Source organism: Actinoallomurus sp. NPDC052308, from assembly GCF_040679195.1.
Classification (GTDB): domain Bacteria; phylum Actinomycetota; class Actinomycetes; order Streptosporangiales; family Streptosporangiaceae; genus Actinoallomurus; species Actinoallomurus liliacearum.
The window spans coordinates 318,043-375,713 of the sequence record NZ_JBFAUM010000005.1 but is presented as its reverse complement, the minus strand read 5'-3'; the positions used below and the strand labels follow the sequence as shown (position 1 = coordinate 375,713).

49 protein-coding genes and 1 pseudogene (2 of these 50 only partly in view) are annotated in these 57,671 nt (G+C 69.2%); 22 read left to right on the top strand and 28 right to left on the bottom strand.

The window, feature by feature from the left end:
- Window positions 1-102, bottom strand: partial view of a molybdopterin-dependent oxidoreductase gene (locus AB0L00_RS18770; protein ID WP_364435383.1) — the 5' end (the start) only. It extends 1,149 nt beyond the left edge of the window; 102 of the gene's 1,251 nt are visible here — the first part of the coding sequence; the start codon lies at window positions 100-102; its stop codon lies off the left edge, out of view.
- A 632-nt stretch (window positions 103-734) separates the two neighbouring features.
- Window positions 735-1,538 carry a hypothetical protein gene (locus AB0L00_RS18765; RefSeq protein ID WP_364435380.1) on the bottom strand — a complete coding sequence of 268 codons (804 nt, stop codon included), beginning with the start codon at window positions 1,536-1,538 and terminating at the stop codon, window positions 735-737.
- A 274-nt stretch (window positions 1,539-1,812) separates the two neighbouring features.
- Here AB0L00_RS18765 and AB0L00_RS18760 point away from each other — a divergent pair, with 274 nt between their 5' ends.
- From AB0L00_RS18760 to AB0L00_RS18745, 4 genes are all read left to right on the top strand, one after another.
- Window positions 1,813-2,682, top strand: coding sequence for an LLM class flavin-dependent oxidoreductase (locus tag AB0L00_RS18760; RefSeq protein WP_364435378.1), 870 nt, complete (start codon window positions 1,813-1,815; stop codon window positions 2,680-2,682).
- Complete coding sequence (locus AB0L00_RS18755) at window positions 2,628-3,260, top strand: SDR family oxidoreductase (RefSeq protein WP_364435435.1); 633 nt, start codon at window positions 2,628-2,630, stop codon at window positions 3,258-3,260. The genes AB0L00_RS18760 and AB0L00_RS18755 overlap by 55 nt, the downstream gene beginning before the upstream one ends.
- A 371-nt stretch (window positions 3,261-3,631) precedes the next feature.
- Window positions 3,632-4,948, top strand: a complete 1,317-nt coding sequence (locus AB0L00_RS18750; RefSeq protein ID WP_364435375.1) for a Dyp-type peroxidase — start codon at window positions 3,632-3,634, stop codon at window positions 4,946-4,948.
- Between the two features lie 24 nt (window positions 4,949-4,972).
- Window positions 4,973-6,028 carry a beta-propeller fold lactonase family protein gene (locus AB0L00_RS18745; protein WP_364435372.1) on the top strand — a complete coding sequence of 352 codons (1,056 nt, stop codon included), beginning with the start codon at window positions 4,973-4,975 and terminating at the stop codon, window positions 6,026-6,028.
- 253 nt (window positions 6,029-6,281) lie between these two features.
- Here the strand turns inward: AB0L00_RS18745 and AB0L00_RS18740 are convergent, their stop codons facing one another.
- Window positions 6,282-6,587 carry a ribonuclease E inhibitor RraB gene (locus tag AB0L00_RS18740; RefSeq protein ID WP_364435369.1) on the bottom strand — a complete coding sequence of 102 codons (306 nt, stop codon included), beginning with the start codon at window positions 6,585-6,587 and terminating at the stop codon, window positions 6,282-6,284.
- A 1-nt stretch (window position 6,588) separates the two neighbouring features.
- A complete protein-coding gene (locus AB0L00_RS18735; protein WP_364435366.1) occupies window positions 6,589-6,735 on the bottom strand; it encodes an integrase in 147 nt (48 codons plus the stop codon).
- A gap of 302 nt (window positions 6,736-7,037) precedes the next feature.
- Between AB0L00_RS18735 and AB0L00_RS18730 the strand changes: the two genes are divergently transcribed.
- Entirely contained in the window at window positions 7,038-7,640 is a 603-nt protein-coding gene (locus tag AB0L00_RS18730) for a DUF6529 family protein (RefSeq protein ID WP_364435363.1), read from the top strand.
- A gap of 226 nt (window positions 7,641-7,866) precedes the next feature.
- On the opposite strand, the gene AB0L00_RS18725 is transcribed toward AB0L00_RS18730, so the two are convergent.
- The 3 genes from AB0L00_RS18725 to AB0L00_RS18715 form a co-directional block, all read right to left on the bottom strand.
- Complete coding sequence (locus AB0L00_RS18725) at window positions 7,867-8,586, bottom strand: DUF2637 domain-containing protein (protein WP_364435360.1); 720 nt, start codon at window positions 8,584-8,586, stop codon at window positions 7,867-7,869.
- Between the two features lie 212 nt (window positions 8,587-8,798).
- Entirely contained in the window at window positions 8,799-9,545 is a 747-nt protein-coding gene (locus tag AB0L00_RS18720; RefSeq protein WP_364435358.1) for a recombinase family protein, read from the bottom strand.
- Entirely contained in the window at window positions 9,479-10,042 is a 564-nt protein-coding gene (locus AB0L00_RS18715) for a DNA methyltransferase (RefSeq protein ID WP_364435355.1), read from the bottom strand. Before AB0L00_RS18715 ends, AB0L00_RS18720 begins: the two co-directional genes overlap by 67 nt.
- 689 nt (window positions 10,043-10,731) lie before the next feature.
- Here AB0L00_RS18715 and AB0L00_RS18710 point away from each other — a divergent pair.
- From AB0L00_RS18710 to AB0L00_RS18695, 4 genes are all read left to right on the top strand, one after another.
- The gene (locus tag AB0L00_RS18710; RefSeq protein ID WP_364435352.1) at window positions 10,732-12,402 is read left to right on the top strand and encodes a hypothetical protein; all 1,671 of its coding nucleotides are present in this window, start codon (window positions 10,732-10,734) and stop codon (window positions 12,400-12,402) included.
- A 148-nt stretch (window positions 12,403-12,550) separates the two neighbouring features.
- Window positions 12,551-13,297: a GntR family transcriptional regulator gene (locus AB0L00_RS18705; protein ID WP_345351505.1), complete on the top strand. Its 747-nt coding sequence runs from the start codon at window positions 12,551-12,553 to the stop codon at window positions 13,295-13,297.
- 157 nt (window positions 13,298-13,454) lie between these two features.
- Window positions 13,455-14,879, top strand: a complete 1,425-nt coding sequence (locus tag AB0L00_RS18700) for an amidase (RefSeq protein WP_364435348.1) — start codon at window positions 13,455-13,457, stop codon at window positions 14,877-14,879.
- Window positions 14,880-14,895: 16 nt separating this feature from the next.
- A complete protein-coding gene (locus AB0L00_RS18695) occupies window positions 14,896-15,150 on the top strand; it encodes a hypothetical protein (RefSeq protein ID WP_345351499.1) in 255 nt (84 codons plus the stop codon).
- Between the two features lie 362 nt (window positions 15,151-15,512).
- Here AB0L00_RS18695 and AB0L00_RS18690 read toward each other — a convergent pair whose 3' ends face one another.
- A complete protein-coding gene (locus tag AB0L00_RS18690; RefSeq protein ID WP_364435345.1) occupies window positions 15,513-16,403 on the bottom strand; it encodes a helix-turn-helix domain-containing protein in 891 nt (296 codons plus the stop codon).
- Window positions 16,404-16,426: 23 nt separating this feature from the next.
- Here AB0L00_RS18690 and AB0L00_RS18685 point away from each other — a divergent pair, with 23 nt between their 5' ends.
- The 3 genes from AB0L00_RS18685 to AB0L00_RS18675 are packed head-to-tail and all read left to right on the top strand — an operon-like array spanning window position 16,427 to window position 19,216.
- Window positions 16,427-16,819, top strand: coding sequence for a nucleoside deaminase (locus AB0L00_RS18685; protein ID WP_364435343.1), 393 nt, complete (start codon window positions 16,427-16,429; stop codon window positions 16,817-16,819).
- The gene (locus AB0L00_RS18680) at window positions 16,816-17,784 is read left to right on the top strand and encodes a 2-oxoglutarate and iron-dependent oxygenase domain-containing protein (protein ID WP_364435341.1); all 969 of its coding nucleotides are present in this window, start codon (window positions 16,816-16,818) and stop codon (window positions 17,782-17,784) included. Before AB0L00_RS18685 ends, AB0L00_RS18680 begins: the two co-directional genes overlap by 4 nt.
- Window positions 17,785-17,815: 31 nt before the next feature.
- Entirely contained in the window at window positions 17,816-19,216 is a 1,401-nt protein-coding gene (locus AB0L00_RS18675) for a cytosine permease (RefSeq protein WP_364435339.1), read from the top strand.
- A 635-nt stretch (window positions 19,217-19,851) separates the two neighbouring features.
- Here the strand turns inward: AB0L00_RS18675 and AB0L00_RS18670 are convergent.
- The 6 genes and pseudogenes from AB0L00_RS18670 to AB0L00_RS18645 form a co-directional block, all read right to left on the bottom strand.
- Window positions 19,852-20,169 carry a hypothetical protein gene (locus tag AB0L00_RS18670; RefSeq protein WP_345351484.1) on the bottom strand — a complete coding sequence of 106 codons (318 nt, stop codon included), beginning with the start codon at window positions 20,167-20,169 and terminating at the stop codon, window positions 19,852-19,854.
- A gap of 1,343 nt (window positions 20,170-21,512) precedes the next feature.
- A complete protein-coding gene (locus tag AB0L00_RS18665) occupies window positions 21,513-22,826 on the bottom strand; it encodes an MFS transporter (RefSeq protein ID WP_364435337.1) in 1,314 nt (437 codons plus the stop codon).
- Window positions 22,827-22,921: 95 nt separating this feature from the next.
- On the bottom strand, window positions 22,922-24,244 hold the full coding sequence (locus AB0L00_RS18660; RefSeq protein WP_364435334.1) for a hypothetical protein: 1,323 nt from the start codon (window positions 24,242-24,244) through the stop codon (window positions 22,922-22,924).
- A 522-nt stretch (window positions 24,245-24,766) separates the two neighbouring features.
- Window positions 24,767-25,177, bottom strand: a pseudogene (locus AB0L00_RS18655) (transposase); the annotation flags it as partial.
- A gap of 7 nt (window positions 25,178-25,184) precedes the next feature.
- Window positions 25,185-26,600 carry a sialidase family protein gene (locus AB0L00_RS18650; protein WP_364435331.1) on the bottom strand — a complete coding sequence of 472 codons (1,416 nt, stop codon included), beginning with the start codon at window positions 26,598-26,600 and terminating at the stop codon, window positions 25,185-25,187.
- Window positions 26,601-27,359: 759 nt separating this feature from the next.
- Entirely contained in the window at window positions 27,360-28,658 is a 1,299-nt protein-coding gene (locus tag AB0L00_RS18645) for an SGNH/GDSL hydrolase family protein (protein ID WP_364435328.1), read from the bottom strand.
- A gap of 228 nt (window positions 28,659-28,886) precedes the next feature.
- Between AB0L00_RS18645 and AB0L00_RS18640 the strand changes: the two genes are divergently transcribed.
- On the top strand, window positions 28,887-29,582 hold the full coding sequence (locus tag AB0L00_RS18640; RefSeq protein WP_364435326.1) for a response regulator transcription factor: 696 nt from the start codon (window positions 28,887-28,889) through the stop codon (window positions 29,580-29,582).
- A gap of 82 nt (window positions 29,583-29,664) precedes the next feature.
- Entirely contained in the window at window positions 29,665-30,690 is a 1,026-nt protein-coding gene (locus tag AB0L00_RS18635) for a HAMP domain-containing sensor histidine kinase (RefSeq protein ID WP_364435324.1), read from the top strand.
- Window positions 30,691-30,742: 52 nt separating this feature from the next.
- On the opposite strand, the gene AB0L00_RS18630 is transcribed toward AB0L00_RS18635, so the two are convergent.
- The gene (locus tag AB0L00_RS18630) at window positions 30,743-31,147 is read right to left on the bottom strand and encodes a hypothetical protein (RefSeq protein WP_364435321.1); all 405 of its coding nucleotides are present in this window, start codon (window positions 31,145-31,147) and stop codon (window positions 30,743-30,745) included.
- A 140-nt stretch (window positions 31,148-31,287) separates the two neighbouring features.
- Between AB0L00_RS18630 and AB0L00_RS18625 the strand changes: the two genes are divergently transcribed.
- From AB0L00_RS18625 to AB0L00_RS18610, 4 genes are read left to right on the top strand one after another with little or no spacing between them, the layout of a single operon-like run.
- Window positions 31,288-31,449: a hypothetical protein gene (locus AB0L00_RS18625; RefSeq protein ID WP_364435318.1), complete on the top strand. Its 162-nt coding sequence runs from the start codon at window positions 31,288-31,290 to the stop codon at window positions 31,447-31,449.
- On the top strand, window positions 31,436-32,608 hold the full coding sequence (locus AB0L00_RS18620; protein ID WP_364435316.1) for a hypothetical protein: 1,173 nt from the start codon (window positions 31,436-31,438) through the stop codon (window positions 32,606-32,608). The genes AB0L00_RS18625 and AB0L00_RS18620 overlap by 14 nt, the downstream gene beginning before the upstream one ends.
- A complete protein-coding gene (locus AB0L00_RS18615) occupies window positions 32,605-33,309 on the top strand; it encodes an ABC transporter ATP-binding protein (RefSeq protein WP_364435314.1) in 705 nt (234 codons plus the stop codon). Before AB0L00_RS18620 ends, AB0L00_RS18615 begins: the two co-directional genes overlap by 4 nt.
- Window positions 33,306-34,508, top strand: coding sequence for an ABC transporter permease (locus AB0L00_RS18610; protein ID WP_364435311.1), 1,203 nt, complete (start codon window positions 33,306-33,308; stop codon window positions 34,506-34,508). The genes AB0L00_RS18615 and AB0L00_RS18610 overlap by 4 nt, the downstream gene beginning before the upstream one ends.
- A 107-nt stretch (window positions 34,509-34,615) precedes the next feature.
- Here the strand turns inward: AB0L00_RS18610 and AB0L00_RS18605 are convergent, their stop codons facing one another.
- Complete coding sequence (locus AB0L00_RS18605) at window positions 34,616-36,037, bottom strand: sialidase family protein (RefSeq protein ID WP_364435309.1); 1,422 nt, start codon at window positions 36,035-36,037, stop codon at window positions 34,616-34,618.
- A gap of 469 nt (window positions 36,038-36,506) precedes the next feature.
- Here AB0L00_RS18605 and AB0L00_RS18600 point away from each other — a divergent pair, with 469 nt between their 5' ends.
- Window positions 36,507-36,818: a PASTA domain-containing protein gene (locus AB0L00_RS18600; RefSeq protein WP_364435306.1), complete on the top strand. Its 312-nt coding sequence runs from the start codon at window positions 36,507-36,509 to the stop codon at window positions 36,816-36,818.
- 128 nt (window positions 36,819-36,946) lie between these two features.
- Here AB0L00_RS18600 and AB0L00_RS18595 read toward each other — a convergent pair whose 3' ends face one another.
- The gene (locus tag AB0L00_RS18595) at window positions 36,947-38,608 is read right to left on the bottom strand and encodes an ABC-F family ATP-binding cassette domain-containing protein (protein WP_364435303.1); all 1,662 of its coding nucleotides are present in this window, start codon (window positions 38,606-38,608) and stop codon (window positions 36,947-36,949) included.
- A 184-nt stretch (window positions 38,609-38,792) separates the two neighbouring features.
- Here AB0L00_RS18595 and AB0L00_RS18590 point away from each other — a divergent pair, with 184 nt between their 5' ends.
- Entirely contained in the window at window positions 38,793-39,560 is a 768-nt protein-coding gene (locus AB0L00_RS18590) for a hypothetical protein (protein ID WP_364435300.1), read from the top strand.
- A 65-nt stretch (window positions 39,561-39,625) separates the two neighbouring features.
- On the opposite strand, the gene AB0L00_RS18585 is transcribed toward AB0L00_RS18590, so the two are convergent.
- Window positions 39,626-39,850 (bottom strand): hypothetical protein, encoded by a 225-nt coding sequence (locus AB0L00_RS18585; RefSeq protein WP_364435297.1) that lies wholly within the window; start codon window positions 39,848-39,850, stop codon window positions 39,626-39,628.
- 450 nt (window positions 39,851-40,300) lie between these two features.
- On the opposite strand from AB0L00_RS18585, the gene AB0L00_RS18580 reads away from it, so the two are divergent.
- Together AB0L00_RS18580 and AB0L00_RS18575 are read left to right on the top strand one after the other, a co-directional pair.
- Complete coding sequence (locus tag AB0L00_RS18580) at window positions 40,301-40,681, top strand: STAS domain-containing protein (protein ID WP_364435294.1); 381 nt, start codon at window positions 40,301-40,303, stop codon at window positions 40,679-40,681.
- A gap of 76 nt (window positions 40,682-40,757) precedes the next feature.
- The gene (locus AB0L00_RS18575) at window positions 40,758-41,735 is read left to right on the top strand and encodes an acyl-ACP desaturase (protein WP_364435292.1); all 978 of its coding nucleotides are present in this window, start codon (window positions 40,758-40,760) and stop codon (window positions 41,733-41,735) included.
- A gap of 159 nt (window positions 41,736-41,894) precedes the next feature.
- On the opposite strand, the gene AB0L00_RS18570 is transcribed toward AB0L00_RS18575, so the two are convergent.
- The 10 genes from AB0L00_RS18570 to AB0L00_RS18525 all read right to left on the bottom strand — a co-directional run.
- A complete protein-coding gene (locus AB0L00_RS18570) occupies window positions 41,895-43,103 on the bottom strand; it encodes a YbfB/YjiJ family MFS transporter (RefSeq protein WP_364435289.1) in 1,209 nt (402 codons plus the stop codon).
- A 135-nt stretch (window positions 43,104-43,238) separates the two neighbouring features.
- A complete protein-coding gene (mgtA, locus tag AB0L00_RS18565) occupies window positions 43,239-45,992 on the bottom strand; it encodes a magnesium-translocating P-type ATPase (protein ID WP_364435286.1) in 2,754 nt (917 codons plus the stop codon).
- On the bottom strand, window positions 45,976-46,329 hold the full coding sequence (locus tag AB0L00_RS18560) for a metalloregulator ArsR/SmtB family transcription factor (protein ID WP_364392081.1): 354 nt from the start codon (window positions 46,327-46,329) through the stop codon (window positions 45,976-45,978). The genes mgtA and AB0L00_RS18560 overlap by 17 nt, the downstream gene beginning before the upstream one ends.
- Window positions 46,330-46,468: 139 nt before the next feature.
- Window positions 46,469-47,944: an LCP family protein gene (locus AB0L00_RS18555; RefSeq protein ID WP_364435283.1), complete on the bottom strand. Its 1,476-nt coding sequence runs from the start codon at window positions 47,942-47,944 to the stop codon at window positions 46,469-46,471.
- A gap of 237 nt (window positions 47,945-48,181) precedes the next feature.
- Window positions 48,182-48,502 carry a sec-independent translocase gene (locus AB0L00_RS18550; protein WP_364435280.1) on the bottom strand — a complete coding sequence of 107 codons (321 nt, stop codon included), beginning with the start codon at window positions 48,500-48,502 and terminating at the stop codon, window positions 48,182-48,184.
- A 467-nt stretch (window positions 48,503-48,969) separates the two neighbouring features.
- Window positions 48,970-50,844, bottom strand: coding sequence for a potassium transporter TrkA (locus AB0L00_RS18545; protein WP_364435277.1), 1,875 nt, complete (start codon window positions 50,842-50,844; stop codon window positions 48,970-48,972).
- A 265-nt stretch (window positions 50,845-51,109) separates the two neighbouring features.
- Window positions 51,110-52,573, bottom strand: a complete 1,464-nt coding sequence (locus tag AB0L00_RS18540) for a WGR domain-containing protein (RefSeq protein WP_364435274.1) — start codon at window positions 52,571-52,573, stop codon at window positions 51,110-51,112.
- 191 nt (window positions 52,574-52,764) lie between these two features.
- Window positions 52,765-54,105, bottom strand: coding sequence for a hypothetical protein (locus AB0L00_RS18535; RefSeq protein WP_364435271.1), 1,341 nt, complete (start codon window positions 54,103-54,105; stop codon window positions 52,765-52,767).
- Between the two features lie 208 nt (window positions 54,106-54,313).
- Complete coding sequence (locus AB0L00_RS18530; RefSeq protein ID WP_364435269.1) at window positions 54,314-55,702, bottom strand: ricin-type beta-trefoil lectin domain protein; 1,389 nt, start codon at window positions 55,700-55,702, stop codon at window positions 54,314-54,316.
- 80 nt (window positions 55,703-55,782) lie between these two features.
- Window positions 55,783-57,671 carry the 3' portion of an RICIN domain-containing protein gene (locus tag AB0L00_RS18525; RefSeq protein ID WP_364435266.1) on the bottom strand. Its footprint extends 337 nt past the window's final position, so 1,889 of the gene's 2,226 nt are visible here — the last part of the coding sequence; its start codon lies beyond the right edge, outside the window; its stop codon occupies window positions 55,783-55,785.

Here is a 57,671-nt window from a genome sequence, read left to right as displayed (position 1 = left end):
CGTCGTCTGCACGACGAAATTCGTCGCCTCGGCCGATGCCGACGCGGCCCTGCCGGATGTGACGAGTGCTCGCTCGGCGAAGAACGGCGCCGTCGCCGCCACCGAGTACACGAAGAACCGCCGTCGCGAGCACCCCGCCTCTGATCGGATCTCTTGGGAGCGGTCAGCGCCGGCCCCGTTGTTGGCCCGTCGGTGCCTCACCATGAGCGCCTCCCCCAAGCTGTCGATTGAGAGTCGGGGGATTGGCCGTAGTTCGTATGTTTCGTACCTACCCCGACTACCTGGGCGCCCTAACCTGGATCACTCCTGGGGCCGATTGGGCCCGCGGAGCGATTCGGCTGGCTGCTGCCCGCCCAGCCCTGGCATCAACCGACAGCCCAGTTCTCCCCCTCGTTCAAGCAAGATGCCTCCAGCGGGGGCGCTCCGGCGCGGGGATGGCCCGCACTGCGCGCCGAAGGTGTCTGAGCTGGTTGGGGTGGAAGCCGGCTCCTCGCCTCCACCGGCGTCCCAGGCGAGGCCAAGCAGACCAGACACCCCATGCCGTTTGGTGTCAAGCGGCGAGGGGTCGTTCCCAAGCCCGGCGGGGCGAGGTGTTGTAGATCGAACGATTCTTCAACAGCCCCGACGCCTGGTGCCGGGACCATCGGTGGGAATGTCCTGCGGTTGGCGACGCTCGCCTACCTGGCGCGGTACAAGGGTGACTCACGCATGCACACCGAGTCGGACCTGCGGATCTACCTGGCCTGGTGCGCCGACCGGCACCTGGCACCCTTGGCGGTGCGACGCGCATGTGGAGTTGTACGTGCGGTGGCTGCAGGAGATCCGCCGGTTGCGGCCCTCGACCGTGTCCCGGCGGCTGTCGGTGGTGGCCGGCTTCTACCGGACCTGCGTGATCGACGGGATACTCGAGCACTCGCCCGCCAGTGCCGGATCTGATCCTCGGTCCACACCACCGCATGTGGGCGCGGCGCGGGTGGGCGTTCGACGTAGCGGGCGGGGTTATCGCCGATGAGCCGTTCACGCATCGCGGCGTTCAACGCGGTTCGGAGCGTGGCGTGGATGCGCTTGAGCGTGGCCGCCGTCACCGGGCGACCGGAGGCGGTCCGGCCGCCCAGGATGTGGATGAACATCTGCTGCAGGTGCCGGGTGTCCAGCGCGCGGAGCGGGATCGAGCCCAGGTGCGGCTGCAGGTAGTCGTTGACGTGACTGGCATAGCCACGCAGCGTGGACGGGCACAACGAGATCCGGCCGGCCAGCCAGATCCGCAACCACTGACCCGTCGTCAACAGCGGCGCGCCCGCATCGGCGGGGCCGGGCGTTTGCAGCTGCCGCAGAGCCTCCTCGGCCGCATCTCGGCTGGCAAAGCCGCCCCGCCGGACCCGCCGACGGCGGCTGCCCGGGTATGGGCCGATGTCCACCGCGTAGTACCAGCTGCCATGACCACGCCGGGACAGCTCCGGACAGTCGTTGCCGAACCGCTTACCAGTGCCCTGGATACGGCACCCGCATCGCTTGTAGACCGAACCCTTGGCGCTCATGATGATCTCCAGTTCTGGGGGTGACGGCGCTGATACGCCCAGAATCCGTCGCGCACCCCTGCGACACCTACCGGCCCTGTCTGCCTACGCCGAGCTGGAAGAGATCACAGCGCGGTTCAGGCGACGGCAACCATCGAGCAACCAGGGCCAAGGCCCAGCTTTCCGATTCCTGCGGTCCCTCGGCGGTCCGCCGACGGGGGCCAGGCCTCGCTACTGGGGTCGCGCCCGGAGGTCCTGGGTATTCCAAGGGGCACGGGAGTAGGGGGTGTCCTGCATGAAGGTCGGTCTCGGCCTGCCCATCAGCGATTTGGCGGTCTTGTTCGACTGGGCGCGCAGAGCGGATGCCGGTCCGTTCAGTACGCTGGCCCTGTTGGACCGCCTGGTGTACGACAATCCCGAGCCGTTGGTGACGCTTGCCGCGATCGCGGGCGCCGTCGACCGGATCCGCGTGCAGACCGAGGTGCTCCTGGCTCCCCTTCGCCCACCCGCGCTGATGGCCAAACAGGTCGCCACCCTCGACCGCCTGTCCGGCGGCCGCCTCACGCTCGGCATTGGGCTCGGTGCCCGGCGCGATGACTACATAGCCGCCGGAGTCGCCCCGCATGGCCGCGGGGCGCGCCTGGACCAGATCATGAAGGATATGCGCCGGGTATGGCTCGGCGAGCCGTACGGGGAGGGGGCCGGGCCGATCGGCCCGGCGCCCGCACGCCACGGCGGCCCAGAGATCCTGTTCGGGGGTTTCAAACCGGCGGCCATCCAGCGCATCGCGCGTTTCGGGGACGGCTTGCTGTGCGCCTCGCCCATCGCTGAGATGGACGGCCTGTTCCGCGCCGCTGAGCAGGCATGGCGATCTGCCGGCCGTCCCGGCCGCCCCAAACTGGTCGCCCAGCTCAACGCCGCGCTCGGCCCCGACCGAATCATCGATGAGGCGCGCGGTGAGATTCGCCGTTACTACGGTGGGCCGCAGTACATGGAACTGCCGGCGGATTACACCGGCATGGTCGTGCGGAGAATGCTCACCACCGCAGGAGAGGTCCGTGACGCCGTCGACCGGCTCACGAACATCGGAGCCGACGAGATCATCTTCTACTGCTGGTCCTCGGACCCTGGGCAGGTCGACCGCTTCTCCGAGACCCTGGCGTAGCCGACCCCTTTGCGAGGCCGGCGGACCGCACGCTGAGCGTTCTCAACTCGCGTGATAACGGTCGGCCAGATACGATCACTGCCGCGTTGGCCGGGGTGCCAGACGTGGACAACCTGGTTATCAGTGCCACCGAACCAGGCTTCAACTCCCTGGCGGCCTTCGATGTCCCCGCGGCCGTCAAGGCCGTCACGACCAAACTGGTCGGCTACACCGAGACCGTGCGGGCCCTGTGGGACCGATTCCCCTCGGGCGGGTCTGTCGTGCTCCTCGGCGGCCTGGCCAAGGAACGCACCTACCCCGGATCCACCATGGTGACCGCCTTCAATGGAGGTATCACGGGTCTGGTGAAGACGCTGGCCGTGGAGATCGCACCTCACCGCGTCAACGCGATCCACCCGGGCGTGGTCGGAGACAGCCCGAGGTGGCGCGAGGTGCCCGACCACCCTCACCTGTCGCGTACCCCCATCGGACGCCTCGTTACGACGGCGGAGGTCGTCGACGCCACCGACTTCCTTCTCCGCAACAGCGGTGTCAACGCCCAGGACTTGTTCGTCGACGGCGGACTGCGCGTCACCTGATACATCGCCGCCTCCGGGCGTGAGTGCCGTCTTGTGCCTGGCCGACCCTGAAGGTGAGGAGATCGTCGAGGCTCGTACCAGGCGGTCGCGCGCCATCATGGTGAGTCGGCAGGAATCGAAGGTTCCGCCCGGGGTGGTCGGCACGGCCAGCACAGCGGCGAGCCCACGACGCGCCGCGACCACCATGCGGTCACCTCGTCCTGGACGTCTCTCACGTTGAGACGGCTCGCCGTGGCCATCACCCACCCGCACCCGTTTTGCGCGGATCGATGGAGAAGATCTCCTGTCAGGAGGTTTACGCGGAGCGATGCCGACGGGAGCATTTACTTACCACCAGGACCGTTTCAGGGGAGTGTTTCTGGGGGTCAGATATGGCAGGGCAGACGTCACCGGTACCGGAAGACAGCTGGGGCGGCGGGGGCTGCCCGGCCGGCTTCGGGCGGCGGTCCTTCCTGCAGGGGATCGCCGGCGCGGGCCTCGTCGCTACCGGCCGGCAACCGTCCCCTCCCCCAGGCGGGGACCAGAAGCGTGGACCGGGATATCCCGGAGAGCCCGGGAACGACGCCGCCGTCCCGTTCTACGGTGAGCATCAGGCGGGCATCACCACCCCGTCCCCCGACGCTCGGCAGGCGGCCGGGAACTTCGTCGCCTTCGATGTGACGGCTGACAACCGCAAGGAACTCACCGACCTGTTCCGTACGCTGACCGCGCGGGCCGCCTTCCTCACCGCGGGAGGCACGGCACCGACCGCACCGCCGGGCTCACCCCAGCCCGACGACGGCGTCATGGGCCCGCGAATCCCCGCCGACGCGCTGACGATCACCGTCGGTGTCGGCGCCGATCTGTTCAACGATCGTTACGGGCTGGCCGCGCGCAAACCGGTCCAGCTGGTCACCATGACGCCCTTCCACCACGACGACCTCAACCCCGCGTTGTCCAACGGCGACCTGCTGATCCAACTGTGCGCCGGGAGCCGTGACACGGCGATCCACGCGCTACTGGAGATCATCTTCCACACCAAGGGCGCGATGAGACCGCGCTGGAGCATCAACGGCATGCACAGCCCGCCGCGCCCGGTCGGTGCCTCGCGGGATTTCTTCGGGTTCAAGGACGGCATCGCCAACCCCGACCCGACCAGCACCGACCAGATGAACCAGTGGGTGTGGGTGCAGCCGGACACCGATGAGCCTGCCTGGACGGCCGGCGGCACGTACCAGGTCGTCCGCATCGTCCATTTCGATGTTGAGAAATGGCAGGGCGTCCCGCTCGCCCAGCAGGAGCGGATCTTCGGCCGCCGCAAGGTCAGCGGCGCGCCGATGTACGCCCTGGACCCGGGTGCCCCGGACACCCTGGACCCCGTCTACACCAACGACCCGGAAGGGCTGATCACCCCGCTGAACGCCCACATCCGGCTCGCCAATCCCCAGACACCCCAGACCACCGCCACCAGCACAATCCTGCGCCGCAGTTACGAGTACCAGCACAGCCCCGAGACCGGCGGAGCGCCCGACGTCGGACACGCGTTCTGCTGCTTCCAACGCCATCTCGACACCTACATCGCCATGCAGACCCGGCTGGAAGACGAGCTGTTGGTGCCCTACATCACACCGAAAGGCGGCGGCTACTTCTTCGCCCTGCCCGGCGTAAGCGACCGCCAGGACTACTACGCCCGCGGGCTGCTGGCCTGACCGACATCGCGCACGGGAGCCACCATGCATCACCAGCACGAAAAGGCGCTCCAGCGGGTATTGGGTGCCGGTGCCGGAGCGGTGCTGGCGTCCGGCCCGCTCGCCGCCTGCGCCGCCGATGAGACCGTACGCCCGGCATCCGGCACCCGTGCGGCCGTGGTGGCGGCATCCGCCGCGGCGACCGCTCCCGCGCGGGCGAGCGGGCGCGTCTACGTCACGAACCAGCTCGACAACACGCTGTCGGTGATCGACGCCCGGACGAACAAGGTCACCGCCACCGTGCAGGCCGGGACGGCACCCGAGGGTGTCGCGGTCGGCCCGAGCGACGGTCACGTCTACGTCGCCGACAACGGATCGGGCCGGGTATCGGTGCTCAGCACCGCGAACAACAAGATCACCTACACTGTGCCGGTCGGCAAGGACCCCACCGGGATCGCACTGGCCCGGGACGGCCGGCACCTGTATGTGGCCGACAGTGGCTCGAACGAGGTCTCGGTGATCGACACCCGGGCCGGCCGGGTGACCGCGACCATCCCGGTCGGCGTCTCGCCGGTGGACCTGGCCGTCAGCCCCGACGACACCACCGTCTACGTCGCCAACCAAGGATCGGCGAATCTCTCGGTCATCGACACCCGCACCGACCGGACCATTCGCACCCTGCCCGCAGGCCGGTACCCGGTGGCCGTCGCCGTCACCCCGGACGGAGGTTCGGTCTACGTTGCCAACGAGGTGAACGCGAGCGTCTCGGTCATATCACCCGCTACCGGCGAGATCACCGCGACCATTCCGACCGGAGCCGGCCCGTTCGACGTGGCACTCGCACCCGACGGTCGGTCCGCGTACGCCGCCGTCCTCGGCCCAGGCACCCTGTCCCAGATCAGCGCCCGCACCCACCACGTCTCAAGAACGGTCAACGTCGGCCCGCCGGGAGCCGACCCGTTCCGCATCGCGGTCACCCATGGCGCGATCTACGTCGCCGATCAGGGAGCGGGCACCGTCACGGTCATCGACCCGGGCTCCCTGAAGGTCACCGCCACCGTCGACGTCGGCAACAGCCCCTACGGCATAGCGACGGTCTGAGGGCCGAGCGCGGCTCTCACAGCACCGACGCCCCCGAATGCGCAGGTCAGCTGTGCCCTGCGACGAACGATGCTGCATCGCGGTCACCGCCGACGGAGGGGGAGGTCGGCAGGAAGGATCATGGGCCCCGGGGTCGAGTCACCCCTCGGACACAAGATCAGTCCCGAGTTTCGCGAGGTCAGCGGCTCGGGACTTATCGTTTCCGACCCCGGAAACGCCCCGTGATACCGCTCTGACTCGCGGGTCTGACCGGTCATCCGGACCGGTCTTCGTCCTCCGTAAGCATCGGGTCCGGCACGGAGCCGCCCGTGGTCGGGCTGTAGGCAGTCTCGCCGCCGTCATACTCACCGCCATGCCGGAGGACGATCTCCTCAACCTCCGTATGCCGTTCGGGAAGACGATCGACTTCAACGTCACGGCCAGCGAGTAGGAGCCACTGCCTCTCATCGGCGGCCGACCGGCGGATCCGCACGACGTAGTCGGCTAGATCTCTGCGGCATGCCTCGGCGGCCTCTCGGTCGCGGAAGTACGCCCAGTGCGTGTAGGAGATCGTCGCCATGTCATGAACCGCCCATGATCGCGGCCATGACGCTGACCGCCTCGCGCTGGATGGTCGGGAGGACGTGCGAGTACGTGTCGAGCGTGATGCTCACCGTGCTGTGGCCGAGACGCTCGGACACGACCTTGACGTGGACACTAGCGCGCACGCCTCTGATCAGCGGAAACTCGTACACCACGTCCGGGGACGCAACCTCGCGACGATCAGCCAGTGCCCCACGGACAGCTCCCCCATCGTGGTCTCCCTCTTGTGTGTGCCGACATGTGCAGCGCACGCGCGGGGTGCACTCACTGAGAGATAGACCGCGAGGTTACGGCCCCGTACGCGCCGTCACGAGCAGGTACGCGCGGACCTCGCTGACCGTCGTCCCACTGGACCACAGAGCGGCGTCTTCGCTGTAACCCATGCGCCTATCTCTTACCGAAGACGCGATACAAGGTCGCCGAGATCGTGTCGCCTGCGGCGCCGAAAGCTGATCACGAAGGGAATCAGACGAACGTGGGAGCAGAGCGGAGGACGTCAAACTGCCGGGCCGGGCTGCGGCTGATCGCAGCTGCCGGCCTCACCCTCGCGGTGACGGCGGTCTTGTACGTGTTCGGCCGGACACGAACGCCGGACTACGCCAGCAGCCTGTTCGGACGCCATGGCAACGAGGCGAACCTGCTGAAGGCCCAACTGGGCACCGCCCTGCTGTGCCTTGCGATCTACCAGCTCATATTGGCGCTGTGGATGTACAGACGACTACCCGGTGCGGGCGCCGCTCCCCGCCCGGTACCTCTGGCCCACCGCATCGGCGGAGCCGTGGTGCTCGCACTCTCGCTACCCATCGCCTACCACTGCATTACCGCCTACGGAGTAGAGACCTATAACGCCCGGGTCGCCCTGCATTCCCTCGCCGGTTGCTTCTTCTACGGCGCATTCGCCGCGAAGGTCCTCCTCGTCCGCAGCCGACACCTGCCCGCTTGGGCGTTGCCGCTCGCCGGCGGCACCCTCGTCAGCCTCATCGCGATCCTGTGGTCCTCTGCGGCGCTCTGGCAGTTGGCTCACCCATAGCAGGTGCGGTTATGTCGGGTCGGGCCGACCTGGCGGCAGTTCCTCCCAGCGTGTCGCACAGCCAGACGACGAGCCTTATTCATAAGCCTCGTCGATGTCGCCATCTGCGAGGCATTCCGATGGCCGTCAGCCAGGGCGTCGAGCGCGCCTTGCCGACGACGATCAAGCGGACGGTGTATGTGCGGCCCTTTGTCCAACGGCCTGAGTCGTCCAGGACCGGTCATGTTCACCGCGCCGCCTGGGCGGGCGAGTTGTCGGCCTCGGGAAAGGAGGTGAGTGAACCGGCGAGGCCGGCGTTCTTGACCAGGCGCCCCCACCGGGGACTCCGCTCGAACCGTCGCCCGATCGCCGCGCCACCGGGTAGCACGCCGTTCTCCGCCCGGTACGCAAGTGCCCACTGCCAGGCCTCCAACTGCAAGCGCCTGCGAAGACCAGACACCGGCAAGCCGTCGTTTCCAACATCCTCCGGTACGGACTCGGCCGCTACAGGTGCAGACCTTGCATCTTCTACGTCCGGGGCGTCGCGTTCGGCCGGATCCAACAAACGCATCCGTAGCTGCCCCTGCAGAAGGTGATAGGCCCCGACAAAGGCGAATGAGGGCCACGCGGCGATCACCCGACCGACCACCGTCGGCTCGGCGACCTCTACATTCGCGGCCAGGCTCGCCAGGCTTCCGACGATGAGCAGAGTCCACGGAAGCCAGAGGATGCTGATTCCGGTCCGGCTGGCCAGAAGGACTGACATCGATGATGCGACGACCATCCCGTCAACGCTGAGCGGGATCAGCATCGCATTCAGTGCCGTCTCACCGTGCCGGAGGGCGAGTTCGTGCATGTGGCCGAAGCTCACTACCGCAGCGATCAGCGCGAGGAATACGACACTGACCGTGGTGATACGGCGAATACAGACGTCGGCCGAGCCCTTCGGCGTACGGTGGTTTTGCACCGCCGCTCACCTGCTTCCCAGCAGGAACGAGTGGGTGAGGGCGAGCGGATGTGCGTTCGGCTCCAGTCCGGTCGGACACACAGTTTGTACATGGCCGGTTGTTTGTGGGCATGACAGAGCGCCGTCGTGTGCCTGGCCTTCGGCCAGGCACCGAGCGTGACTACCGCCCAGGCTTCTCCTTCCGGTGGTGCGGTGGCTCGGGCGCTCGGGCGTCAGCGGGCGTGGTCGATGGTGACCTTCACCCCTTCGTGAGTGTCCGCCCGGAGGCTGCGAGTTTCGGGGTCGTAGGTCAACGTGATGTTCTCCCTTCGCAAGTAGCCAATGACGTTCGCGGCGTTGAGCTGCGCGTTCGCAGGGCCTGGATCGGTCAGGAGGGTGTACAGCGCCGGCAGGTGCGCCAGGACGTGATCCTCGCGGATGTAGAGGTTCTTCGGCCGATCGAGGTCTGTTTTGGAGGCGCTGGTGCGGCCGTGCCGGCAGCGGTAGGCCGCCCGGTTGTTGGACCAGCACGATTCCATGCGACGCCCGCAGATCCCGCATCGCAGCAGCCCGGCCAACCGGTAACAGCGATTCGGGTCAGGGCTGCCACGTGGGGCGCGGATGTTCTGGGCCGCGACGAAGTCGATTTCACTGACCAGCGCCGGGTGCGCGGGCCGGTGAGAGATCACCCAGCCGTCGGGCAGATTCCACCGCTGCACTTGGCGATGCCCGAGCCCGGTATCGGCTGGATCGATCAGATCATGTTCGGTGGATTGGCGGTTCCACACCTGCCGCCCGGTGTAACGAGGGTTGGCCAGGATGCTCCGCACCGTGGTGTGCGTCCACTCCCGCCCGGATCGGTGGGCGTTGCGCTCCGGATCGGCGGCCGACGGGCAGGGGATCTCCGCGTCGTTCAACGCGCGGGCGATCCGGGCCACGCTGTGCCCGGCCAGGCGCTGAGCGAAGATCCACTTGACCATCGGGGCAGTGTCCGGGTCCGGTTCCAGCCGGTGGGCCCGCCGCCCCCACGCGGCATGCGCCCGGCGATGGAGTTGCGGATGATCCATCCGTCGTCGTTCAACGCGAAGGCCAGTTGCCAGGGCAGACCGATCAGCGATGAGACGGGAAGGCCGGTCATCGACTGATCGCGGGTGATCCGGCTGTGCTTGCCACGGGGCGAGTAGGCCCTCCCGGTGCTGAGCGCGTACTGATCGCTGATGGCGAGCCATGCGGTTCCTGTGTCCGTCAGGACGCGGTGGGCTTCGGCGAAGACGCGGCGTAGCGCCGCGATGTAGAGGGCGGGCGTCGGCTCGTGGCCGTAGCCCGATGAGGATGGCGGCTGTGTGTGGTCTGGGGTCCACGGCGGTGGGCTGGTGACGATGCAGTCCACCGAGCCGTCCGCTATCTCCTCCAGCACCTCGCGGGCGTCCCCGAGGTACAGCGTCGCCGTCGTGTCGTGCCAGCAGGGTTCGCGCACCGGATCAGTCCTTCCTGCGGGGGCCTGTTGGGGCGCGATTGTTGGCATGAGCCTCATAGGAAGCTCATACGACCGGCAATGACCTGGGACTTCCGCCACCGGCGCCATGCGGGGTGCCGAGGATGTCTGCCGCTGGGTTTCCGGCAAACGCGGCGCTTCGAAGCCAGACTGTCGCCCATGCCGCACGCGCTCCGTGGCGAAGTGCCGCTACGGCACCATGGCGGTACCGGGGTCCCCGCAGCATCTCGGGCGCGGCACATCGGCGGCAAGGACGGCACCTGACTGCTGCCGCTCGATCTCGCGGATCTGGCGGGCGTCTGCCCCTGCACCGCACTGCTCGCAGACGTTCGAGCTGTCCACCGGTACGGGATCGGGTCGGTGGGCTGCTGGAAGTGGACGGCGAGCCGATTGCCGGCCCGGTAGGCGTCCAGTCCGGCAGGGTCGCTTGCCGCTCCCCAGGTCGCCTCCCGTCGTCGCGCCCTGCGGTCGCCGCCGGGACCGCACCCGGTGACATTCGGCGCTATCCGGCGCTATCCGGCGAAACGCCCAGTCCTGCTCGCGATTGCGCAGCTCAGCGCCTGTGGCCCATGGCCGACTGGCGGCGTAACAGGGCGCAATCGCTCCGTCATTCCGCGGCAACTCGCCCTTCTTAGCGTCCCGGACGGGGATCGACGCAACGAAGGAGAGACATGGATCTCGCGGAGAATCCGGCGCTGGAGGACTACTCGCTCCGCTACGCGCCCAGCGCCTTCCGTTCCTGGTCGCCATGGATGATCTTCTTGAGCTGCCTGGTCGGCCTGTCGGCCATGGCCGGCTACGCGCTCGACGCCGCGTTCGTGAACGCCTTCGGATTCGGCAATGCGCTCATCGGCTTCGCGGTCGCCACGGCGGTGACCTTCCCGCTGACCCTGGTCGCCGCGTTCGCCATCGCGCGCCGGCACATCGACATCGACCTGCTCACCCGTGGCGCCGGCTTCGGCTACCTGGGGTCGACGCTCACCTCGCTCGTCTACGCCACGTACACCCTGATCTTCCTCGCGTACGAGGGCGCCATCATGGCGCAGGCGCTGACCGCCCTGACGCACCTCGAACTGCACATCGCGTACGCGGTCGTCGCCGTGGTGATGATCCCGCTGACGGTGTACGGCATGACGTTCAGCGCGAGGTTCCAGGCGTGGACGTGGCCGATCTGGGTCGCGCTGATCGGGCTGGCGCTCTGGTCGGCGGCGACCGCCCCGCACGCGGTGCACCACATGGTCAAGCCGCACGTTCCCGCAGCGGCGGCCACCGGGGTCACCGTGCTGGCGGTGTTCACGATCGCCGCCGCCCAGCTCTCCCTCGCCGCGCAGGTCGGCGAGCAGGGCGACTATCTGCGGTTGATGCCCGATCCACGGCCGGGCCGCGCCGGCCGGTGGAAGCTCGCGGTGATCTTCGGCGGGCCGGGCCTGACGTTGTTCGCGGTGGTGATCTTCTTCGCGTCGACGCTCCTCGTCGGGTACGCCGAGACGCAGACCACGCCGGACCGGGCGGCCGAGCCGGTGGAACTGTTCACCGTGGTCTACCAGCGGATGACCGGCAGCCACACGGTGGCGCTCGTACTCGCCGGCCTGCTCGTCCTGCTCTCCCAGATCAAGATCAACATCATGAACACCTACTCGGGGTCGCTGTCCTGGTCGAACTTCTTCTCCCGGCTGCTGCACCGTCACCCGGGCCGGGCGGCGTGGGTGTTCCTGCAGGTGGCGCTCGCGCTGCTGCTCATGGAGCTGGACGTCTACCACCACATCGTCACGGTCCTCGCCTGGTACGCGAACCTCGGGATCGCCTGGATCGCCGCCGTCGGCTCCGACCTGCTCCTCAACAAGCGGCTGCTCAAGCTGTCCCCGCCGGGTGTGGAGTTCCGTCGCGCCCATCTCTACAACGTGAACCCGGTCGGCTTCGGCTCGATGGTGGTCGCGGCGGTCGTCGCGATCGTCGCCTACTACGGGGTGTTCGGGGCGACCGCCGCCGCGCTCTCGCCGTTCATCGCGCTGGTCCTGGCGTTCCTGCTGCCACCGATCCTCGCGGGCGCCACGCGTGGCCGCTGGTACATCGCGCGTACGAGCGACCTGCCGGCGGACGCGGAGGTGCTGCCGTGCGCGGTCTGCGCCGGTTCGTACGACACCGCGGACATGGCCACCTGCCCGTTCCACGACGGGACGATCTGCTCACTGTGCTGCTCGACCGAGGGCTCGTGCCGCGACCGGTGTAAACCGAACGCCTGGCGCCCGGCCGGGGAGCCGACACTCCTCGGCATGCCGGAGAAGCGCGCGGCGACCCTGCCCGCGGTGGCCACCGCGTCCGCCGAGGAGATGGGGCGGTGACGACCGAGTGCAGCGAGGGAAGCGAAAGCACGGTCGGCTCTCCGGCGAAGGAGGGCTCGTGACGACGTCGCTCATGACCAGGCCGCGTAACACCCGGATAATGGACCGGGAATCACCGCGAAATCGAACGCCCGTAATGTGCCCGCCCATGGCTGCTCGGGGACACGGACCGGGAGGAGCGCATGACGCCCAGGTCCGTCGCCTGCGCGACCTGCTGCGCTCGGCGGTCCTGCGCGGCCGCTTCGACGGCGGCCAGTTGCCCGGCGAAGCGGAGCTGATGGCCTCCTACGGCGCGACCCGGGCGACGGTACGCGAGGCCCTTGACCTGCTCCGCCGCGAAGGGCTGATCGACCGGCGGCAGGGAGTCGGCACCCACGTCGTCGTCAACGCCGTCCTGGCCCGGATGGCCGAGGCGCACGGCGCGGCCGACCCGATGGCGGACAGCATCTTCAACCGGCGGATGCGTCCCCGCGTGCTCGACCGCTCGGAGGTTCCGCTGCCCGCGGTCGCCGCCGAACGCCTCGGCGCGCCTCCCGGCGCGCCGTGCCTCCGGTTGGAGTACGTCGCCCTGGTCGAGGACGAACCGACCGCGCTGGCCACCAACTACGTGCTGTTCCCGGAGGGTGAGCGACTGCTCGCCCCGCCGTTCGACTCCGACTGGTACGCCCTACTACGCGAGGCGGGTCTCCGCTTCGGCGAGTCGGAGTTCATCATGGGCTGCTCTGCAGCCGATCCGGCCACGGCGTCGCTGCTCGCCGTCGCCGAGGGCGCTCCGCTGATCACGTTCGAGCAGGTGATCCGCGATCCGGACGGGCGGCCGTTCAACCTGGCGCACATTCACACGCGCGGCGACCGCTTCCTCTTCGTGTCCCGCGCCGTACGGGCCACACCGTGACGTCGCGTCCCGGACGTCCCGTCGAGTCCTGACTCCGCGTCGTCGCAATGACCCGGCTGAAGCCCGGGCCCGCACCGTCCACCGTACGGACGGCCGTGCGGGTCCCCGTCCCCCGGCCGCCGTACGGGCGGTCGCGTCCCCCTTGGAGGAAATCCGGATGGAGACACCCCTGACCGTGACCGAGGCCGCGGCGGCCCTGCGCGCGGGAACGGTGACGAGCACCGAACTGACCCGCGCGGCGATCGCCCAGGCCGACCGGCTCGACGGCGAACTCGGCACGTACCTCGCCCGCTTCGACGAGACCGCGCTCGCCGCGGCCGAACGCGCCGACCGGGAGCTCGCGGACGGCGTCGACCGCGGTCCCCTGCACGGCATCCCGTTCGGTGTGAAGGACATCCTCGCCGTGTCCGAGGGACCGACGACGGCGCAGAGCCTGATCCTCGACCCGGAGTGGGGGGCCGGCAAGGACGCTCCCGTGGTCGCCCGGCTCAAGGCCGCCGGAGCGGTGATCACCGGCAAGGTCACGACGATGGAATTCGCCTGCGGCATGCCCGACCCGAGCAAGCCGTTCCCGATCCCCCGGAACCCCTGGGACACCGCCACCTGGCCGGGCGGGTCGAGTTCCGGTACGGGCAGCGGTGTCGCGGCCGGCATGTTCCTCGCCGGACTCGGCACCGACACCGCCGGCAGCATCCGCATCCCGTCGGCGTACTGTGGGGTGACCGGGCTGATGCCGACGTTCGGCCGGGTGCCGAAGTCCGGGTGCGCGCCGCTCGGCTACAGCCTCGACCACGTCGGCCCGCTGGCCCGCAGCGCCCGCGACTGCGCCGCCGTCCTTGAGATCATCGCGGGCCGCCATCCGAGTGACCCGGACTGCATCGACCAGCCGTTCACCATGCCGGACCTGGATGGTTCGCTGGAGGGCGTACGGATCGGCGTGGTCCGCGAGCACCACTTCCCCGAGGGCGCGGACCCGGCGCTCGCCCCGGCGTTCGACGGAGCACTCGCCGCCCTCACCGGTCTCGGCGCCACGCTCACCGAGATCTCGCTGCCGTACTGGCCGGAGATGCTCGTCGCCAACATCGTCACCATGGCCTCCGAGGCGCTCGCCTACCACCGCAACGACCTGGCCGGACGGTGGGAGGACTACTTCTCCGCGACCCGGCTGCTGCTGGCCCGCGGCGCGCTCGTGTCGGGCGCGGACTACGTTCAGGCCCAGCGCGTCCGGCGGGTCGCGCAGGACGCGGTGACCCGGCTGTTCGACGACGTCGACGTCATCGTCTGCCCCACCACGGCGACGGGCGCGCCGCGCTATGAGGACGTCACCGACGCCGACGGCAACATCAACATCGAGGGGATGTTCCAGTACATCTTCACGCAGTACTGGGACTGCATCGGCAATCCCGTTCTCGCCGCGCCGATGGGCTTCACCGCGTCCGGCCTGCCGCTGTCGATCCAGTTCGCCGGCCCGGCCTTCGGTGAGGCCGCGATTCTCGCCACCGGCGACGCCTTCCAGCAGGTCACCGACTGGCACCGTCGCGTGCCCGAACTCGCCGCCGCCCCCGCCCCCGTCACCGCCTGATCCGAGGAGAACACCGATGACCACCACCCCGTCGCCCATCGCACCGCCCGGCCCGGCCGCCGCACCGGACGCGCAGGCGCTCGCCGACGTCGGCGTACTGCTGATGCGTGCCGGCCTGGCCCTCAGCGAGCCGGAGACCGCCCTGCTGGCCGCCGGGTACGAGGCGCAGAACGCCGGGATCACCCTGCTGTACGCGTTGCCCGAGGCCCGCTACGTCGACCCCGCGCTCCGATTCCGCGCCGACGCCCGGATCGTCGACTGGGCCGACTGAACCGGCCGGCCGCGCACCGCCGAGTGTGGGACTTCTCCCGCGACGGTTCTGCGGCGGTCCGGCGGCAGCCGCCGGGACCGTGAGTCCTCTTCAGCCCGGTTCGGATGGCCGGTGGGTGTGGTGCCGGGGCGCGGCCCGGCACCACACGTCGGTCGGGTCGGTGGGATCTAGCGGGCGGTGAGGGTCCAGAGGTGGTATCCCGGCCGTTCGACCGTCAGTATGCCAACGGACGTCAGCTCGAACCTGATGGATCTGGGGGGCTAGACGCTATGCACACCCGCCCCGTGTCGCCTCTCGGGTCACACTTCGTCTTCCGCCTCGCGTACCGCGCGTCCTGAAGGGCGCTTCGTGCCGACAAGGGATCAGCGGCCGGTGACACGGTGGGCGGCGGTGGCCAGGAGCAGGGCGGCGTGCACGTCGGGGTCGGTGACCGTGTGGCCGAGGAGTGCCTCGATGCGCTGCAGGCGCTGGTAGAAGGACTGGCGGCGCAGATGGAGCACTGCCGCGGTGCGGGTGGCGCTGCAGCCGTGCAGCAGGAAGGTCTCCAGGGTGCGCACGAGGTCCGTACGGTGCGCGGCGTCCCACTCCACGAGCGGGCCGATGGTGTGGCGGACCAGGTGGTCGAGGTGGCCGCTTCCGCCGTGGCGCGTGAGTTCCAGGTCGAGGGCGATGGCACGCGCGCTGATCAGCCGGGAGCCTGGCCGCAGGTCCAGGGCGGCCCGGGCGTCGCGCAGCGAACCCCCGAGTTCGCCGACCTCGGTCGCCGGATATCCGACGGCGATCCGCACCTGCGGCGCGCTCAACCGCCGAAGCGCCTCATCGAGCGCCTGCTGCGCCGCGCCGACCACGTCACCGACGCTGCGGGGGACGGCGAGGACGCCCAGGACGAGCCGCGACACCCGGCCGCGCAGCGCGGGCGTATGCAGGATGCGGGCGGCTCGGTCGACGACGGCCAGCGCGGCCGCGGTCTCCAGCGCGTCGGCGGCGAGCCCGATGAGCAGGTGATCCGCCGCCGGACGAAAACCCGCCAGCGCCGCCCGTACCGACGACTCGGCCTGGCCTTCGGCGGTGCCCTCCAGCAGGTCGGTGAGCAGGGCGGCGGCCAGCCGGTCGGGCTCGCGCGGCGGGTCTCCGGTGCGCAGCATCGCCAGCGCCAGCGCGACCGTGGTCCGCTCCAGTGCCACCGCCAAGTCCTCGGCGGGCAGCGGAGAGCCCGGCCCGGCGACCAGCCGTCCCCACGTCGTCCCCAGCACGGTGACCGGCGCCTCGGCCAGCGGTGTCTCCGTGGCCCGCCACGCCTCGCGGTCGCCGGCGACGCCGTGCGCGGCGACCAGCGCTCCGTTCTCGGCGATCAGGACCGGACGGCGACCCGTCGACGCACGGCGAGACCGCGGCGTTCCGCGCGGCCGGCCGGCAGCCCACGTACCGCGGCACCACCATGACCACGACGCTGTCGCCGTGCTGGTACTGCAGCGGGCTGATCCTGCAGTTCGGCATATCCCGGCTGGTCGTCGGCGAGGCGCGGACGTTCGAGGGCCGCCACGAGTGGCTGGCCGGGCACGGTGTCGAGGTCGTCGTGCTCGACGACCCGGAGTGCGCCGAGCTCATGACGGCCTTCATCAAGGAACACCCCGGCATCTGGAACGAGGACATCGGAGAGAGCTCATGAGCGCGAGTGGCGTCGTTCCCGTTATCGACCTCACCGCCTGGTTCGAGGGCGACGCCACCGCCCGGGCGGACGTCGCGGCGCGCGTCGACGCGGCCCTGCGGGAGATCGGTTTCCTCGTGGTCACCGGGCACGGCGTGCCGGCCGCGTTGCGCGAACGGATCCGGGCGGCGGCCAAACGGTTCTTCGCGCTCCCCGACGCGCTGAAGGAACCGTACGCCGTCACGGTCGGCGAGCGCGGCTGGCTGCCGCCCGGCGTCGAGGCCAACGGCTACGCCGAGGGAACGCCGACCCCGCCGGACCTGAAGGAGACGTTCGCGGTCGGCGCCGACCGGCCGACCGGCGACGCGGAGATCGACGCCGAGTGGTTCCTGTCGAATGTCTGGCCTGCCGAGGAGCCTGAGCTCGAGCCGTTGCTCACCGACTACCTCGGCCGGATGCGGACGCTCGCCGACGAGCTGCTGACACTCTGCGCGGCGGCGCTCGGGCTCGCACCGGACTTCTTCACGGCCAGGACAGGACACCCCTCGTACACGCTGAACATCAACCGGTATCCGCCGTTGTCCCAGGTGGGACCGGCCGAGCCGGGACAGTTCCGCATCGGCCCGCACACCGACTTCGGCACGGTCACGATCCTCGACCGGCAGAACGGTGTCGGCGGCCTGCAGGTCTACAGCCCGGACGGCGGCTGGGTGAACGCGCCGTACGTCGAGGACTCCTTCACCATCAACATCGGCGACCTGCTGGCCCGCTGGACAGGTGACCGCTGGCGGTCGAACCGGCACCGCGTCCTGCCGCCGGATCCCAGCGCCCCGGACGAGGAACTCGTCTCGCTCATCTACTTCTACGAGTGCGATCCGGGCGCCGTGATCGAGTCCATCGCGGCACCGATCGGCCGGGTAACCCACGAGCCGGTGCGCGCCTCCGACTACCTCCTCGACAAGCTCAACGCCATCACGATGGGCTGAGCGCTCCCCCGCTGGATCGAAAGGCACGCCCATGACGGTGCTCAAGAAGCCTGTTCCCTCCCTGGACGTACGGGAGGGCACGTACGGCGAGAAGGTCGCGGCGGTCGAGCCCGGCGGCGCGGAGTTCATTCCGCTCGCCGAGCGCCACGGCAGGCCACGGCAGCTGCTGTGGACCTGGACGTCGCCGAACCTGGAGTTCGCCACCGTGTTCCTCGGTGTGCTCGCGGTCGCCGCGTTCGGGCTGAACTTCTGGCAGGCGGCGCTGGCGATCATCGTCGGCACGGTCCTCGGCTCGGTCACCCACGGCGTGCTGTCCGCGCGCGGCCCGGCGCACGGCGTGCCGCAGATGGTGCTGAGCCGGATCTCCTTCGGACACTGGGGCAACGCCCTGCCGGCCGGGCTGAACGCCGTCGTCGCGGGGATCGGCTGGTTCGCGGTCAACAGCGTCAGCGGCGCGCTCGCGCTGAACACGCTGACCGGCTGGCCGAAGGCGCTCTGCCTCGTCATCGTGGTCGTGGCCATGGTGGTCCTGGCCTTCTTCGGGCACAACCTCGTGCACGCCTTCGAGAAGTACGCCCTGCCGGTGCTCGCGGTGATCTTCGCCGTGGCCTCCCTGATCATCCTGGCGAAGTCGCATCCCGGCGCTCCGGGTCACGGCGGCGGCCTGGGCGGCTTCCTGCTGACCGTCGGCGCGACGTTCGGGTACGCGGCCGGCTGGAACCCGTACGCGGCGGACTACACGCGCTACCTCCCCGCGGACAGCAGCCGGCGGGCCGTCGGCCTGTACGCCGGGCTCGGCGTGTTCGTCTCCTGCCTGGTCCTGGAGATCGTCGGGGCGGCGTCCGTCACGATCGGCGGCGACGCGCTGGGCCAGCCCACCTCGGCCTTCACCGGGCACCTCCCGACGGCCGTCGCCGACCTCACGCTGCTGGCCATCGCGCTCGGCGGCATCGCGGCCAACGCGCTGAACGTCTACTCGGGGGCGATGTCCTTCGTCGCCCTGGGCATCAAGCTGCCGCTGACGCTGCGGCGAGCCATCGTCGCCGTCGTGTTCGGCGCGATCGGCTTCGTCGTCGCGCTGTCCGGCCTGCACGACGCCGGGCAGAAGTACGAGGCGTTCCTCCTGGTGATCTCGTACTGGATCGGTCCCTGGCTGGCCGTGTTCCTGCTCGACCAGTATCTGCGGCGCGGAACCGACGTGGACGGCCTTCTGTTCGACCGGCGGCACCGCAACTGGGCCGGGCCGGTTGCCATGGTGGTCGGCGTGGTGCTGTCGGTGTGGCTGTTCTCCAACCAGCAGAAATACGTCGGACCCGTGCCGAAGCACGTCAAGTCCGTCGGTGACATCGCCTTCGAGGTCGGCTTCGTGATCTCGGCCCTGGTGTACCTCGTGCTGTGGCGGCCGAAGGCCGGCCGCGCCGGGGAGGCGTAGAGCGGCTGGCACGACCTCCCGCGGGCCAGGGCGACTCGGCAAGGTCATGTGTTACATCAAGGCGGAGGTCCCTCCCGCCGGTCGCCCCGTTGCGCCGGCCAGTCGGAGAGGCCGTCCAGGGCAGAGCGGGAGAATCGGGGAGGGCGGGGAGAGATGTCCCGCACAAACCGCAGCCCTCGCTCACAGGTCTCCGGAGACGAGCGTCTCGGCGCCGGAAGCGGCGCGGGCCGCTCGGCCGGAATGTGGCATGCTTCGGGCATTCACCGCCCAGCACGCACGCGAGGCGACCATCGCCTTGATGCGTTCGTGCTCCGGCGGGGTACGGCCGTTGGTCGGATGGGGGTCACATCCCGCACCGAGAAAATACCGAACTGCATGAGGGCCTCTTTATTCCGGCAACGTGTGTGTGCGGGAAATGTAGGCACCGGTCGGACGGCCTTCATGGTCTGTGCGTGCAGAGGAGCTTGCCCGTCAGCGCCCTGACTCGGCCCGCCGCCTGTCTCTACCGACTCCCCATCCGACCACGGCTTCACCCTCGCAGATGCTGGTGATCAGCCGGGACGATTAGAGTCACTGCGGCAGGTCCCGCGACACCTTGCCTGACCGGCTCGTCCCCATCTCTGGATCCAAGGATCCTACGGCGCGGGCGGCGGCGGACCACCGATGTAGGTGTTGTACAGCTCTGATAGCAACCTGCCGACTGTGCTGTCCTTCAGCGGTCGCTTATGGAAGCGGAAGGTCCAGCCTTTCTCCGGATGCCGCTCGATCTTGAGCTCGGCGCTGAACGCGTACAGCACGAGCGCCCCGATGACCACGGCTCCGACGGCGTCGCGCTCGATGCGACCATCGTCGCTGTCGATGGCGGACCGAACTCGTCCGGGCTCCACATCTGCCAGGTGCCGTAGTGCGAGCCTGGCAAGATCGCCGCCGGACGAAGCCTCACCCGGAACCACGAACTCGGTCAGCTGGCCCCCCTGACCGCCATCACCGAGTTACATCATTCCTACAGATGTGTACTTGCGCTCCGCGCGCACCCGGGAGGTCCTTGGATCGCTGCTATACGAGCAATCACGACGCAGCGTTGACGGATGAGTTGTCGGCTGACGCGGGAAGCGACGTGAGTACACCGGCGAGCCCGGCGTTCTTGACGAGGCGTCCCCACCGGGCGCTGCGGTTGAAGCGTCGTGCGATCGCCGCGCCCCGGGCAAGTCGCCGTTCTCCGCCTGGTGCGCCAGTGCCCACTGCCAGGCCTCGCGCTGCAAACGCCGACCCAGATCAGGAAACTCTGGTTCGCCGCCCCTGAGTCCTTCGGGTAGGGGCTCGCCTGCCGCGGGCTCAGTCTCATCTTCTCCTGCGTCTGAGTGGTCTTGGTCGACCGGTCCTAGCAGACGCATTCGCAGCTGGCCTTGGAGCAGGTGGTACGCGCCGACGAAGGCGAACGAGGGCCACGCGGCGATCACGCGGCCGACCACCGTAGGTTCGGCGACCTCTACATTGGCGGCCAGGTGCCAGCGGATGTGCGTTCGGCTCCAGTCCAGCCTCGGACACTTCGGTCCTGGGGCCAGTGTGGTCGGAAGCTTCGCTTCCTCCCGCTGGCCCTTCGTCATTCCACCCGGGGGGCGACCCCCCGGAACCCCCCGGGGCAGGGGGCTTCGCCCCCCGCGCCCCCGCCCGGCCTCCGTGGTCCCGGTAGAGATCGGCCCGCGACCACGGGATCGAACGCGACTTGTCCACGTCGAAGTACTCGGCGACGATCTCGCCCCCGCGCGGTGCGATCAGCGCACGGGCGCGGCTGAGCTGCCAGGCGCGCGATGCCTCAGGGTCCTGGTTGTCCTCGGTCGATACCCGCCCGTAGAGGGCGAACCGGGTCGGCTTCGGTTCGCCTTGATCGCGTGCGGATTCGCGCATCACCCATCCTCCTCCTGATCTCGAGAGAGGCGGGCGCGGGCCTTGATCAGGAACCGCAAGAGCACGCGGGCCGCTGCGGGCGTCAGCTACGGCGGCTCACCTGGCATGATCACGCGGATCCCGCGCGGTGCCGCGCCGGATTCACTGTCGTGACCGTACGCCGCTGCACGGGATTCAGGAGCCCCTGAGCAGCCCTTTGTTGCTGGCGTCATGCCACCCCTCCATTGCCGCATGACCGCCCGCAGGCCGCTCCCCCGGCAGTTCGCCGCCAGAAGAGGTTGCCACCCGATGCCGCCAGTGCCTCCGGTTCTTCCCTTGCGGCATCGCCTGCGGCAGGTCGGCACCATGCGGCAAAGCGGTCGACCGCATGTCCTGACCAGCGGCCGGATCAGCGCTTCGCACGGAGTTCGGGGGTGGGTGCCGCGGGTTCCGGTGCCTTCTCCGCGTACGCCTCGTGCACTGGGATGTCGCGCAGGTAGCGGATCGGGGAGAGCACAATGAACAGCACCGCCAGCCACGAGCCAAGCGCTGCCATGAAAAGCGTCTCTCGCAGGCCGATCCAATCACCGAGTACGCCGCCGAGCAGGCCGCCGATCGGCTTGGCGCCCCGGATCGCCCAGCGCATGGTGGCGTTCATGCGCCCGAGCAGTTCCGGAGGGCACACGGCCTGCCGGTAACTGACCTGGGAGATGTTGAACATCACGACGCTGGCGGTCGTCGCGCACAGCCCGACCGATACAAGTACCACGCCCCAGCCGGGTCCGGCCAACGGGATCAGCAGCGCGAAGCCGCCGAGGAACAGCTTGCCCGCCCAGAACATCCTCGCCGATCCGATCAGCCGCGAAAGTGGCCCGACGGTGAAGGCACCGACGACACCGCCGGCGCTGCCGAGGCCGAGCAGGAGGCCGGTGGTCCCGGCGGGTGCGTGCAGCGTGCGTACGAGGAACACCACCAGTACGGTCATCAGCGTCATGTTGAACAGGCTGGACATGGTGGCGCAGGCGACGACGCGGCGCAGGACGGTGTGTCGCGCCACGTAGCGCACGCCCTCCGCGATCTGCTTGCCGATCGTCTGGCGCGACCCGTTGGCACGCGGCGGGGGTTCCGGGGTGCGGATCAGCAACAGTGACACGATGCTGACCACGAACGAAAGACAGTCGGCTGTCACCGCATACGCCGCCGAGCTGAGCAGCGACGCCAGGCCGCCCGCGAGGCCCGGGCCGATGACGTCTGATAGCGAGTTCGTGATGCCGATCTTGCCGTTGCCCTCGACGAGCTGGTCTCGCCGTATCAGGGTCGGTAGGTAGCTCTGGTAGGCGATCTCGAATACAGCCGTCAGCATGCCCGCGACCAGCGCGGTCACGTAGAGCTGCGCCATGCTCAGATGGCCGAGGGTCGCCGCGAGGGGCACCCCGGCGAGCACTACCGCGCGGCCCGCGTTGCTCCAGATCATCAGGTGGTGCTTGACGGTCCGGTCCACGAGCGCGCCGGCGGGCAGGGCCACGAGCAGGTACGCCACCGTGCTCGACGCCGACAGCGCGCCGACCTCGAACGTCGATGCGCCGAGCAGGGACACCGCGATCAGCGGCAATGCCAAGACCGTGACCGCCGAGCCGATGTCGCTGACCGTCTGGCCGCTCCACAGCAGGAGGAAGTCCCGATGCCACCACAGCGTCTGGCGCTTCGCCTGTGTCTTGGTCACGTGCGTTCCCCCATGACCCGGCGCAGCCGCGCCACGGACGATGCGTCTTCGCGTTCGCGCCGGAGGCGGTCGCGCGTCACGCGATCGGCAGTCACTCATCGGCCGCCCCAGTCGGTGTCGCGGTGGCCAAGGACGACCTGCCGCCCGCCGCCCTGCGCGACGTTGACGCGCAGGGCTTCGCTGATCCGGGACGTGTACCCGGCCCACGCGCCGTGGAGCAGCACGATCGACAGATCCTGGTAGCACGGCGTGCCCTGCCAGTCCCGCCGGTACGCCGGCACCGCGCGCTGCGCCAGCCAGCCGTCCCCGGCGGCCCGGCGTACGACAGCCCGCCACCGATCCTCGTCCTGCTCGGAGCCCACGTAGACGCTGTTGCCGCGCGTGTCATAAGGGCCCTTCACGACCCACCCGGCGCGGTCGGCGAGCAGTTCGGCGGGCTCGACGCCGTCGCCGACCTTCCGGCTGTGCGGGATCAGCCGCTCGATCGCCTCCCGCTCGTCGCCCGTGAACATTCCGGCGAAGCGCGGGTCGGACAGCAGCGCGAGGCACAGCTTGTTGTCGCCGATCCAGCGGCCCGCCAGCGGGTTGGCGATCCGCAGCTTGCCCGACGAGACACGGTCGAGGAACGCGGACCAGCGGGCGATATCGGCCAGTACCGGCTGCACGCCGTACTTGAGGTAGCCCGCGGGCAGGTCGCGGGCGAGCCAGTCCTCCAAGCCCGGGTCGACGCAGACCGCGCTGTGTCCGGTCTCGGCGAGCAGGTCGGTCATCCTGTCCAGTTCGAGGACGTTGCCGCCGGTCTTGTGGAAGATGCCGAACGGCCCGTCGGCACACTCCGGCCCGACGGCGGTGCGCAGGAACTCCGGGAACCAGTGGCGGTCGTCGAGCGGGGTACGGGCCGCGCCCCACTCCTCCAGCACGTCCCGTACCGGCGGCACGTCCCGCCACAGCGCCGCGTATGCGCTGGTGAAGAGCACGCCACCGGGGCAGTTCGCGTTGAACTCCACCACCCGCGCGGTCTCCACGTCGCCGCCGACGAGATCAAAGCGGCAGAAGTCCACGCGGTACTCCCCGAGCGGCGCGGCGTCCACCCACTCGCGGAGCACAGCGGGCACGGCGAGGAAGTTTCGCACCCGCGCGTCCGTGCGGTGCGCGAGCAGCACCTTCCGCCACGCGGACACGACCAGCGGCACGTGTCGGGCGAGGTGCCGCTCCGCGTCGCCGGTGAGCTGCACGAGGCTCGGCAGCATCGGGTACGGCGTGGTCCGGCCGTTCTCAGTCTTCACGAGGCGCTCGGCGTCGGCGGCTTCGCGCACGGCGGTGGCCAGCCGGGCAAACTGTACGGGCGGCAGCCGCCGCGCGACCGGTCCTGCGGAGTCGGTACTGAGCAGCCGGTCCGGGTTGAACAGTGGGGTCACGGCCCTTCCTCTCAGTTCAGGTTTGCGATCAACCATCCCCTCACATAGAGCGATTGAATCGCTACCGAACGTGCATCAAATAGGGAGGTTCGTCGTCTATCTGGCGTTTCAGTGCCGCGACAGATGGGGGTGGTCTCGCTGGTGACATCGGGCACGCTGGTCGCGGTAAGCGCCGGTCCGCCGCTGAACAGCCCGAAGGGGCGGGTAGTTCACCTCTTCAGCGGCGCACCAGCAGGGTGCCCAGCAGACCGGCGGGCACGACCGGCGCCCCTCGGGCGTGCGGATTGCGCGGTTCCTCTTGACGGCGGATTCTCCGCGACGGTTGTGCGCTTTCCGGGCGTTGTTCGCGTTCAGATCTAGTCGATGACATTGCCATAGATTTCTTCGACCCGATCATCGGCCGCGTCACCTACGAATTGTAATCAGACCTCTTGAGTTTTCGATGGTCGGCATTCGGCGCTTGAGGTCATGTCCACGCGGGTGGTATATGAGTCGATCTTCGCGTGATCCTGTTTCTGCAGGTTAAGCGGTGATCGCTTGTGGGGCCGGGTTCTCGTCCGGCGTTTCGCCGGCGATCAGGCGTAGTCGGGCTTTGGCGAGGAATTCCAGGCCCATGTAGCGGCGGGCTTCGGTCCATTCGTCGGTTCGTTCCATCAGCACCGCGCCGATCAGGCGGATGATCGCGGCCCGGTCGGGGAAGATCCCGACCACGTCGGTGCGGCGGCGGATCTCTTTGTTCAGCCGTTCCTGGGGGTTGGTGGACCAGATCTGCCGCCAGATCTCACGAGGGAAGCCGGTGAAGGCGAGCAGGCCGCGGCAGAACGCCAGCCAGCCGGCGCCGTCCTCGGCGGAGGTGACCTCGGCCCCCAGGATCTCCCGGTGCCCATCGGCGTTCACACCCGTGGCGACCAGCACGTGGACGTTGACGGGGCGGTACGGGTCATCGGGCGGTCGGCGGTGTGGTGGCGCTGGGGCGGGCGCCGGTTGTGTAGGTGGGGCCGGTGACGGCGTGGACGGGGCCGCCGGTGAGGGGCAGGCCGCCGGTGGGTACGTACGTCGCCTCGTCGAAGGTGCTGCCGGAGGGCGCGGCTGCGACCTCGATGGCCGGCCAGGCGCGTCCGCCGGTGATGGAGGTGGAGATGTAGTCGCCGACCATGCGGCCCTGGCTGGTGTCGGCGACCCAGGACAGGGTCATCGGCCCGGCCACCTGGGTGGGGGTGCTCCAGGTCGAGCCGCCGTTGGTGGAGGAGGTGTATCCGACGGTGAGCTGGCAGGTGGTGGCGGTGCAGTTCGCGGTCGGGTAACGGTAATAGGTGAGGCCGAGCCTGGCGGTCGATCCGGAGGTCGCGCCGTCGACGCCGATGCCCGGAATGAAGTGGTCGCCGCCGTCGCTGGTGATGCGGGTGACGGGTCCCCAGGTGGTCTCGCTGGTGGACTTGCTCATCACGATGTCGTTGGCGGGGCAGCCGGACTGGAACCGGCAGTCCTGCCAGACCACGTACGCGGTGCCGGCGGCGTCGATCTCGGCGGAAGGCAGTGTCTCGCTGCGCAGGCCCCCGGCGACCGTATGGTCCTGGGCCGTCGCGATCAGCACGGTGGAGTTCCAACTGGAGCCGCCGTTGGTGGATCGGAACGAACGGATCTGGCCGCTGTTGCTCAGATACGGCACCAGGACGGTGCCGTTGGGCCGTACGACGGGCTGGCCGCCGAGGCCCGTGGCGCTGGTGGAGTGGACGGTCCATGACGCGCCACCGTTGCTGGAGGTCGCCATCTTGACGGCGTTACCGGCGCCGTTGTCGTCGTACTCGGTGTAGCAGGTGCCGTAGAACGGGCTGGAGGCGGTGTTGTCGCATGCGATCCAGTTCTTGTCCAGGCTCCCGCCGGTGGCCGTGGTCACCGGGTTGGTCCAGGTCAGGCCGCCGTCGGTGGACCGGCTCGTCACGACGGCCGCGCCCGTGACGCCGCCGCTGTCAGTGAGCGCGAGCGAGGAGATCATCCAGGTGTTGTGCCTGGCGTCGTAGGCGACGGACTCATCACTCGTCCGGTCGTACGGGCCGTTGCCCTGGAATTTGGTGAGGCCGGGCAGGAAGCCATGGGTCCACGTGGAGCCGCCGTTGGTCGAGGTGGCGAACCCGGCGCCGGAGGCTCCGCCGTCGTAGAACCGGCCGACCTGGAACGCGGAGACGATGGTGCTGCCCGAGGAGAAGGTGTCCGGCTCGACCTCCGTCCGGTGCTGGCTGGTGGTGTTGGTGTACGGGTCGGTGCTCACCTGGGTGAGCGCGACGTTCGCGGACGCCGACCCACCGGTGAGGAGTAACACCGCTGCGGCGATCGGGGCGGTGAGAGGGAGAGTCACGATTTCACGCATGCGGGAACGCCGGCCCACGGCAACCTCCTGAATGCTTCGGCGCTGAGGCCGGCACGGGGCGGGGGCCGGCGGGGTCACTCAGACCGAGCGCCCCAAAGGTGAATGGCGTCAGGTTTCATGTCAATGGCACGGATCTGGGCTGAGGCTCCTGACCTGCATTCGGCGGCCTGATCTGGCCAATGGACCGACGGTAAACCCGTGCGCAACGGCGTCGACCGGAGCCGCGGTCATCCCTTCAAGCGTCCGAGGGCGTGGTGATCGCCCATCGCTTCTTTGTCCACTCTCGGCCATTTGGGAACTTTAGGATTGCCCTTCCCTTACCTACGGATCTACGTTCCGCGCGGGCGCGGTCTCGCGCCCTTCAGGCGACGGAGCCTGATCGGAGGTAGGGATGCGGAAAAGTGGTGCCCTGAGCCTGGTCGCCGTCGGCGGGCTGACTTTGCTCACGCCGGGTAGCCGGATCGACCGGCAGCCCGGAGCCGCGCTCCGGGAAGCGGCAGGGGAGGAGGTGCACACAATACCCAAGTCCGATAAAGGGCTCTTTGAGCGGATTCTGAGGCTCAGTGAGAAGGCGGTCGAGATTCCCGACCGCGTCCTTTAAGAGGACGACGGGTCTCCTACCCAGTGCAGCAAGACGGGCCTTCCCGAGCTCGAGGGAACAACCATCACGGCCGTCCATGAATCCGTGGAGAAGGTCAGGCCGGCCTCATCGAGGGCGTACGCGGGCGGCGCCCGTCCCGTACTCCTTCATGAGAGGGCTCCGAGGGGGACCGCCCGGACGATCGCCTGGTATCCCGCGTCGTTCGGGTGCAGTCCGTCCTCGAAGACGTAGCCGAGCCAGGGCCGGTCCGGGTCGGTCCGATCCGCCATGACGCGGTCGACGTCCAGGACCGCGTCGTACTCGCCGCTCGTACGGATCCAGCGGTTGACCTCGTCTCGGACGTTCTCCGCCTCCGGACTCCAGATCGGGAAGAGCGCGCCCTTGAGCGGCAGGATGGTCGCGCCGATGGCCTTGATGCCCCGGGCGTGGGCGGCGCGGATGAGTGCCCGGTGGCCCTCGATGAGTTGGCGCGCGGTCGGCAGTGTGCCGCCCTTCGGCAGGCAGGGATCTTCGATCTTGGCGGCGGCGATGTCGTTCGCGCCGAGATGGATGATCACCGACCGTACGCCGGGCCGGTCGAGCACGTCGCGGCGGAACCGCGTGGGGGCCTTGTCTCCATAGCAGGACGTGTCACCCAGAATCCGGTTGCCGCCGATCCCGCTGTTGATCACGGTGATCGGGCGGCCTTGGGCGGCCAGGCGTTCGGCCAGGCCGTCGGCGATCCGCTCGTCGCCGGTGGAGCCGACGCCGTCGATGAGGGAGTCCCCGAACGTCACGACCGTGCCCTGGATGCCGGCGCCGCCGGCCACGTCGACGCCGGTCAGGTAGTACCAGGAGTTGGTGCTCTTGGCGAAGGCGGCCGAGACGGGCTCGGTCAGGTGGTCGCCGCTCGCACGGTAGGCCTCCTGCGTGGTGAAGCGGTGGAAGGTGGCGGGCCCGGTCGGCTCGGTGAAACGCAGCGTGACGGCCAGCTTCTGCAGTGGCTTGGTGGGCAGTGCGACCGGGTCGCTGGCCAGTTCGGCGCCGGGCTTCACGACAGTGGACGCGGCGCCGTGGAACTTCAGCGTTTTGATCGTTCCCGGCCACACCTTGGCGCCGCCCGCCGACATGCCGACGGCGGCCCCGGCGATCTTCAACGGCTTGGTGCCGTAGACGTTGGACAGCCGGATCCGGACCCGGTCCCCGCCCCCGCTCAGCCTGATCACCTGGCGCACGGACTGGTCGGCGAACCCCTTCATCGACCAGTTGGGGCCGTTGTCCTCGGTGCCTGGAGTCGGCCGCTGCATGGCGGCGCCCCAGCTCTCGGACCAGCCCCCGATGGGGTCGGACGCGCTCGTGGGCGTCGACGAGATGGCCGTCTGCGCAAGGCCGCCGCAGACCAGCGCCGCGCCCGCGACACCGGCGAGCGAGATCTTGATCGCTCGGGTGGTGAGTTCGAAGGTCATGATCCGATCTCACCGCCGCGACGACCCGCAGCACATCACGGTGCTCCACCGACCTGAGGTATATCCAGCCCTACCTGCCGGCTGCGCCGTAGACGGGGGCATAGAGCCCGGTCCGTAATAAGAGTGTTCACCGGTGGTGGGCCGCTTGCGGAGGAGATCGTGGCACGGTGCCGGGGCGTGTCCGGTTTGCATATGTCGGCGATATGTCGCGCTGCTTAGGGTTCAGGGATGCGTGTGCTGATCGTGGAGGACGAGCCCTACCTGGCCGAAGCCGTCCGTGACGGTCTCCGGCTGGAGGCGATCGCCGCCGATATCGCCGGCGACGGCGATTCCGCCCTGGAGCTGCTCAGCATCAACTCCTACGACCTGGCGGTCCTGGATCGCGACGTCCCCGGACCTTCCGGCGACGAGATCGCCCGGCGGATCGTCGCCTCCGGCAGCGGCATCCCGATCCTCATGCTCACCGCCGCCGACCGGATCGACGACAAGGCTTCCGGGTTCGAGCTCGGCGCCGACGACTACCTCACCAAGCCGTTCGAGCTTCGAGAGCTCATCCTGCGGCTACGGGCGCTCGACCGCAGACGCGCGCACGCCCGGCCCCCGGTCACCGAGATCGCGGGCCTGCGGCTGGACCCCTTCCGCCGGGAGGTCTACCGCGACGGACGCTACGTCGCCCTCACCCGAAAGCAGTTCGCCGTGCTCGAAGTCCTCGTCGCCGCCGAAGGCGGTGTCGTCAGCGCCGAACAGCTGCTGGAGAGGGCCTGGGACGCCAACGCCGACCCCTTCACCAACGCCGTCCGCATCACCGTCTCCGCGCTGCGCAAACGACTCGGCGAACCATGGCTCATCGCCACGGTGCCCGGCGTCGGCTACCGAATCGACACCGGCATGGACACCACCGACCCTGGCCGCACTCATGATTAGGCGCCCAGGTCTCAGCGCTCGTCTGAAACTCACCATCAGTTACGCCGGATTCCTCCTCCTCGCCGGCGCTCTCCTGTTGGCCGTGGTGTGGGTATTCGTGCTGCGTCACCTACCCGACGACGACCCCGGATCCATTCGCAGGAAGTTCGGCGGTGTGATCATTGTGGGTATCAACCGCACCGAACTCCTGCGCGGCTTCGCCCCCGCCGCGGCCGCCACACTGGCCTTCCTACTGGTGTTCGGGCTGCTGGGAGGATGGTTCCTGGCCGGTCGAATGCTCGCGCCACTGACACGGATCGCCGACGCGGCACGGATGGCCTCCAACGGATCGCTGTCCCACCGGATCCGCTTGGAAGGCCCCGAAGACGAATTCCGCGAACTCGCCGACGTGTTCGACACCATGCTCGAACAACTCCAATCCCACGTCGCCGAACAGCAACGGTTCGCCGCGAACGCCTCCCACGAACTGCGCACCCCACTGGCGATCTCCCAGACACTCCTCGACACCGCCCGCAACGACCCCACACGGGACCAAGGCGAGCTCATCGAACGCCTCCGCACCGTCAACACGCGGGCGATCGACCTCACCGAAGCCCTCCTGCTGCTCAGCCACGCCGACCGCAAGAGCTTCACCCGCGAGCCCGTCGACCTGTCCCTCATCGCCGAAGAAGCCACCGAAACCCTGCTTCTCCTCGCCGAAAAACGCCAGATCGCCCTCGACATCACCGGCGAAAAGGCACAGACCGTCGGTTCCGTGGCGCTCCTCCTGCGGATGGTGACGAACCTCGTCCAGAACGCCATCGTCCACAACCTCCCGACCGGCGGCACCGTGACCATCCACACCGAATCGCAGCACGACACGAGCGTGCTGCGGATCGAGAACACCGGCCAGCCGGTCCCACCGGAACTGGTACCGACCCTCACCGAACCCTTCCAACGCGGAACACAACGCACCCGCACCGACGAACACGCCGGCGTCGGCCTCGGACTCGCCATCGTGCACAGCATCGTCCGAGCACACGACGGCACCCTCGACCTCACCCCCCGCCCCACCGGCGGCCTCCGCATCACCATCCGACTTCCCGGGGCCTGTCCGAGCAACGGCTGATCTCGGTCGTCAGGGATTCAGCCGGCGGCCTGACGCGATGAGCGGCGGCGGGTCATCTCACTGCCGGCGTGCGTGCGCCGCTTCCTTGATGCCGGTGATTCGGTGTATCGCGGGCGTATCGAAAATCGCATACGTGACCGCAACAGTCCTCCGTATTCAGTGAAGGCATGGACCACAGCGAATCACCGTCAGCGCCATCCCGTCGTACGCGCAGGACCGCGCGAGCCGTACCCACGCCGCCGCCGGCCACCATGAACAAGGCCTTCGTGTTGCTGGCCGCCTCGGCCGCCGCCCTTGCCCTGACAGTCGCGGGATGCGGCGGCTCGGGCGACTCGAAAGCCGGCTCCTCCGGATCGAACGCGAACTCCGCTTTGGAGCAGGCGGTGAAGTACGCGCAGTGCATGCGCGAGAACGGCGTGACCAGCTTCCCCGACCCGGACAAGAACGGCAGGTTCATGATCGCGGCGGGCGGACCGAACAGGAACTCGCCGCAGAAAGGCGCAGCAGGCGTGCAAATCGCAGGAGCCGCCCGGGATACAGGACGACCCCGCACAGCGGGCCCAAGACCAGAAGGAATGGCTGAAGTGGGCCCAGTGCATGCGCAAGAACGGCATACCCGACATCCCTGACCCGCAGGACGGACGCCTTCTGGTGCCGAAGGACAGGATCGACACCAACTCACCGCAGTTCAAGAAGGCGATGAACGCATGCCGCGACGTGGCCCACGTGGGAGGAGGCTCCGAGAATGGCAACGGCTGAGATCGGGGCTCCGGCGAGCACCGGCGTCCCCCCTGAGGCGCCCGCCCGCCCATGGTGGAGACGCAAGCGGCGCGGGCTACTCGGCGGCGTCGCGGTCGTGGCCGCGGGCGGTGGCCTGGTTCTCGCCGTGACGGGCCTGTACGGCGACGACGGCAAGTCCACCACGAGGGCCGGCGACGGGACGGCTCTCGCGGCGGTCCAGGAGGGTCCGCTCTCCTCGCAGGTCGACCAGAGCGGGACGCTCTCGTACTCGGCCGGCACCGACGGGATCCCGTACTCGGTGGTCAACCAGGCGAGCGGGATCTACACCTGGGTGCCGGCGGCGGGCACCCAGGTCGACTGCGGTGAGACGTTGTACAAGGTCAGCGAGAAACCGGTGATCCTGATCTGCGGAAGCACGCCCGCGTACCGGAACCTGGCCGCGGGCGACGACGGCAAGGACGTCCGGGCGCTGAACAAGACCCTCGTGAACGGGGGTTATGCCGACAGGTCCGAGCTCGATCCTGGTTCGGACCACTTCGGCGCGGCGACCGCGGCGGCCCTGGCGAAGCTTCAGGACAAACGCGGCGCCGACGTGACGGGCAGGCTGAACCTCGGCCAGGCGGTGTTCCTGCCCGGCCCCTTGCGGGTCGGCAAGGTGATGGCCGTGAACGGCACGGGCGCGGGCAAGGGCCGTCCGGTCATGGCGGCGTCGTCGAACCGGCGCGAGGTGACCGTGAAGCTCGACGCCTCCCAGCAGTCCGAGGTCAAGGAGGGCGACCAGGCGCAGATCACGCTGCCGGACAACCGGATCACGTCCGGCGTGGTCCGCCGGATCGGCACGGTCGCGACGTCTTCCGGCAAGGACGGCTCCGACTCGGGATCCGCCACGATCCCGGTCTACATCACGCTCAAGCACCCGAAGGACGCCGGAACCCTTGACCAGGCTCCGGTCCAGGTGCAGATCACCACGGACGGCGTCGAGCACGCGCTGATCGTGCCGGTGACCGCGCTCATCGGCCGGGCCGGCGGGGGATACGCGGTCGAGGTGGCGGCGGGGGACCGCGGCCAGACCCGGATCGTGCCGGTCACGCTGGGATTGTTCGACGACGCCAACGGTCGGGTGCAGGTCTCCGGCGCCCTGTCGGCCAATGACCGTGTGGTGGTGCCGTCGACATGAGCGAGACCAATGTCCTCGAACTGGAGCGGGTCACCAAGACGTACGGCGCGCAACCCCCCGTCCACGCGCTGCGCGACGTGAGCTTCACCGTACGGAGGGGGGAACTGGTCGCGATCGTCGGCCCGTCGGGATCGGGCAAGTCCACGCTGCTGCACATCCTCGGCACGCTGGATCGGCCCAGCGACGGCACGGTACGGATCGACGGGGAAGACGTCGCGACGCTCACCGACCGCCGGCTCGCCGCCTTGCGGGCGCGCAGCATCGGCTTCATCTTCCAGCAGTTCCATCTGTCCGAGCACACCACCGTCCTGGAGAACGTCGCCGACGGTCTGCTGTACAGCGGCGTGGGAGCCGCCGAGCGGCGCGAGCGTGCCGCCGAGGCGCTCATCCGGGTGGGGCTGGAGGACCGGGCGGGCTTCCGGCCGGGCAGGCTCTCGGGCGGACAGCGCCAGCGCGTGGCGATCGCCCGCGCCGTGGTCGGCCATCCGGCCATCGTGCTCGCCGACGAGCCGACGGGAAACCTCGACAGCAAGACGGGCGCGTCGATCATCGAGCTGCTGCACGAGCTCAACGCCGACGGGGCGACCATCCTCGTGATCACGCACGACAGCGGGCTGGCCGCCCGGCTTCCCCGTCAGTTGCACGTCCTCGACGGGCGGATCGTCGCCGACAGCGCGGCGCGTTCAATGGAGGGCGTATGAGGCTGTCCGACCAGATCCGCGTGGCCGGCGTCGGCATCCGGGCTCGCCGCCTGCGGGCCGCCTTGTCCGCGCTCGGGATAGCGATCGGCACCGCGGCGATCGTGGCGGTGCTCGGCCTGTCCGCGTCCTCCCAGGCCGGGCTGCTGGCACAGATCGACCGGCTCGGCACGAACCTGCTGACCGCGAACACCGGCCAATCGTTCACCGGCGGGGCGGCACGGCTCCCGGTCGCCGCGCCGCAACGGATCTCCCACCTGCCCGATGTCGAGCACGTGGCGCACGCCGCCGCCATCGAGAACACGAACGTGTACCGCAGCCCGCTGATCCCGGTGGTCGAGACCAACGCCCTGAAGGTACGGGCCGCCAGCCTCAACCTCCCCGAAGTGATCGGAACCGGCGTGGCTCAGGGTCGCTGGCTGAACCCGGCGACCGAACGGCAGCCGGTCACCGTGCTCGGCGCGCTCGCCGCGCAGCGCCTCGGGATCGATCGTGTCCATCCGGGCGAGCGGATCTGGCTGAGGAACCAGTGGTTCTACGTCGCCGGCATCCTGAAGCCCGCGACGCTGTCGACCGACATCGACACCAGTGCCTTGGTCGGCTACCCGGCCGCGGAGCGTTATCTCGGCTACGCGATCGTCGATGAAGGCACGGCGGTGGCCGGAGCTCCGACGACGGTGTACGTGCGGGCCCGTACGGACAAGGTCGACTCGGTGCATGACGTGCTCGCGCGAACCGCGAACCCAGAGTCGCCCAGCGACGTCGACGTCAGCCGGCCGTCCGACGCGCTCACCGCGCGAGCCGCCGCGAAGGGCGCGTTCAACAGCCTGTTCCTCGGGCTCGGGCTGGTGGCGCTGATCGTGGGCGCGGTCGGGGTCGCGAACATCATGATCATCTCGGTGCTGGAACGGCGATCGGAGATCGGGCTGCGCCGGGCGCTCGGCGCCACCCGGGGACAGATCCGCACTCAGTTCCTGTCCGAAGCGGTCATGCTCGCATTGCTCGGCGGGGTGGCCGGAGTCGCGGCCGGAGCGCTGACCACCGCGATCTACGCGAACACGAAGGGCTGGGCGGTGATCATCCCGGTCCAGGCGTGGGCCGGCGGGATCGGCGCGGCGATCGTGATCGGTGCGATCGCGGGCCTGCTGCCGGCCCTTCGGGCCGCCCGCCTCTCCCCCACCGAGGCGCTGCGTACGCTGTGAGCGCCTGATGGCGCTCGGACACCGAGCCGTACTCGACCGGCACCCGGCGCGTGCCGGTGAAGGGGGCTGGGCGAGATCGCCCGACCCCTTTCACCCGTCGAGCGCCCTTACGGATGGATCGCGGCGAAGTATTCGTCTTGCTGGTTGTCGGGGATCGGGTGAGTCTGGGTGAACAGGGCCGTGAAGGTTCCGCCCGCGTGGTCGAGTCCGGTGTAGTCGCCGAGGAAGTATCCGCGCGCGACCGCCGCCAGCGTGACGTCGAAGGATCCGCCGACGTGCTGTTCATGCCAGGCCCGCGGGTCGCCGGCGGTGCGGCGGGGGCTGGTCACGATCCAGAAGTCGGTGAGGGCGCCGGGGGCGGGGGTGTTGCGCCGGAAGTCGTAGTAGGTCACTCCGACGGTTCCGTCGTCGGCCACGTCGACCACCGGGGTGAACGCCTGGCCGTTGCCTTGGGCGGCCGAGTCCGGGGTCTTGCTGACCTTGATCGGCTCGGTCCAGGTACGGCCGTCGGCCGAGGAGGACAACAGGACGGCCGACCCGCTCTGCGTGACGGAGGCGTCCTGCCAGGCGACGTAGAGCCTGCCGGTCCTGTGGTCGACGGCGATGTCGGGGACGACGTCGCCGGTTCGCAGCGGCTGGTGCCGGTCCGGATCGACGATCTCCGATGGGGCGACCTCGGCCACCGTGCTGGGCTTCGACCAGGTCTTTCCGTGGTCGGTGGAGCGGATCACCCGGATCCGCGACGGCTCGGTCTCGGCGAGCCGGGAAAGCCGTGCCCGCCGGGCGTCGGGGTCATGCGAGGTGGCCGCGAGGCCGTCGTGGCCCTCATCGCTGTCCCCTGAGCCCTGGAAGAACATGTCGACGAGGGTGCCGTCGGGCTGGACGACGATCTGGTTGGCGATGGTCCACTCGCCGTCGGCGGTCGGGTCGTAGATCGCGTGCGGCTTCTCCCAGGTGCGACCGCCGTCGACGGTCCGGGAGAAGAAGATCGGTTGTCCGCCCTGTGGGTTGCTGCGGTCCCAGACCGCGTAGACGCGCTTGGAACTGGTGGGGTCCGCTGTGATCAGTTCCTTGTCGTTGAAGTAGTTGCCGTCGGTGTCCTGTTGGATGAAGATCGGCTTGCTCCAGGTGTCACCGCCGTCGGTCGACTTCGACACCCCGATCGCGCTGGTGGTGGTGTCGGAGTTGTCGGGAGCCCAGCTGATCGGCAGCGAGATCGCGTACGCGTCGCCGTTCGGGGCGAAGCTCACGCCCGGGTCGGACACCCGGTCGTAGGGGCCGCCCGCGGCCTTGGAGACGTCGGGCAGGACGACCTGTCTCCAGTGTCCGCCGTGGTCATGGGTGACGCTGAAGGTGAGGGTGTGGGCACCGCCGTTGTTCCAACGGTCCTGCTGGTAGAAGCCGATGATGTTGCCGTGGTTCCGCGGGTTGACCGCGATCCAGGGTTCGACCTCGGCGCCGGGGTAATTGACGCTGCTCGCGGGTCCCTGGCCTGCGGTCGTTCCCGGTGTCGGGCTCTTGCCCGACACCGCGATCGGACGGGATACCCGACCAGGCGCTGGGCTCGCTGACGCCGTAGGGGCCGCTCCGAGTGTCGCACCGGCCGCCGTGCCGAGTGCGAGGAGCCGCAGGAGTCGTCGCTGCATCGACTGCCGCCTTTCCGGGCCCGCGTGCCGGGAGAGTCACGCCGGGCTCGAGGGGGTGGGTTAGCGGCGGCCAGTCGATCACCCCTCGAAGCCGCTGAACAGATCGTTGGCCGCATGCGGCAATATCGCGCCGGGTTCTCCGACCGCGGTCGTCGATCAGGGGACCCGGGACGTACACCGCCGCTGCCGGGACACCCCATCCGTCCGACTCGCGCAGCGCCCGGCGCTCCTGAACAATGTGACCGTCTATGGACCCGAATGACCGAGGTCGGGGCCGCCGGCCAGAGCTCGGCGCTGACGCCGGCACCGCGATCCAGCCGCGACCCGGACTGCCGGGAACGGGGAGGAACCGATGAAGAAGCGCGTCCTCGCAGGCGCACTGATCCTGGCGGCGGCGCCCATGCTGGCAGGGTGCGGGGGCATCGGGAGAGCGCGGCCCGCCAGGACGGGCAATGTCACGATGCCGAACCTGGTCGGCAAGAACGCCGCCGTCGCCAAGGACGACCTGGAACGGCTCGGGTTCGCAGATGACCGGATCAAACTGAGCCCTCAAGGGCACGTGTTCGTCGGGATGCCCTCCCACTGGGTGGTGACCGACCAGTCGGAGAAGCCGGGCGGGCAGGTCAGCCTTCAAGAGCTGATCGTCCTGACCGTGGCCAAGTGAGCCGCGCCGGCTCCTGAGCGGCGCAGCCCCTGGACCGGCGACATCGCCCCCGCCCGCAACCTCACGCGGCGCTCTTCATGAGTTCGGAGTTCTGCCGACCCCGTTCGGGGTGGGGGCCTGTTCTGGTTTCAGACCGGGCCCATCTCGGTGACCCGGCCGTTGCTGAGGTGCAGCCGGCGGGTGATGTGCACAGCGTTGATCATCCGGCGGTCGTGGGTCACCAGCAGCAGGGTGCCGGGATAGGAGTCGAGCGCGGACTCCAGCTGTTCGATCGCCGGCAGGTCGAGATGGTTGGTCGGCTCGTCCAGAACGAGCAGGTTCACGCCCCGCGCCTGAAGCAACGCCAGGGCTGCCCGGGTGCGCTCACCCGGGGACAGCGTCGCCGCGGGGCGGGTCACGTGCGCGGCGCGCAGGCCGAACTTCGCCAGGAGGGTACGGATCTCCGCCGGCGGCAACTCGGGAACCTCCGCGCCGAAGGCGTCCAGAAGGGCACTTTCGCCGAGGAACAGCGCTCGTGCCTGGTCGACCTCGCCCATGATCACGCCCGGCCCGAGTGCGGCGTGGCCTTCGGTGAGCGGGACCCGGCCCAGCAGCGCCGACAGTAGCGTCGACTTGCCCGCTCCGTTGGCACCGGTGATCGCGACCCGTTCGGCCCAGCCGATCTCCAGATCGACGGGCCCCAGGGTGAAGTCTCCGAGCCGCAGCACCGCGGAGCGCAGGGTCGCCACCACGGCACCGGCGCGTGGCGCGACGGCGATCTCCATCCGCAGCTCCCACTCCTTGCGGGGCTCCTCGACCACGTCGAGGCGTTCGAGCGCACGCTCGGTCTGGCGGACCTTGGCGGCCTGCTTCTCACTCGCGTCGGCGCGGAAGTTCCGGCCGACCTTGTCGTTGTCTCCCCCGTTGGCGCCCCGGGCCTTCTTCCTGGCGTTCCTGACGCCCTTGGCGGCCCAGTCCCGTTGCGTCCGGCCCCGCTGCTCCAGCGCGACGACCTTACTCGCGTACTCCTCGTAGTCGGCGCGGGCGTGCCTGCGGGCGACCTCACGCTCGGCCAGGTACGCGGCGTAACCGCCGCCGTAGACGTTCACCTGCTGCTGGGCCAGGTCCAGCTCCACCACCCGGGTGACCGTCCGGTCCAGGAACTCGCGGTCATGGCTGACCAGCACCGTGCCGGCCCGCAGGCTCGTGACGAACCGCTCCAGCCGCTCCAGCCCGTCCAGATCCAGATCGTTGGTGGGCTCGTCGAGCAGAAAGATGTCATAGCGGCTGAGCAGCAGCGACGCCATCCCCGCGCGGGCCGCCTGCCCGCCGGACAACGAGGTCATCCGCTGATCGAGGCCGGCCGCCAGCCCCAGCTCGGCCGCCACCTCCCCGGCCCGGTCCTCGAGATCGGCGCCGCCCAGGGCCAGCCATCGTTCCAAGGCGGAGGCGTATTCGTCCTCGGCCCCCTCACGCCCACCGACGAGGCCCTCGGTCGCGGTGTCCAGCTCCCGCTGAGCCCGCGCCACCCCGGTACGCCGGGCGAGGAAGCCGATCACCGTCTCGCCGCCGCGCCGCTCCCGCTCCTGTGGCAGGTAGCCGACGACCGCCGACGACGGGCTGAGCGTCACCGAACCGTCCTCGGGGGTGAGCAGCCCCCCAAGGGTCCGCAGCAGGGTGGACTTCCCCGCGCCATTGACCCCGACCAGCCCGACGACTTCTCCAGGGGAGACCACCAGGTCGAACCCGGAGAACAGCACACGGTCACCGTGCCCGGCGGCGACGTCCTTCGCGACAAGGGTTGCTGTCATAGAACGCCAACGCTATCCGCCACCGGGCGGTCGCCGGACCCGGCCGCCGCCCATGCGACGGTAGGTCGGAAGCGGCTCGCGAACACGACGGTGACAACCGTCTCGTACCGGTTTCAGGCCCTGAGCGTCGTTCCTTCGTCCGCAGTCGGGTGTATATCGTCCGAGGAGTCTGAAGGAGGTCACGGTGACCGTGTCAGCTGAGCTCGCCGAGATCCACCAGTGGTGGGCGCAACGATCCGGCCTCGCGGGCCCCGCGACGGCCTTCCGGATCGCCGGCAGCGCCTACGACCAGGTCACCCCCGCCGGTATCGACAACCCGTACTGGGAGATCGTCCGGCAGCTGCCGTCCGTGCGCGAGGCCGGGCAGGGGATCTGTCCCGACGGTTTCGCCCGCGGACTTCCCGTCGGGCATCACCTGCTGACCAAGCGCTACTCATGGGCGATCCCCTCACCTGGCGACATCGCCTGGCTTACCCAGATCCTGGGCGGTCGCGGCCTGGTCGAGATCGGCGCGGGCTCGGGCTATTGGGTGTGGCAGGCGGAGCAAGCCGGCATCGACGCCATCGCCTACGAGCCGGTCAGTTCCTCCGCCAACACCTACACCGACGGCACCGAATACTCCGCCGTCCGGCGAGACGGCCCGGCCGCCGCCCGGCACCACCCCGACCGGGCCCTGCTGCTGTGCTGGCCGTCTCACGGCGACCCGTGGGCGAGCGAAGCCCTCCACGCCTACACCGGCGACCTGGTGATCTACATCGGGCCAGGTGCGGGCGGCCGCTGTGCCGATGACGACTTCTTTCGGCTTCTCGCCCGGGAATGGACGCCGATCGGTTCCAGCGTCCACCACATCACCTGGCGGCACACCCACAGCGCGATGACGGCCTATCGCCGCAGAGAGCGGAACGCCGCCACGGTGGTCGGCGCCGATCGGACGACCACCCGGTACGCGTGACGCCGCCGCCGCGGGCACGCCCGCAACGGCAGGAGGCGCGTCGGCGCAGAGCTACGGTTCCCGTCTCACAGCTTGACGAGCTTGGCGTAGGGCGCCGGGATTCGTTCGGTATGGGAACCGAAATCCACGAGCACGGCGATGCCTTCCTCGACACCGGTGACCACACCGAGGCCGTACCTGTCATGACTCACCTGGTCCCGCACGGCGAACTGCTCGACGGGCGCGACGACCGGGGCCTTGAAGGGACTGGTGGGCAGGTGACGCCGGGTGCCGGCATGGGTGCGTCTCATTACGCAACAGTAGGCCATGTTCGCTGATCAAAGCTCGCGAGAACGCCCAACCGGGCCCGAGCTACGGGGCCGCACGCGAGCGGCGACCACCCTGACCTGCGATCAGAGGAGTATGCTAGAAGTGACCGAGGAGCTTCCGCGTCGGCAGTCGAGCCGACGCCTCACCGGCTTTTCACTAGCGCGGCCTTCAGTCACAGGCCAAGACGGGTCGGGCGACCATTAAGCCCCGTACCACCGCATGTCGGTCAATGACGACAGCGCGGAGGTGCCGTGCTCCGTCGACCGAGCCGGTCCCGAGTGGCCTCCGATCGCCGTGATCTAGCAATTTCCAGCACTGTCGGCGCGTTACCCGATGAGGCACCCGTTCTCAGTCGGAGACAGAACGCGCCTCGACATCCATGCTCACCGCGGCCGTACTCGGCCGCGGCATCCCGAACCGGAGACTTACCCATGCATCACAGCACCGTCCGCGCCAGGCTCTTCAGCCGGCGCCTACCCCGCCACACCGTCATCGCGATACGCGGAGAACTCGACATCGCGACCACCGCGGCACTCCGCACCCGGATCCTCACCATCCTCGCGGACACCACCACGCCGGTCATCATCGACCTGTCCGCCGTCTCCTTCTGCGACGCCTCCGGCCTGGCCCTGCTCGTAGGCACCCAGCGCCGCGCACGGCTGCACGGGCTCGCCGTCACCCTCGCCGCGCCCCGCCCGAACGTGGCCAAGTTGCTGCGCATCACCGGCCTCGACCACGCCTTCGTCGTCCGCCCCACCCTCGCCGAAGCCCAGCGCGGCCACGTGCGTACCGATCACCGCGCCGCGGCGTAACCTTCACTCACGCCTGACAGATCATCAGCGCCGATCGGGCGGCCGTGTTCATGTCATGTCTCTTCGGGGGGATCAAGTGCCGTTCACATCCGGGCCCAAGACGACGTCCGAGCTGCTCATCGAGCTCGAGCCGGTCGTCGCGGCCGAGCTCGACCGTCATCTGTCCACGGCGAAGGAATGGTTTCCGCATCAGTACGTGCCGTGGAGCCGGGGCCGTGACTTCGACGGTCCGTTGGACGGCGAACCATGGTCACCCGAAGACTCCACGGTCTCGCCCGCGGCGCGGGAGGCGCTGATCGTCAACCTCCTCACCGAGGACAATCTCCCCGGCTACCACCGCGAGATCTCCACCATCTTCGGGCGTGACGGCGCGTGGGGCACCTGGGTGGACCGCTGGACGGCCGAGGAGAATCGCCACGGCATCGTCATCCGCGACTACCTCACCGTGACCCGGGCCGTGGATCCGGTCGCGCTCGAACGGGCCCGCATGAAGCACATGGAGAGCGGTTACCAGGCCGACCACGGCGACAGAATGCTCCACGGCCTCGCCTACGTCTCGTTCCAGGAACTGGCGACGCGCGTCTCTCACCGCAACACCGGCAAGGCCTCGGGCGACCCGGTATGCGAGCGGCTGCTGGCGCGAGTGGCCGCCGATGAGAACCTCCACATGCTCTTCTACCGCAACCTGCTCGCCGCGGCCTTCGAGCTGTCCCCCGACGAGACGATGCGGGCCGTCACCGACGTCGTGACGAACTTCCAGATGCCGGGCCACACCATCGACGGCTTCCTGCGCAAGTCGGCCGCCATCGCCAACGCGGAAATCTACGACCTGCGCATCCATCTCGACGATGTCCTGTCCCCGGTCCTGCGGCAATGGCGAATCTTCGAACTCGAAGGCCTGGGCGCCGAAGGGGACAAGGCCCGCCAAGAACTGTCGGACTTCATGGAACGCATGGGGACGACGGCGGCCCGATACGTCGAACGCCGTGCCGAACGCCGGGCGCGGACGGCCGGCGCGCCGGACGATGAGCGGTCACGCTCCTCGCAACCCTGACCGTCGATGCGGCCGAATCGCTCCACGGCGGCGGCGATGACGCGTTCGGCGGTGGCGGGGTTGGCGATATCGCCCTGAACGGTCACGACATCCGCGTCGCCGGAGGGGGCGATGGTGCGCGAGGTGGCGACGACGGCGTAGCCGAGCTTGCGACGCCTGTCACTCGTCCTCCAGGGCGAGGGCCGGATGGCCCGGAGACGGCATGCGGTGGGGGAATCCGACCCGGAGAACGGCGGCCGCGACAGCGGAGGCCAGGACGATGACGCCCCCCAGGAGCAGGGCCTGGTGGTAGCCGTGGCGGAGCAACGGGGTGACGACGAGAGGGCCGAGGATCTGGCCCACCGAGTACCCGGCGGTCAGCAGTGCGACCGAGCGCGGGAACCGCAGATGGTCGCCCACGGCGAGCGCGAGGTTGCTGACGCCGATGAACGTGGCGCCGAAGAGGAGCGCCGAGATGAGCGCCGCCGCGACCCCGCCGATCAGGGCGGGCAGGGCGATGCCGACGGCCTGCACGGCCAGCGCGGCCAGCAGGAGGTCAGGGCGGGACCGGCGCCGGCCCAGCCACGTCCACAGCGCGGCGGAGGGCATGGCCGCCAGGCCGACCAGGACCCAGGCGCCGCCGCCGATCCAGCCGGGCGAGTTCTGCTCGATCGCGGCGACGAGGAACGTGCCGGCGATGATGTAGCCGATGCCCTCCAAGGTGTAGGACGCGAACAGGGTGCTGAACCAGCGGTGCACCCGCGGGCCGTCGGCCTGTTCTCGTACCTCGGACGCGGAGCTCGCCGGCTCGGGTGCGGGTTCGGGCCGCAGGTTCCAGGAGACGGCGGTGAGCGACGCGGCCAGGCCCGCGGAGGCCCACCAGGCGACGCGCCAGTCGGCGACCGAACGCAGGATCAGGACCAGGAGCCCCGACGCGGCGATGCCGGCGCCGACGCCGCCGAACGCCCAGCCGGGCAGATGAGCGGGGTCGTCACGCAAGTGGCTGAGCAGGGAGCTGACGGCGATGACGAAGATCAGTGCGCTGGTCGCGCCGGCGAGCAGCCGGAGCACCAGCCACGCCGCGGTGGCGCGGGTGAACGGCATCGCGGCCAGCGTCACGGTCAACGCCAGAAGGGAGCCGCGCAGGGCGACCGAGGAGCGCACCAGCCGTGGAAGGAAGGTGCCGGCGAGGGCACCGAGCAGGTATCCGACGTAGTTGGCGGAGGCCAGGTTCGCGCCGTCCCCTGCCGACAAGCCGGCCTGGGCGTGCATCAGGGGCAGGATCGGGGTGTAGACGAAACGGCCGACGCCCATTCCCGCCGCCAGGGCGGCGGCGGCCTGGGCCACGTGACCCCACGAGGAGCGGGCTCGCGAAAGTGCGGCGTTCACGCGGTGATGTCCTGCGGAGTTGCCATGTCCCCAGAGTGCGCCCGCCACCTGGGCCGACGCCACGACCGGCTTCCTCACTGCTGGTAGGCCCAGCCTCCCACCGGTGTACCGCGGCGATGTCCCGGATTGCGATCTCTACCGCGGCGCTTGTGACCGCGTCCCCTGTCGGGTCGGACGTGACGTACGTCCTTCGACCTTCTGCCACGCGGTCTTGGCCGCGCCGATCAGAATGCAGTAGAGGACGAGCACGAGGACCAGTGCCAGCAGGCAGACCACGGGCAGGGCAGTCATGCTCAGCGGAGCGGCCAGGAAAGACCACGGGAGGACCAGGGCGATGGTCACGATCGCCGTCGTACCGAGCAGGACCGGAAACGCGGCGTGGTCGCGCGGCGAGGGCAGTCGGCGGCCGCGCAGGAGGTGGACCGCGGCCGCCTGGGTGAGCAGGTTCTCGACGAACCAGCCGGTATGAAAGATCGCCTGGGCGGCCGGTCCGGGATGGTGGCCGGTGATGTGGAGCAGGATGCCGAACGCGGTCAGGTCGGCCAGGGTGTTGACCGGTCCGAGCCACAGGACGAATCGGGTCAGCCGGGCCGAGTCGAACGTCTGCGGTCGGCGCAGCGCGCGCTGGTCGACGTGGTCGAAGGCGAGCGGCAGCAGGCACAGGTCGAAGCAGAGGTTCTGGACGAGGATCTGCAGGGGCAGCATCGGCAGGAACGGCAGCAGGACGCTGGCCGCCAGCATCGACAGGACGTTGCCGAAGTTCGAGGAGATGGTGATCTCCAGGTACTTCTTGATGTTCGTGAAGGTCCGCCGCCCTTCGGTGACGGCCTCGGCCACCGACAGCAGGTCACCACGCAGCAGGACGACGTCGGCGGATTCGCGCGCGATGGCGACCGCGCCGTCCACGGTGATCCCCACATCGGCGTCCCGGAGCGCGGGTGAGTCGTTCACCCCGTCGCCGAGGAACCCCACCGTACGGCCGGTCGATCGCAGGACCCGGACGATCCGCGCCTTCTGCTCCGGGTCGATCCGCGCGAACACGGTGGTCCGGTCGGCGAGGTCACCGATCTCGGCGTCGCTGAGCGCCTCGATGTCGTCCCCGAGCACGATCCGCCCGGGGTCGATGCCGGCGTCCCGGCAGATGCGCGCGGCGACCAGCGGATGGTCTCCGGTGAGGACCTTCACGGCGACGCCGCGCGCCGTGAGGGACCGCACCGCGGCGGCCGCGGATTCGCGCGGGCGGTCGCGGAAGCCGACGAACCCGATCAGCGTGAGGTCTCGTTCGTCCCTGAGGCCGTAAGCGCGCGGACGCACCGGCTTGTCGGCGATGGCGACGGCCAGCAGCCGTACCCCGTCGGCGGCGTACCGGTCGCCGACGTCGCCGAGCCGTTGCCGGTCCGCGACGGTGAGGGGGACGTCACCGTCCGGGCGGCGCAGCCGGGTACAGCATTCCAGGACCTGCTCCACGGCGCCTTTGGTGATCATGATGTCGGTCCCCGGGCGACCTGCCGCTCGTACGACGACGCTGCCGCGCCGGCGCGTGGAGTCGAACGGGATCACCTCGACGGCGGTGACGTCGTCGACCGGAACGCTCATCTGATCGGCATAGGCCAGCAGCGCCTCGTCGAGCTCGTTGAACAGGACGATCGCGTCGCCGTCCGCCGCGACGGCGCTGTTGAGCGCCGCCCAGCGAAGGACCTGCGGATCGGATCGGCCGTCGGGGTCGATGTGGCAGTCGACGCCCACCTGGTCCTGGGTGAGTGTGCCGGTCTTGTCCGTGCACAGCACGTCCATCGCGCCGAGATTGTGGATGGCGGGCAGCCGCTTGATGACCACGTTGTGGCGGACTGCGGCTCGCGCCCCCCGGGCCAGCGCGGTGCTCACCATGACCGGCAGCATCTCCGGTGTCAGGCCGACCGCGACGGAGATGCCGAACCACAGGGCGGCGAACCGGATGCCGTGCACCGCGGCGTTGACGATGAACACCAGGGGGGCGCACACGAGCATGAGGCCGATGAGCGCCCGGGACACGCCCTTGACGCCCCGGTCGAAGGCGGTCTCGGCGCGTCGTGGCGCCAGGTGGGCGTGCATGGCACCGAAATAGGTCGCGGTGCCGGTGGCGAGGACCACTGCCGTACCGGTGCCGGCGGTGACCGTGCTGCCCATGAAGCACAGCCACGGGCAGTCGATCGTCGCCAGGTCGCCGGTCGACCGGCCGACGGCCGACACGTCCGGGACGGCGTCCTCAGGAGTGGCCTGCTTGGCGACCGGGAGTGCCTCCCCCGTCAGTACGGCCTGGTCCACGGTCAGGCCCGCCGACCGCAGTAGCCGTACGTCGGCGGGGATCATGTCGCCGGGGCTCAGGGTCACGATGTCGCCGGGAACGAGCTGGTCGAGCGGCACCTCTCGGCTCGTGGGGGGCGCGTCGGTGGTCGCACGGCGTACGACGGTCGTCGTCGCGACCACCATGGCCCGCAAGGTGTCGGCGACCCGATCGAACCGCTGCTCCTGGCGGACCTGCAGCCAGCAACTGATCAGCACCATCACGCCGATCACCGTGGCCGCGCCGAACGCGCCGAGGGCCGCCGACACCCCGCCGAGCACCAGCAGGGTGCCGACGAACGGGTTGGTCAGCGCGTGCAGGAGGCGGGCGCCCCGGCGCGATGCCGTGGGACCGGCGATGGCGTTCTCGCCGTGACGCGCCAGCAGCGTCTGAGCCCGGTCCTCCTCCAGCCCCCGCGGGCCGCTGTCCAGTCGCCGGAGCACCTGGAGGACCGGCATGGCGGCGTATTCGGCGAGCCGGCCGCGTACGTCGGGAAGCCGGGGTTCGTCGGCCGCGTCAGGCCGCGGTTCGGGGAGGGCGGAGGCGGATTCAGGCGCCCACGCCACGACGGCGTCCCAAGCCGATGGACCGGTCTCGCATGCGGTCGACCATCTGCCGCACGATCGTCACGATGTGCGGGTCGTCGACCAGGTAGATCTGGCGCCGGCCTTCCCTGCGGGACCGCACCAGGCCGGCGAGCTTGAGCTTGGCCAGGTGGTGGCTGACGGTCGGGACGCTCCCGCCGACGTGCCCGGCGATCGTCCCGACATCGCAGGCGCCGTGCGCCAGTACCCACATGATGTGCAGACGCATCGTCGAGGCGAGCAGTCCGAAGGTGCCCGCCATGTCCTGGAGCAGTTCGGGCGACAGATGTTCCGGCTCGCCGGCACCGGTATCCGTCATGAACCCTCCACGTCTGCTCGGCGACCGCCTGTCCCGACGCCAGCCTCTCGGAGAAGGCCTCGGATGTGCAACCGGCCCCGCCACGTCCGACCTGGTCCGCGAGATCTTTCGAGCCTCGGCATCTACCCGGGCCCCGGATTCAGCCGCAGACGTTCTTCAGCGAGACGGCGCCACCGCCGGAGCTCGCCGAGGCCGTCGGGGTGGTCGCCGTCTTCTTCCTCTTCGCGGCGGAGGTCGGCGTGTCCGACGGCTGCGGGTTCCCGCCAACCGCGATCGCGTCGGCGGCCACACGGCGCATCACTGCCACGTTGGGCTGGTAGACGTGGAATCCGGGGATCTTGTACGGGTTGTAGGCCATGTTCTTGATGTCGGCTCCGTGCTTCACCGAGCCGGACAGCTTCACCAGGGCCGGCAGCAGCCCCGACGGGATGTTGGTGAAGATCGTGCTCTGCGCCGCCTTGGCGAGTTGCTCGAAATGGGTGACGACCGTCTGCGGATCCGCTTGGTCGGCGATGTCCTTCAGCAGGCACTTCTGCCGATCCATCCGGTGGAAGTCATCATCGGCATGCCGACTGCGGCCGTACCACAGCGCCTTCTCGCCATCGAGCTTGTGCCAGCCGGGTTCGAGGTAGCCGGACGGCGGGATGCCCCGCTCGGGTTCACCGCCGATCGGGAGCCGTTTGTCGATGTGCACCCGGACGCCGCCCATGGCGTTGACGATGTCCTTGAAGCCGCCGAGGTTGACGAGGACGTAATAGTTGATCTTCAGGCCGAGCAGATACCCGATCACGTCTTCGAGCAGATGCGGACCGCGCTGCCCCTTCTTGTAGCCGGGCTCGAGGTCGGAGTGCCGCTCCCCCATGATGTACAGCTCGTTCAGCAGCCCCTGGTCGCCGGGGTCCCCGGTGTAGCCGTTCGGCCACCGCGAACGCAGCCGAGGCGGCATCGGGAACTTCTGCAGACTCCTGGGCAGGCCGAACAGCACCGTGTCGCCGGTCCTGGTGTCGATACTCGCGACCGTCATGCTGTCGGTGCGGATCCCGGTGCGGTCCTTACCGCCGTCACCGCCCAGCAGCAGCACATTGAGCCGGGGCAGGTTCTTCCACGGGTTCGCGGCGTTCACCTGCTGACCGGAGTGGTCGTCTCCGGGAAAGATGTTGGCCAGCGTGTTCCCCAGGACGTAGACGCTGTTGGCCGCGTACACCAGCGGCGTGCAGACCAACAGGGTCATCACCATGACCAAGGAGCCCGCCACGGCCCGCATCGCGAACGGCAGACCGACCGGGCGGACCACCTGGTAGGAGCGGATGACGACGCCCGCCCAGACCAGGGCGAGGACGAGGAGACCGACCGTGATCGCGCCGAGCCAGGTGTGCTGGACCGCGATCTGCTTGAGTTTCTCCTGAAACGCCAGCCCGGCCGTCACCGTGGCCACCACCAGCGCCGCGTACAACCCCATCAGGGCGAAGCCGGCCAGATGGCGACGGGCCCGCAGATGCGCCACGCCCCACACGAACGCCGAAGCCAGCGTGAGGCCCAGCGCCCGCCACAATCCCGCCACCGGAACCGGTTGGTGGCTCGATACCACGCGCCGGTCGACCTGACGCAGAGCCATGCACTCTCCCGATCTGCCGATCGCCGACACGAGGGTCAAGCGTCCTGAGCCCGAAGTCACTCCGTCATGCGGGCTGCGGCATGGTCGGATCCATCAGCCCCGATCCGACACTTGCTGAGTTGTACAAATATCAGATGCGGACAAAGCCCTCAACCGATTGCGGAGAAACCGGCGGTCACCCGCGAGATTCCACCGAAGATGGCGGCGCCGGCACCGAACGGGCCACGGCCGACGCGCTCAGGTCGCTTCGGTGTCGTACGGCGCGCGACCACCGCCATGGAGCCCCGCGCCGAGCCGCTCGACCTGGTGTGGCTCATCGAAGTCATCGATCAGGTGTTTCTGGATGAAGCGACGCGGGCTGAGGTCGGCGACATCCAGGTCGGCGTATTCGGGGCCGAGCCCCTCCTTGAGGTCGCTGGTGGCGTCCGCGGCCAGTCGGCGGAGTTGACGCAGCGTCTGGCCCGCCTGGCGAGCGACCCGAGGCAACTGGTCGGGCCCGAAGATGATGACCGCGAGCACCAGGAGCAGCGCGAACTTCTCGATTCCGATGTCGAACATCGCCTCTCCCGCTCACCCGCGCCGCCGACGTGGCGATGCCCGCCGCAGGCGTCACCGATCATCCCCGCCCGACCGGGCGGCCTCGGCCGGCACTTCGGCCCGACCTCGCCAGGTCGGGGACAGCGTGTCCACGACCGGACCCCTGACACCACCATACTTGCAGACTTGAACAAGTGACAGATATAACGAAGGCGTACAGCACGGCATTCTCGAAACACCACGGAAGGGGTGCGGGTGTTCGTGTCCTCGGGCGCCCCCCTGCACGATCCGTACGACCGCGATGACGGGCTACGGCCGTCCCCGGCATGGCGATCCGCCATGGCCAGACAACGGAACCTGTGGTCGGCCGTCTCGTTCTGGGCGTTCAGCGCCTTTCTCGTCATATACGACGTTCTCGACAGGACGTTGATCTCAGCGCGCCTGTGAGCCGCCCCGCCGCATGGCCCACGTCGGGCCACGCGGCGATCTCATTCCTCGGCCAGGACGATGACGAGGTCGTCGGCGGACAGAGTGAGCGGGGCGGCCTTGTCCGGGTTCAGCACCACGCCATAGCCGGGCGGCCGGTGGAACCCATCACGCCGCCGGTATCCCAGCGCCGTCTGTCCGCGCCTTCGGGCGGCCTCGATGACGGTGGCGAAGTTCGCGGACGCTCCGGGCAGCAGGTAGTCGCCGGCCGGCTTGAGGTAGATCTCCGACCCGGTCGGATCCAGGAGGTTGGCGAACACGTCCCGCAGGTCGTGGTTCTCGGTGAGCTGGGTGAGCAGCAGGCTGATGAGCCGGGCGCTGACGACGAAGTCGTCGGCCTTGGTGACCTGGGCGACCTCGCGATTGCTCTCGTCGTTGATCTCGCTGACGATCGAGTACGGATCCCCGATGCGCTCTTCCATGTCCCGCAGGTGCAGCAGGGTGACCAGCGTGCGCGCGTCGGCGTGCTGCGGCTCGTAGGTGTCGTCGGACAGCACGATGACGTGCTGGTAGGAGCCCACGTCGAGGGTCTCCAGCGCGGCTCGGTCGGTCGGGTCACAGCGGGTGAAGCCCATCGTGAGGTTCTGGAGAACCGCCAGTTGCCCACGAGGGTCGTCATGGAGGGCGGCGATGTCGAGGACCGATCCCGGCTGCGCGAACGCGTCCAGCAGCCCGATGATCTTCGGTGCTCGGTGGTTCCAGCCGACCAGCAGCGTGCGCGCCGGTTTGGCGGGCCGGGGCTCCGTGGTGCTGAGCGCTTCGGCGACGACCGGCGGCGGATCGTCGTCGAGCCGGATCAGCAGGTCGTCCTCCGCCAGCACGATGATCTCGTCGTCGGCCTGGATGACGGTGTCCATGGGCGGATTCACCAGGACGGTCCCGTCCGCGTGCCGGAGCCCGGTCGGAATGCCGAGTTGGTACGCGTCGAGCGCGTCGCCGTACGTCCTGCCCGCCAGAGACGGTTCGGATCGCAGATAGAACTCGTTGCCGGAGAAGTCCAGCAGGTCGGTGCAGACGGTCGACAGCCCCGATTGACGGTGTGACTGCACGACGAGCCGGACGCCGATGTCGTCGGCGTCGACGACATGCGCGGCCGGACCGCCCGCGAGCCGCGCCGCGGGCAGATTGGCCGAATTGGTCACGGCCGCCACGACCGGCGGCCGGTGCGCCCCCCACTCCCTCGCTCCGAGCGAGAGCAGCACCTTGATCACGTGGGTGTCGGGATCGTCGGTGGGCGGCGCGATCACCATGATGGACCGGGCGGTTCCGGGGCTGACCAGCTCCAGGTCGGCGGGTTTGAGGGGGGCGCCGCGGCGGCAGACCACCCGGGTGTTGCCGGTGTCGCCGAGGTGGTGGCGGATCGCCTCCTCCATGTCGACCTTGTCCTGGTCAGCGAGGATCGCCACGCAGGAGCGACGCTGGCCCTGGTTGGCCTTGACCAGCTCGGACACCACCGTGAAGACCTGGTCCGACCAGCCCAGCAACACGGTGTGGTTCCGCTCGATGATCTTCGAGTGGCCCTTGCGAAGATCGGTGATCTTCGATTCAAGGCCGGTGGTCAGGACACCGATCAGGGCGCTCACGATGAAGATGCCGCCCACCGTGACGGCCAGCATCAGCCCCAGGAACATCGGGGTACCGGTGTCCCCGGCCACGGTGCCGGGGTCGATGGCACGCATCAGGGTCCGCCAGAGCATCCCCGGCCAGTGCCCGTTGTGATCGGCGTCGGTCGGCGCGAGTGCCACCGTCAGGGAGGCGAACACGACGATCAAGATCGCCGAGGCCAGACCGAGCCATCCGATCAGCGCCGACGTACCCCTCGACATCGTGTTGTCGAAGGCGTACCGCGCCCGATCCCGCCACCGCGCCTGAGCCACCCAGATCCCCCTGTCCGACCGCGCTTCCCGCCTCGCGCCGCACGAAGCTACCAGCCCGAGGGAGCGAGCCTCGGCCAAGTGCACGAGTACGCCGACGTACCCGACGGCACGTGTCCGTGCCTCTTCAGACCGAGGCGATAAGGTCGGCGGCGCCTCAATGGCGGCTCAGGGCCGTTGAGCCTCCCTCCCCGTAGGACCCGAGAGGTACAGCACGATGGCGGGCGAACGGCTCCGGCCTCTCACGCCCCTCGCCGACCGGGCGCCGTCAGGCGAGACGGTGGATGTCGCCGTAGGCGCGGTAGAAACCGCCGCGGCCGGACTCGCGCACCTCGGCGACGACGTACCGGGCACCGCGCTCGCGGATTCCCTTCGGGAACTGGACCCGCCAGCTCTGGTCGAAGCCGGGAGAGACCACGCGGACCCGAAGGTGGCCGTGCTCTTCGAAGCACTCCACGACGACGCCCCCACTGCTGTCGGCGACGACGTCGACGGTGGTCGACGGGGTGACCGTCTCGACCACGGTCGGCGCCTTGACGTCGACGACGTCGGGGACCGAGCCCTGCTCCGCCGACCTGATGGCCTCCTCGCTCGCGTCGACGCAGGCCAGCGAGCCGTCCGTGGTCACGATGTACAGGCGCTGGTCGTGGTACTGCATGGAGTACGCGGCGCCGCAGCCGGTGGCGAGCTTCCACAGGCGGGTGCCGTCCTCGTCGAAGCAGTAGATCGAGGCCTGGTTGTCCCCGGCGAAGACGTACCGGCCGTCCTCCGCGGTCGCGCACGAGAAGACCGGTGCGTCGCAGTGGTAGGTCCGCTCCCGGCCGCCGTCCTTGCGCAGCCGCACCACCGTACGGGTCGAGGTCCCCGCGTAGACCGTCGACCGCTCCTGCCAGCCGAAGAGCACCGGCCCGGTGGACTGGTGCCACAGCTCCTTGCCGGTACGCCAGTCATAGCTGGTGACGCCGCCGCTGTGACCGTGGTGAACGGCGGCGGCGTCACAGCGCACCATCCAGCCCGCCGCCCCGCGGCCCTGCCGGCGCCACAGGAACTCGTCCTCGTGGTCGATCGCCACGACGCCACCGCCGGCGTCGGACACGCCGAGGATGCCGTCGTGGATGTCGAGCCAGTAGATGTCGATGTCCGGGGAGATCTGGTACGCCAGCCTGGGCACCTTTCCGGACAGGTCATAGACGTTGCCGTCGTCGCAGCCCGCGTAGAGCCAGGCGTCGTCGGCGACGATGCACTTGACCCCGTCGGGCAGCCGGACCTGCTGGACCACCTGGGCGTCGTGCGTCAGCGACGTGATCAGGCCGGCCTCGTTGCCCACCATGCACAGCCGGTCGTCGATGAAGATGCCGAACGCGGCGGAGCCCGAGGCGTAGCGCCACAGGACCGGAGCCCGCCGCGTCGCCGGGCGGCCGACGGGGGCCGACGCGCCACCGACGTGGGCGCTCATGGCCTGGCGACGGGAGAAGCCCCGCTTCTTCCGGACTCCGCGTACGGCGGGGGCGTAGCCCTTACGGACCTTTTCCCCGATCTTCTTCGCGGCCGTCGCCTTCGCTTTCGCCGCATCCGGGAACGTGGTGGTCTTGCGCTGCCCGGCGTCGCCGATCCGGCCGTACCGAATGGTCATCGTCGTGCCGTCGACCGTGACCTCATAGAACTTGTGCGCTCCATCGCCCTCTTCGGAGAGTTCGAGGTAGGTGGTCTCTTGGGTCGTTTCCACGGACATCGGGCCTTCCAAAAAGGGCTCGGGAGACGGGGGCAGGAGAAGGCGAATAAGCGTCGCCTTCCGCGTCGACAGCTCGAACCGTACGAGCCGGGTACGACATTTCGCCCTTATTCAGAGCCCCGTCAGGTTGGCGCCGGCGGGCTTGGAAAGGACGGCCGGACGCCCCTCGGCGTCGGCCGAGGGGCGGCGGCTCACAGCGTGCGGCTGGTGGACGTCCGGTAGACGCCCTGGGTCGGGAAGACGACCTTGAAGTAGTACTTCTTCCCCTTGGACGCGGAGAAGGAGAAGGCGCCGTTCCGGCCGAGGGTCGCCGTCTTGTAGGCGTGCCAGGTCTTGGAACCCCGTGCCCGGTAGTACAGGCGGACCTTCAGGCCGCGCAGGGTCGAGAAGGAGACCTGCCCGTTGTGCCAGTCGGTGACCCGACCCTCGAAGGAACTCTTGGACGACGTGCGGTAGATGGCCGCGGCCGCGAAGTGGGTCTGGTCGGTGAGGGTGCTGGTCACCGTGCCGGTGCTCGTGGCCGCCAGCGTGTCGGCGTCCGTACGGACCCGCGCCTGCCAGTCGGCGGTGCCCAGGTGGATGCCCACGATATTGCGGAAGGCCCCGTACGCGTCGGTCTGCGCCGTGTAATCCCGGTGCCAGGTCGTGGAGCCCTTGGGCCGGTAGTAGAAGTCGACCCAGCCGTAGGGCAGACCGACCCAGGAGGCGCCGTTCCAGCGCTCCACCTCGCCGGTCGCGTACAGACCCTTTTCGTAGGCGTGGTGGGCCTCGTCGTGCGACGGCAGGGCAAACTTCATGACACGCGTCTTGGACACGCCGTAGATCAGGGCGTAGCCGGCGGTCGCGGAGTTCGGGAACCACTCTTCCCAGTACGTGCCCTTCAGTGTGTTGGCGACGCTCCACGTACCGGTCTCGCTCACGGGCTCGGTCAGGCTGAACCGGCCGTCGTCTCCGCTGGTCGTGGCGTACGTGACGTTCGGCTCGCTGGAGGTGCCGGGCTCCATCGTGAGCGTCAGCGGAGCACCCGCGAACGGCTGCCAGTCACCGTCGACCTGCACCTGCATCGTGCCGGAGAAGGTCACCGGGGTTCCGGTGGGTACGGAGGCGGGGGTCGGGTCCAGCACGAACCTGCTCGGCAGGTGTGCGGCCTGCAGCAGGGTCCAGCCCGTGCTTCGGCTGGGGGCCAGGTCTGTGTCACCGGCGAACACCGCCGCGACATAGCCGCCGCTCGGCAGCGTCGTCGTGATCGTGAAGTGCCCGTCGGAGCCGGTCGTTCCGGTGGCCACCGGAACGTACGCGGTCTCGCCGGGCGGCCTGAGCTCGATCCGCACCGGCTCACCGGCCACGGGGTCTTGGGTACGGCCTTCGGTGAGTTCGCCGGTGAAGGTCACCGCCTGCCGGTAGGCGGCCGTGGTCACCGAGCTCGCGAAGCCGACGATGGAGGTCGGCTGTGTGGGGGAAGCCCCTGCGGGAAGGGCGGACGCCATCAGGACGGCGCTCGAAGTGGCAAGGGCGGCCAGAGTACGACGCATGTACGGCCTTCGATCCAGGGTGAGAAGAGGGCGAAATCCTACAGCCACGAAGATCATCGCGAATATGCAAAATGTGCCGGATCGGTGACCGCTAACGGCCTCTCGCGACGAACCAGGTCATACCGGCCGAGCCGTCCGCCAGGGTTACTCCAGACCATGCGAAACGCTCGGCTGGAGAACACCAGCCGAGCGTCTCGCCGATACGGGGTCAGCCGAGCGTCCAGCTCTGGTTGGCGGTGCCGGTGCAGGTCCAGATCTGCAGTTGGTTGCCGTCGGCGGTGCTCCAGTCGGTGTCGTCGAGGCACTTGCCGGAGTTGGTGTTGACCAGGCTGTTGCCGGCTCCGACGGTCCAGGACTGGGCGCCCGTGCCGTTGCAGTCGTACAGCTGGACCTTGGCGCCGTTGGCGGTGCCGGCCGCGGTCACGTCGAGGCACTTGCCCAGCGCCTGGAAGGTGCTGCCGCTGTGCGTCCACAGCTGCGCGTTGGTGCCGTTGCAGGTGTAGAGGTCCACCTTGGTGCCGTTGGCGGTGGCGGCGCCGGCGACGTCGACGCACTTGCCGCCGTAGCCGTGGATCGGGGTGGCCCCCGGCGGCGGGGTGGTCCCGCCGCCGTTGGTGATCGATTTGAAGATGTCGGTGAACTGGTAGTTGCTCTGCGGGGTGCCGCTGGAGCCCTGGTTGTCCCGGCCGAGTGACCAGAAGGTGAGCTCCTGGATGCCGTTGCTCGCGGCGAAGGATTCCAGGTCCTGGGCGTCCGAGGTGGTGAACACCTCGCTGCTGACGTCGTTGACGCCGATCATCGGGCAGTTGCCCTCCATCGCCCACAGCTGGCCGGAGGTCTTGCTGGTCCAGATCTGGCCGAGCTGGGTGTGCAGACCGTTCGCCGCACTGATCGCGGCCTGGCCCATGTCCATGGACCCGCCGTAGTCCATCGTCATGATGTTGACGAGGTTGACGTTGAGGTTGTGGCTCTTGGCGTTCTGCAGCAGGGCGACGCCGTCGGACTCCAGGCCGGAGGGGCTGACCGGCAGGGTGTAGTCGACCGACAGGGTCTTGCCCTGCGCCGCGTACTGCTGCTGAAGATTGGCGAGGGCCTGGTCGCGCCGGTCGTTGGCGGCCGTGTCGTCCAGCGTGGAGCCCTCGATGTCGAGGTCGATGCGGGTGAGATTGAACTGGTCGATGACCCTCTGGTACTGCGCCTGCATCGCCGCCACGGTGCCGCACGAGGTCAGTTCGGTGCCGCCCGCGCCGCCGAAGGACACGATCACGTCGCCGCCGGCCGCGCGCAGGCTGTTGACGGCGTTGTTCCAGCCCGCGTCGGTGATCGGGGTGTCACCGTTGATCGTGGCGTTGCAGGTGCCCTGGCTGATGACGAAGGCCAGCGTGTAGTACTTGTTGCCGGTCGCGTTGTAGGCGTTCATGAGCGAGGACGGGTCGTTCCACATCTCCGCGTACGGGGCGGCGTAGTGCGCGGGGAAGCCTGGGCCCGGGTTGGCGGCGGCCGACGCCGAGCCGGCCGTGACGCCCATGAGCGTGGCGGCCGCCAACGGCACCGCGCCGAGCGCCGCGATGAGTCGTCTGAAGCGGGGGCGGGTCATTGCGGGGTCTCCTCCTGCGGTGGGGGTGAGGGCGGGAGAGGCGGAGTGAGGGCGGGGCCCTCACTCCCGTGGCTCTCGAATCAGGGGCCGCTGGTCAGGTAGGCGACGGTGCTACCGGAGCGGACGGCGCCGCCGGAGTTGTTGATGATGTGGTTGATGGTCCCGGTGCCGCCGAGGGAGACGGTGACCATGTCGTGGAAGGCCGAGCCGGTGGACGGGACCTCGATGGCCCGGTCGGCGACCACGCCCGAGTTCGTACTGAAGTAGCAGTAGACGCCGAGCCCCCACGCCTGATGAGAGGTGACGCCCGCGCCGACCTTGTAGGAGGCGTAGCCGTTGGTGCCGCCGCCCGGCGTCCAGCTCGCGTTGCTGGGGACGTCGTACGGCATCTCGGACTGGTAGAAGTACGTGCGGCCGCCGTTGCCGTTCCACACCACCTGGTACTGCTGGTAGTGCTCGGTGAACAGCCCGTACGCCGTGACGTTCGCGCCGTTGACGACGAGGCCGTTGGCCGCGGTGTTGGTGTTCCAGCCGACGGTGCCGCCGTTGCCGTGGTCGGCGCGCCAGAGCCACGAATGGTCGATGATCGTGTTGCTGCTGTTGACCACCAGCGACTGGGCGGCCTTGCCGGCGACGTCGCCGCCGACGCGGAAGAAGACGTCGTGCAGGGTGATGGGGTCGGCGGCGTGGCCGGCGGAGGAGCCCGCGGGGCCGACCTGCATGAGCGTCTGGCTGTTGGTGGTGCCGGCGCTGATGATCAGCCCGGAGATGTCGATGCCGTCGACGTCGGCGGTGGTGATGGCGGTGACGCCGTTGTCCGGTACGAACGTGGCCAGGCCGAGCCCGAGCACGACGGTGTCGGGCCGCGTGATGTTCAGCGGCGCGTTCAGGTGGTAGACCCCCGGGGTCACCAGCAGGTTCTTGCCGGACGCGAGGGCGGCGTTGATGGTCGCCGCGGTGTCGCCGGACTTGACGACGTAGAACTGGGTGATGGGAATGGTCGTGCCGGCGGTGCTGCCGGAAGTCCAGTCGGGCCCGACGGCGTTGGTGCGCTGGGCGGGCACCCGCACGTTGTAGAGGCCGGTGGAGTCGACGTAGAGGTACGGCTTCTCGCGCAGTGTCGGTGTGGCCGACACGTTGGTGTACGTCGGGAACGACTGCCCGGGGGCGCCGGTGTCGCCGACGAACACCATGTTCCAGTTCGAGCCGGTCCAGCTGCCCATCGCGGTGTTGCGGGTGAGGAACTGCTGCTGGGTGCCGGAGTCGACCTGGCCCGAGACACGGCTGTCGCCGATGTATCCGCCGGACGACCAGTTGCTGGAGTTGTTGCCCGAGGTGTAGTCGTCCAGCGTCATGTTGCCGTGGACGTCGACGCGCCGGAACGGGTCGGCCTGCGAGACCGCCCATTCCAGGGTGCCGGAGCCGGGCGTGTCGGAGAGATTCTCGACTCCGCGCCAGAAGTTCTGCGTGGCGTTGCCACCGGACCAGGCCGCGTCCACGTGCACGCCGCCGCCGGTCAGCGAGACGTCGGTGGGCTGGGCGCCGAGCCCGGCCACCTGGGTGTAGAAGCCGACCGGGACGTCGACGTTGTAGCTGCCGGGCATGAACAGCAGTGCGTATCGGTTCGTGCCGAACTGGTTGGTCTGCTGGGAGCCGTAGACCGAGTTGATCGTGGACTGGATGCTCGACGCCGACATCGAAGGGTCGAAGATCTTGACGTTCGGCCCGAGATCGGGGTTGTTCGGGTTGGTCGGCGGCGTACTCCCGCCCACGGGAGTGAGGGTGAACGACTGGGCGTTCGTGCCGTTGCAGGTGTACTGCTGGAGCTGAACGCTATCGGCGGTCGACGCCCCGGGGACGTCCAGGCATTTCCCGCTGTAGCGGTCGGCGAAATGGTAGTTCCCGCCGGACTCCTGCACCGGCTGCCACTCCTGACTGGCCCAGCCGCCGTTCGACCACAGGTGGATCT

What these genes read in the sequence shown, in the direction of transcription:
- AB0L00_RS18765 (WP_364435380.1), bottom strand. Translation starts at nt 1,538, where the DNA reads ATGAGCGCCAAGGGTTCGGTCTACAAGCGATGCGGGTGCCGTATCCAG.
- AB0L00_RS18760 (WP_364435378.1), top strand. Translation starts at nt 1,813, where the DNA reads ATGAAGGTCGGTCTCGGCCTGCCCATCAGCGATTTGGCGGTCTTGTTC.
- AB0L00_RS18750 (WP_364435375.1), top strand. Translation starts at nt 3,632, where the DNA reads ATGGCAGGGCAGACGTCACCGGTACCGGAAGACAGCTGGGGCGGCGGG.
- AB0L00_RS18745 (WP_364435372.1), top strand. Translation starts at nt 4,973, where the DNA reads ATGCATCACCAGCACGAAAAGGCGCTCCAGCGGGTATTGGGTGCCGGT.
- AB0L00_RS18740 (WP_364435369.1), bottom strand. Translation starts at nt 6,587, where the DNA reads ATGGCGACGATCTCCTACACGCACTGGGCGTACTTCCGCGACCGAGAG.
- AB0L00_RS18720 (WP_364435358.1), bottom strand. Translation starts at nt 9,545, where the DNA reads ATGGTCAAGTGGATCTTCGCTCAGCGCCTGGCCGGGCACAGCGTGGCC.
- AB0L00_RS18710 (WP_364435352.1), top strand. Translation starts at nt 10,732, where the DNA reads ATGGATCTCGCGGAGAATCCGGCGCTGGAGGACTACTCGCTCCGCTAC.
- AB0L00_RS18705 (WP_345351505.1), top strand. Translation starts at nt 12,551, where the DNA reads ATGGCTGCTCGGGGACACGGACCGGGAGGAGCGCATGACGCCCAGGTC.
- AB0L00_RS18700 (WP_364435348.1), top strand. Translation starts at nt 13,455, where the DNA reads ATGGAGACACCCCTGACCGTGACCGAGGCCGCGGCGGCCCTGCGCGCG.
- AB0L00_RS18695 (WP_345351499.1), top strand. Translation starts at nt 14,896, where the DNA reads ATGACCACCACCCCGTCGCCCATCGCACCGCCCGGCCCGGCCGCCGCA.
- AB0L00_RS18680 (WP_364435341.1), top strand. Translation starts at nt 16,816, where the DNA reads ATGAGCGCGAGTGGCGTCGTTCCCGTTATCGACCTCACCGCCTGGTTC.
- AB0L00_RS18675 (WP_364435339.1), top strand. Translation starts at nt 17,816, where the DNA reads ATGACGGTGCTCAAGAAGCCTGTTCCCTCCCTGGACGTACGGGAGGGC.
- AB0L00_RS18645 (WP_364435328.1), bottom strand. Translation starts at nt 28,658, where the DNA reads ATGACCTTCGAACTCACCACCCGAGCGATCAAGATCTCGCTCGCCGGT.
- AB0L00_RS18640 (WP_364435326.1), top strand. Translation starts at nt 28,887, where the DNA reads ATGCGTGTGCTGATCGTGGAGGACGAGCCCTACCTGGCCGAAGCCGTC.
- AB0L00_RS18630 (WP_364435321.1), bottom strand. Translation starts at nt 31,147, where the DNA reads ATGAACCTGCCGTTCTTGTCCGGGTCGGGGAAGCTGGTCACGCCGTTC.
- AB0L00_RS18625 (WP_364435318.1), top strand. Translation starts at nt 31,288, where the DNA reads ATGCGCAAGAACGGCATACCCGACATCCCTGACCCGCAGGACGGACGC.
- AB0L00_RS18620 (WP_364435316.1), top strand. Translation starts at nt 31,436, where the DNA reads ATGGCAACGGCTGAGATCGGGGCTCCGGCGAGCACCGGCGTCCCCCCT.
- AB0L00_RS18615 (WP_364435314.1), top strand. Translation starts at nt 32,605, where the DNA reads ATGAGCGAGACCAATGTCCTCGAACTGGAGCGGGTCACCAAGACGTAC.
- AB0L00_RS18610 (WP_364435311.1), top strand. Translation starts at nt 33,306, where the DNA reads ATGAGGCTGTCCGACCAGATCCGCGTGGCCGGCGTCGGCATCCGGGCT.
- AB0L00_RS18600 (WP_364435306.1), top strand. Translation starts at nt 36,507, where the DNA reads ATGAAGAAGCGCGTCCTCGCAGGCGCACTGATCCTGGCGGCGGCGCCC.
- AB0L00_RS18595 (WP_364435303.1), bottom strand. Translation starts at nt 38,608, where the DNA reads ATGACAGCAACCCTTGTCGCGAAGGACGTCGCCGCCGGGCACGGTGAC.
- AB0L00_RS18585 (WP_364435297.1), bottom strand. Translation starts at nt 39,850, where the DNA reads ATGAGACGCACCCATGCCGGCACCCGGCGTCACCTGCCCACCAGTCCC.
- AB0L00_RS18580 (WP_364435294.1), top strand. Translation starts at nt 40,301, where the DNA reads ATGCATCACAGCACCGTCCGCGCCAGGCTCTTCAGCCGGCGCCTACCC.
- AB0L00_RS18560 (WP_364392081.1), bottom strand. Translation starts at nt 46,329, where the DNA reads ATGACGGATACCGGTGCCGGCGAGCCGGAACATCTGTCGCCCGAACTG.
- AB0L00_RS18555 (WP_364435283.1), bottom strand. Translation starts at nt 47,944, where the DNA reads ATGGCTCTGCGTCAGGTCGACCGGCGCGTGGTATCGAGCCACCAACCG.
- AB0L00_RS18550 (WP_364435280.1), bottom strand. Translation starts at nt 48,502, where the DNA reads ATGTTCGACATCGGAATCGAGAAGTTCGCGCTGCTCCTGGTGCTCGCG.
- AB0L00_RS18540 (WP_364435274.1), bottom strand. Translation starts at nt 52,573, where the DNA reads ATGTCCGTGGAAACGACCCAAGAGACCACCTACCTCGAACTCTCCGAA.
- AB0L00_RS18535 (WP_364435271.1), bottom strand. Translation starts at nt 54,105, where the DNA reads ATGCGTCGTACTCTGGCCGCCCTTGCCACTTCGAGCGCCGTCCTGATG.
- AB0L00_RS18530 (WP_364435269.1), bottom strand. Translation starts at nt 55,702, where the DNA reads ATGACCCGCCCCCGCTTCAGACGACTCATCGCGGCGCTCGGCGCGGTG.